Annotated in this window: 60 protein-coding genes and 1 pseudogene (1 of these 61 cut by a window edge); 16 read left to right on the top strand and 45 right to left on the bottom strand. The window is 74.2% G+C overall.

Going from position 1 to position 55,717, the window contains the following annotated elements; genetic code table 11:
- The 4 genes from ACI79Q_RS09195 to rimP all read right to left on the bottom strand — a co-directional run.
- Nucleotides 1-298 (bottom strand): translation initiation factor IF-2 N-terminal domain-containing protein (locus ACI79Q_RS09195; RefSeq protein WP_456614583.1); only part of this gene is annotated, 298 nt, incomplete at its 3' end.
- Between the two features lie 61 nt (nucleotides 299-359).
- Entirely contained in the window at nucleotides 360-740 is a 381-nt protein-coding gene (locus tag ACI79Q_RS09200; RefSeq protein ID WP_456588760.1) for a YlxR family protein, read from the bottom strand.
- An 8-nt stretch (nucleotides 741-748) separates the two neighbouring features.
- Entirely contained in the window at nucleotides 749-1,900 is a 1,152-nt protein-coding gene (gene nusA / locus ACI79Q_RS09205) for a transcription termination factor NusA (protein WP_456588761.1), read from the bottom strand.
- Nucleotides 1,897-2,538, bottom strand: coding sequence for a ribosome maturation factor RimP (rimP, locus tag ACI79Q_RS09210; RefSeq protein WP_456614584.1), 642 nt, complete (start codon nucleotides 2,536-2,538; stop codon nucleotides 1,897-1,899). The genes nusA and rimP overlap by 4 nt, the downstream gene beginning before the upstream one ends.
- Nucleotides 2,539-2,828: 290 nt before the next feature.
- On the opposite strand from rimP, the gene ACI79Q_RS09215 reads away from it, so the two are divergent.
- Entirely contained in the window at nucleotides 2,829-3,317 is a 489-nt protein-coding gene (locus ACI79Q_RS09215) for a hypothetical protein (protein WP_456588763.1), read from the top strand.
- Between the two features lie 12 nt (nucleotides 3,318-3,329).
- Nucleotides 3,330-3,791, top strand: coding sequence for a ferritin-like domain-containing protein (locus tag ACI79Q_RS09220; RefSeq protein WP_456588764.1), 462 nt, complete (start codon nucleotides 3,330-3,332; stop codon nucleotides 3,789-3,791).
- A 54-nt stretch (nucleotides 3,792-3,845) separates the two neighbouring features.
- On the opposite strand, the gene ACI79Q_RS09225 is transcribed toward ACI79Q_RS09220, so the two are convergent.
- The 4 genes from ACI79Q_RS09225 to ACI79Q_RS09240 form a co-directional block, all read right to left on the bottom strand.
- Nucleotides 3,846-5,738, bottom strand: a complete 1,893-nt coding sequence (locus ACI79Q_RS09225; RefSeq protein WP_456588765.1) for a penicillin-binding transpeptidase domain-containing protein — start codon at nucleotides 5,736-5,738, stop codon at nucleotides 3,846-3,848.
- 30 nt (nucleotides 5,739-5,768) lie between these two features.
- Nucleotides 5,769-6,620: a GNAT family N-acetyltransferase gene (locus ACI79Q_RS09230; protein WP_456588766.1), complete on the bottom strand. Its 852-nt coding sequence runs from the start codon at nucleotides 6,618-6,620 to the stop codon at nucleotides 5,769-5,771.
- A gap of 3 nt (nucleotides 6,621-6,623) precedes the next feature.
- Nucleotides 6,624-7,784, bottom strand: coding sequence for a flavodoxin-dependent (E)-4-hydroxy-3-methylbut-2-enyl-diphosphate synthase (gene ispG, locus ACI79Q_RS09235; protein ID WP_456588767.1), 1,161 nt, complete (start codon nucleotides 7,782-7,784; stop codon nucleotides 6,624-6,626).
- Between the two features lie 101 nt (nucleotides 7,785-7,885).
- Complete coding sequence (locus ACI79Q_RS09240; protein ID WP_456588768.1) at nucleotides 7,886-8,839, bottom strand: LysR family transcriptional regulator; 954 nt, start codon at nucleotides 8,837-8,839, stop codon at nucleotides 7,886-7,888.
- 73 nt (nucleotides 8,840-8,912) lie between these two features.
- Here ACI79Q_RS09240 and ACI79Q_RS09245 point away from each other — a divergent pair, with 73 nt between their 5' ends.
- Nucleotides 8,913-9,818: an EamA family transporter gene (locus ACI79Q_RS09245; protein ID WP_456588769.1), complete on the top strand. Its 906-nt coding sequence runs from the start codon at nucleotides 8,913-8,915 to the stop codon at nucleotides 9,816-9,818.
- Here the strand turns inward: ACI79Q_RS09245 and ACI79Q_RS09250 are convergent.
- A complete protein-coding gene (locus ACI79Q_RS09250) occupies nucleotides 9,802-11,148 on the bottom strand; it encodes a M50 family metallopeptidase (RefSeq protein ID WP_456614585.1) in 1,347 nt (448 codons plus the stop codon). The two genes, ACI79Q_RS09245 and ACI79Q_RS09250, sit on opposite strands and share 17 nt — an antisense overlap.
- Nucleotides 11,149-11,173: 25 nt before the next feature.
- The gene (gene dxr / locus ACI79Q_RS09255) at nucleotides 11,174-12,370 is read right to left on the bottom strand and encodes a 1-deoxy-D-xylulose-5-phosphate reductoisomerase (protein ID WP_456588771.1); all 1,197 of its coding nucleotides are present in this window, start codon (nucleotides 12,368-12,370) and stop codon (nucleotides 11,174-11,176) included.
- A gap of 281 nt (nucleotides 12,371-12,651) precedes the next feature.
- On the opposite strand from dxr, the gene ACI79Q_RS09260 reads away from it, so the two are divergent.
- The 3 genes from ACI79Q_RS09260 to ACI79Q_RS09270 all read left to right on the top strand — a co-directional run bounded on the left by ACI79Q_RS09260 (nucleotide 12,652) and on the right by ACI79Q_RS09270 (nucleotide 14,897).
- On the top strand, nucleotides 12,652-13,545 hold the full coding sequence (locus ACI79Q_RS09260; protein ID WP_456614586.1) for a hypothetical protein: 894 nt from the start codon (nucleotides 12,652-12,654) through the stop codon (nucleotides 13,543-13,545).
- 89 nt (nucleotides 13,546-13,634) lie between these two features.
- Entirely contained in the window at nucleotides 13,635-14,534 is a 900-nt protein-coding gene (locus ACI79Q_RS09265; protein ID WP_456613124.1) for an LCP family protein, read from the top strand.
- A gap of 60 nt (nucleotides 14,535-14,594) precedes the next feature.
- Entirely contained in the window at nucleotides 14,595-14,897 is a 303-nt protein-coding gene (locus ACI79Q_RS09270; protein WP_456588774.1) for a DUF2631 domain-containing protein, read from the top strand.
- 52 nt (nucleotides 14,898-14,949) lie between these two features.
- On the opposite strand, the gene ACI79Q_RS09275 is transcribed toward ACI79Q_RS09270, so the two are convergent.
- Together ACI79Q_RS09275 and rlmN are read right to left on the bottom strand one after the other, a co-directional pair.
- Nucleotides 14,950-15,666 carry a VIT1/CCC1 transporter family protein gene (locus ACI79Q_RS09275; protein WP_456588775.1) on the bottom strand — a complete coding sequence of 239 codons (717 nt, stop codon included), beginning with the start codon at nucleotides 15,664-15,666 and terminating at the stop codon, nucleotides 14,950-14,952.
- A complete protein-coding gene (gene rlmN / locus ACI79Q_RS09280) occupies nucleotides 15,663-16,841 on the bottom strand; it encodes a 23S rRNA (adenine(2503)-C(2))-methyltransferase RlmN (protein WP_456613125.1) in 1,179 nt (392 codons plus the stop codon). The genes ACI79Q_RS09275 and rlmN overlap by 4 nt, the downstream gene beginning before the upstream one ends.
- Nucleotides 16,842-16,935: 94 nt before the next feature.
- Between rlmN and ACI79Q_RS09285 the strand changes: the two genes are divergently transcribed.
- Nucleotides 16,936-17,703 (top strand): polyphosphate kinase 2 family protein, encoded by a 768-nt coding sequence (locus ACI79Q_RS09285; RefSeq protein ID WP_456613126.1) that lies wholly within the window; start codon nucleotides 16,936-16,938, stop codon nucleotides 17,701-17,703.
- 29 nt (nucleotides 17,704-17,732) lie between these two features.
- Nucleotides 17,733-18,590 carry an alpha/beta fold hydrolase gene (locus tag ACI79Q_RS09290; protein ID WP_456588778.1) on the top strand — a complete coding sequence of 286 codons (858 nt, stop codon included), beginning with the start codon at nucleotides 17,733-17,735 and terminating at the stop codon, nucleotides 18,588-18,590.
- Here the strand turns inward: ACI79Q_RS09290 and ACI79Q_RS09295 are convergent.
- A complete protein-coding gene (locus tag ACI79Q_RS09295; protein ID WP_456599894.1) occupies nucleotides 18,587-19,228 on the bottom strand; it encodes a TrmH family RNA methyltransferase in 642 nt (213 codons plus the stop codon). The two genes, ACI79Q_RS09290 and ACI79Q_RS09295, sit on opposite strands and share 4 nt — an antisense overlap.
- A gap of 18 nt (nucleotides 19,229-19,246) precedes the next feature.
- Between ACI79Q_RS09295 and ACI79Q_RS09300 the strand changes: the two genes are divergently transcribed.
- Entirely contained in the window at nucleotides 19,247-20,344 is a 1,098-nt protein-coding gene (locus ACI79Q_RS09300) for a GNAT family N-acetyltransferase (protein WP_456614587.1), read from the top strand.
- On the opposite strand, the gene ACI79Q_RS09305 is transcribed toward ACI79Q_RS09300, so the two are convergent.
- From ACI79Q_RS09305 to rpsB, 5 genes are all read right to left on the bottom strand, one after another.
- On the bottom strand, nucleotides 20,341-21,234 hold the full coding sequence (locus ACI79Q_RS09305; RefSeq protein ID WP_456599892.1) for a phosphatidate cytidylyltransferase: 894 nt from the start codon (nucleotides 21,232-21,234) through the stop codon (nucleotides 20,341-20,343). The genes ACI79Q_RS09300 and ACI79Q_RS09305 overlap by 4 nt on opposite strands.
- 211 nt (nucleotides 21,235-21,445) lie before the next feature.
- Entirely contained in the window at nucleotides 21,446-22,003 is a 558-nt protein-coding gene (gene frr / locus ACI79Q_RS09310; RefSeq protein ID WP_456588782.1) for a ribosome recycling factor, read from the bottom strand.
- A gap of 70 nt (nucleotides 22,004-22,073) precedes the next feature.
- Entirely contained in the window at nucleotides 22,074-22,844 is a 771-nt protein-coding gene (pyrH, locus tag ACI79Q_RS09315; protein ID WP_456588783.1) for a UMP kinase, read from the bottom strand.
- Nucleotides 22,845-22,998: 154 nt separating this feature from the next.
- Entirely contained in the window at nucleotides 22,999-23,814 is an 816-nt protein-coding gene (gene tsf / locus ACI79Q_RS09320) for a translation elongation factor Ts (protein WP_456588784.1), read from the bottom strand.
- A 93-nt stretch (nucleotides 23,815-23,907) separates the two neighbouring features.
- Complete coding sequence (gene rpsB, locus ACI79Q_RS09325) at nucleotides 23,908-24,846, bottom strand: 30S ribosomal protein S2 (protein WP_456588785.1); 939 nt, start codon at nucleotides 24,844-24,846, stop codon at nucleotides 23,908-23,910.
- 302 nt (nucleotides 24,847-25,148) lie between these two features.
- Between rpsB and ACI79Q_RS09330 the strand changes: the two genes are divergently transcribed.
- A complete protein-coding gene (locus ACI79Q_RS09330; protein WP_456588786.1) occupies nucleotides 25,149-25,739 on the top strand; it encodes a hypothetical protein in 591 nt (196 codons plus the stop codon).
- Between the two features lie 302 nt (nucleotides 25,740-26,041).
- Nucleotides 26,042-26,302 (top strand): annotated as a pseudogene (locus ACI79Q_RS09335) (peptidoglycan DD-metalloendopeptidase family protein); the annotation flags it as partial.
- A 64-nt stretch (nucleotides 26,303-26,366) separates the two neighbouring features.
- Here the strand turns inward: ACI79Q_RS09335 and ACI79Q_RS09340 are convergent.
- Nucleotides 26,367-27,143, bottom strand: coding sequence for a class I SAM-dependent methyltransferase (locus ACI79Q_RS09340; RefSeq protein ID WP_456614588.1), 777 nt, complete (start codon nucleotides 27,141-27,143; stop codon nucleotides 26,367-26,369).
- A gap of 81 nt (nucleotides 27,144-27,224) precedes the next feature.
- On the opposite strand from ACI79Q_RS09340, the gene ACI79Q_RS09345 reads away from it, so the two are divergent.
- Nucleotides 27,225-27,848, top strand: coding sequence for a DUF4262 domain-containing protein (locus ACI79Q_RS09345; protein WP_456614589.1), 624 nt, complete (start codon nucleotides 27,225-27,227; stop codon nucleotides 27,846-27,848).
- Nucleotides 27,849-27,942: 94 nt separating this feature from the next.
- Here the strand turns inward: ACI79Q_RS09345 and ACI79Q_RS09350 are convergent, their stop codons facing one another.
- The 19 genes from ACI79Q_RS09350 to ACI79Q_RS09440 all read right to left on the bottom strand — a co-directional run bounded on the left by ACI79Q_RS09350 (nucleotide 27,943) and on the right by ACI79Q_RS09440 (nucleotide 42,236).
- The gene (locus tag ACI79Q_RS09350) at nucleotides 27,943-28,287 is read right to left on the bottom strand and encodes a hypothetical protein (protein ID WP_456614590.1); all 345 of its coding nucleotides are present in this window, start codon (nucleotides 28,285-28,287) and stop codon (nucleotides 27,943-27,945) included.
- Between the two features lie 129 nt (nucleotides 28,288-28,416).
- A complete protein-coding gene (gene whiG / locus ACI79Q_RS09355) occupies nucleotides 28,417-29,217 on the bottom strand; it encodes an RNA polymerase sigma factor WhiG (RefSeq protein ID WP_456588790.1) in 801 nt (266 codons plus the stop codon).
- Between the two features lie 92 nt (nucleotides 29,218-29,309).
- Nucleotides 29,310-30,248: a tyrosine recombinase XerC gene (locus ACI79Q_RS09360; RefSeq protein WP_456588791.1), complete on the bottom strand. Its 939-nt coding sequence runs from the start codon at nucleotides 30,246-30,248 to the stop codon at nucleotides 29,310-29,312.
- Between the two features lie 31 nt (nucleotides 30,249-30,279).
- A complete protein-coding gene (gene dprA, locus ACI79Q_RS09365) occupies nucleotides 30,280-31,530 on the bottom strand; it encodes a DNA-processing protein DprA (RefSeq protein WP_456588792.1) in 1,251 nt (416 codons plus the stop codon).
- On the bottom strand, nucleotides 31,527-33,047 hold the full coding sequence (locus ACI79Q_RS09370; protein ID WP_456614591.1) for a YifB family Mg chelatase-like AAA ATPase: 1,521 nt from the start codon (nucleotides 33,045-33,047) through the stop codon (nucleotides 31,527-31,529). Before ACI79Q_RS09370 ends, dprA begins: the two co-directional genes overlap by 4 nt.
- Nucleotides 33,044-33,403 (bottom strand): YraN family protein, encoded by a 360-nt coding sequence (locus tag ACI79Q_RS09375; protein ID WP_456596924.1) that lies wholly within the window; start codon nucleotides 33,401-33,403, stop codon nucleotides 33,044-33,046. Before ACI79Q_RS09375 ends, ACI79Q_RS09370 begins: the two co-directional genes overlap by 4 nt.
- Nucleotides 33,404-33,481: 78 nt before the next feature.
- A complete protein-coding gene (locus tag ACI79Q_RS09380; protein ID WP_347057571.1) occupies nucleotides 33,482-33,802 on the bottom strand; it encodes a DUF2469 domain-containing protein in 321 nt (106 codons plus the stop codon).
- Entirely contained in the window at nucleotides 33,799-34,587 is a 789-nt protein-coding gene (locus ACI79Q_RS09385) for a ribonuclease HII (protein WP_456614592.1), read from the bottom strand. The genes ACI79Q_RS09380 and ACI79Q_RS09385 overlap by 4 nt, the downstream gene beginning before the upstream one ends.
- Nucleotides 34,588-34,698: 111 nt before the next feature.
- On the bottom strand, nucleotides 34,699-35,421 hold the full coding sequence (locus tag ACI79Q_RS09390) for a LuxR C-terminal-related transcriptional regulator (RefSeq protein ID WP_456614593.1): 723 nt from the start codon (nucleotides 35,419-35,421) through the stop codon (nucleotides 34,699-34,701).
- Nucleotides 35,422-35,569: 148 nt separating this feature from the next.
- On the bottom strand, nucleotides 35,570-36,520 hold the full coding sequence (lepB, locus tag ACI79Q_RS09395; protein WP_456614594.1) for a signal peptidase I: 951 nt from the start codon (nucleotides 36,518-36,520) through the stop codon (nucleotides 35,570-35,572).
- Between the two features lie 79 nt (nucleotides 36,521-36,599).
- Nucleotides 36,600-36,956, bottom strand: a complete 357-nt coding sequence (gene rplS / locus ACI79Q_RS09400; protein WP_091933693.1) for a 50S ribosomal protein L19 — start codon at nucleotides 36,954-36,956, stop codon at nucleotides 36,600-36,602.
- Nucleotides 36,957-37,102: 146 nt separating this feature from the next.
- Entirely contained in the window at nucleotides 37,103-37,600 is a 498-nt protein-coding gene (locus ACI79Q_RS09405; protein ID WP_456588798.1) for an NUDIX hydrolase, read from the bottom strand.
- A complete protein-coding gene (trmD, locus tag ACI79Q_RS09410; RefSeq protein WP_456614595.1) occupies nucleotides 37,593-38,414 on the bottom strand; it encodes a tRNA (guanosine(37)-N1)-methyltransferase TrmD in 822 nt (273 codons plus the stop codon). Before trmD ends, ACI79Q_RS09405 begins: the two co-directional genes overlap by 8 nt.
- Nucleotides 38,411-38,953 (bottom strand): ribosome maturation factor RimM, encoded by a 543-nt coding sequence (gene rimM, locus ACI79Q_RS09415; RefSeq protein ID WP_456588800.1) that lies wholly within the window; start codon nucleotides 38,951-38,953, stop codon nucleotides 38,411-38,413. The genes trmD and rimM overlap by 4 nt, the downstream gene beginning before the upstream one ends.
- Before the next feature lie 25 nt (nucleotides 38,954-38,978).
- Nucleotides 38,979-39,215: an RNA-binding protein gene (locus ACI79Q_RS09420; RefSeq protein WP_113799223.1), complete on the bottom strand. Its 237-nt coding sequence runs from the start codon at nucleotides 39,213-39,215 to the stop codon at nucleotides 38,979-38,981.
- A 3-nt stretch (nucleotides 39,216-39,218) separates the two neighbouring features.
- A complete protein-coding gene (gene rpsP / locus ACI79Q_RS09425; protein WP_456588801.1) occupies nucleotides 39,219-39,683 on the bottom strand; it encodes a 30S ribosomal protein S16 in 465 nt (154 codons plus the stop codon).
- Between the two features lie 204 nt (nucleotides 39,684-39,887).
- Entirely contained in the window at nucleotides 39,888-40,229 is a 342-nt protein-coding gene (locus tag ACI79Q_RS09430; protein ID WP_456588802.1) for a ribonuclease E inhibitor RraB, read from the bottom strand.
- Between the two features lie 10 nt (nucleotides 40,230-40,239).
- Nucleotides 40,240-41,988, bottom strand: coding sequence for a proline--tRNA ligase (locus ACI79Q_RS09435; RefSeq protein WP_456588803.1), 1,749 nt, complete (start codon nucleotides 41,986-41,988; stop codon nucleotides 40,240-40,242).
- A 77-nt stretch (nucleotides 41,989-42,065) separates the two neighbouring features.
- Nucleotides 42,066-42,236 (bottom strand): hypothetical protein, encoded by a 171-nt coding sequence (locus ACI79Q_RS09440; protein ID WP_456588804.1) that lies wholly within the window; start codon nucleotides 42,234-42,236, stop codon nucleotides 42,066-42,068.
- Nucleotides 42,237-42,560: 324 nt separating this feature from the next.
- Here ACI79Q_RS09440 and ACI79Q_RS09445 point away from each other — a divergent pair, with 324 nt between their 5' ends.
- Entirely contained in the window at nucleotides 42,561-43,946 is a 1,386-nt protein-coding gene (locus ACI79Q_RS09445) for an LCP family protein (protein ID WP_456614596.1), read from the top strand.
- 31 nt (nucleotides 43,947-43,977) lie between these two features.
- On the opposite strand, the gene ACI79Q_RS09450 is transcribed toward ACI79Q_RS09445, so the two are convergent.
- The 7 genes from ACI79Q_RS09450 to ftsY all read right to left on the bottom strand — a co-directional run bounded on the left by ACI79Q_RS09450 (nucleotide 43,978) and on the right by ftsY (nucleotide 52,741).
- On the bottom strand, nucleotides 43,978-45,063 hold the full coding sequence (locus ACI79Q_RS09450; RefSeq protein WP_456588806.1) for an amidohydrolase family protein: 1,086 nt from the start codon (nucleotides 45,061-45,063) through the stop codon (nucleotides 43,978-43,980).
- Nucleotides 45,060-46,634 carry a signal recognition particle protein gene (gene ffh / locus ACI79Q_RS09455; RefSeq protein WP_456588807.1) on the bottom strand — a complete coding sequence of 525 codons (1,575 nt, stop codon included), beginning with the start codon at nucleotides 46,632-46,634 and terminating at the stop codon, nucleotides 45,060-45,062. Before ffh ends, ACI79Q_RS09450 begins: the two co-directional genes overlap by 4 nt.
- 186 nt (nucleotides 46,635-46,820) lie before the next feature.
- Nucleotides 46,821-47,012 carry a hypothetical protein gene (locus tag ACI79Q_RS09460; RefSeq protein WP_456588808.1) on the bottom strand — a complete coding sequence of 64 codons (192 nt, stop codon included), beginning with the start codon at nucleotides 47,010-47,012 and terminating at the stop codon, nucleotides 46,821-46,823.
- Between the two features lie 83 nt (nucleotides 47,013-47,095).
- Nucleotides 47,096-49,468 carry a [protein-PII] uridylyltransferase gene (locus ACI79Q_RS09465; RefSeq protein WP_456588809.1) on the bottom strand — a complete coding sequence of 791 codons (2,373 nt, stop codon included), beginning with the start codon at nucleotides 49,466-49,468 and terminating at the stop codon, nucleotides 47,096-47,098.
- Between the two features lie 137 nt (nucleotides 49,469-49,605).
- Nucleotides 49,606-49,944, bottom strand: a complete 339-nt coding sequence (locus ACI79Q_RS09470; protein ID WP_135146504.1) for a P-II family nitrogen regulator — start codon at nucleotides 49,942-49,944, stop codon at nucleotides 49,606-49,608.
- Nucleotides 49,941-51,263, bottom strand: coding sequence for an ammonium transporter (locus ACI79Q_RS09475; RefSeq protein ID WP_456614597.1), 1,323 nt, complete (start codon nucleotides 51,261-51,263; stop codon nucleotides 49,941-49,943). The genes ACI79Q_RS09470 and ACI79Q_RS09475 overlap by 4 nt, the downstream gene beginning before the upstream one ends.
- Before the next feature lie 257 nt (nucleotides 51,264-51,520).
- Nucleotides 51,521-52,741, bottom strand: coding sequence for a signal recognition particle-docking protein FtsY (gene ftsY, locus ACI79Q_RS09480; protein WP_456614598.1), 1,221 nt, complete (start codon nucleotides 52,739-52,741; stop codon nucleotides 51,521-51,523).
- Nucleotides 52,742-52,825: 84 nt separating this feature from the next.
- Here ftsY and ACI79Q_RS09485 point away from each other — a divergent pair, with 84 nt between their 5' ends.
- From ACI79Q_RS09485 to ACI79Q_RS09495, 3 genes are all read left to right on the top strand, one after another.
- Nucleotides 52,826-54,520, top strand: a complete 1,695-nt coding sequence (locus ACI79Q_RS09485; protein ID WP_456614599.1) for an alkaline phosphatase D family protein — start codon at nucleotides 52,826-52,828, stop codon at nucleotides 54,518-54,520.
- Nucleotides 54,517-55,320: an endonuclease/exonuclease/phosphatase family protein gene (locus ACI79Q_RS09490; protein ID WP_456588813.1), complete on the top strand. Its 804-nt coding sequence runs from the start codon at nucleotides 54,517-54,519 to the stop codon at nucleotides 55,318-55,320. Before ACI79Q_RS09485 ends, ACI79Q_RS09490 begins: the two co-directional genes overlap by 4 nt.
- 90 nt (nucleotides 55,321-55,410) lie before the next feature.
- A protein-coding gene (locus ACI79Q_RS09495) for a DUF2332 domain-containing protein (RefSeq protein ID WP_456614600.1) crosses the window boundary here: on the top strand, nucleotides 55,411-55,717 show its 5' end (the start). The gene runs 755 nt beyond the window's last position; 307 of the gene's 1,062 nt are visible here — the first part of the coding sequence; it begins with the start codon at nucleotides 55,411-55,413; its stop codon lies beyond the right edge, outside the window.

The following is a 55,717-nucleotide window of genomic DNA, read 5'->3' on the forward strand; positions in this document are numbered from 1 at the left end:
CGCCCGCGCCCCCGCCCCCCACCCCCCCCACCCCCCCGCGGCTGCGCACGCGCGCATCCCCCCCCCCCCCCCCGCCCGCCCCGGGGACCCCCGGCCCCCCCCCCCCCCCCCCCCCCCCCCCCCCCCCCCCCCCGCCCCCCCCGCCGAGCGCCTCGCGGAGCCGTCGGGCCACGGGGGCCTCGACGGTCGAGGACGCGGACTTCACGAACTCGCCCTGCTCCTTGAGCTTGGCGAGCACGGTCTTGCTGTCGACACCGAACTCCTTGGCGAGTTCGTGTACGCGGGCTTTGCCTGGCACGGGTCTCCTCTTGGTGAGGCCGGCGGCTTGCCCGCTCGACCTCGTCGTTAGTGGCGCATGGTCATCGTGAGAACTTCACGGCTGAGTCATCCGACGGTGTCCTGTCGACGTGCGGACCGGCCTGGTGCCGACCCGACTGGGTACTGCTGTCCTCCCCCGACCCGGCCCCGGTGGCCTCCGCGGAGGCACCCAGGACGTGAGCCCGGAGCGGGCCGGCCCCCGGCGGTGTGCTGCATCGCAGCGCCCGCTGGAAGGCCCGGCGTCGCTCCGCTGCGCGCAGGCACTCCGCGGTCGGGTGCAGCGAGGCACCACGACCGGGGAGGCGCCGCCGCGGATCGGGGACGAGGTCCCCGGCCACGACGACGACGCGCAGCAGGTCGGTGACCGACGTCCGCTTCCGGCACCCCACGCAGGTGCGGACCGGAGTCGACGTTTCGGCCATCCTCAACTCTAGCGCGTGGCCGGTCCGCGTTGTTCCGCGCGGCGGGGAGCCGAGCGGGAACCCCCCGCGGGAGCCTGCGATCGGGCCCCGGGCGCCCCGCCACGCCCCCCGCCCGGGTGGGGTGGCAACCCGGACCGCAGCGGCGGGCGGCCTACCCCCGGAGAGGGGGATGCGTCGGCGTCGTCGGCCTGGGCGTCGCTGCGGATGTCGATCCGGCAGCCGGTCAGCCGGGCGGCCAGGCGGGCGTTCTGCCCCTCCTTGCCGATGGCCAGCGACAGCTGGTAGTCGGGGACGACGACGCGCACCGCCTTCGCCTGAGGGTCGACGAGGCGGGCGCTGCTCACCCGGGCCGGGCTGAGCGCCGAGGCGACGAAGTCCGCTGGGTCGTCCGACCAGTCGACGATGTCGATCTTCTCGCCGTGCAGCTCGCTCATCACGTTGCGCACCCGCTGCCCCATGGGGCCGATGCAGGCCCCCTTGGCATTCAGCCCGGGCACCGCGGTGCGGACGGCGATCTTCGAGCGGTGCCCCGCCTCGCGCGCGACGGCGACGATCTCGACGCTGCCGTCGGCGATCTCCGGGACCTCGAGGGCGAACAGCTTGCGGACCAGGTTCGGGTGCGTCCGCGACACCGTCACCTGCGGGCCGCGGAAGGTGCGGGAGACCGCCACCACGTAGGCCTTGATCCGGTTGCCGTGGGTGTAGGTCTCCCCCGGAACCTGCTCGGCGGAGGGGAGCACGGCCTCGACCTTGCCGATGTCGATCATCACGATGCCGCTGGCGTTGCGCCGCTGGTCGGCCTGGACGATGCCGCTGACGATGTCGCCTTCCTTGCCGGCGTACTCGCCGAAGGTCTGCTCGTGTTCGGCGTCGCGCAGCCGCTGGACGATGACCTGCTTGGCGGTGCTGGCCGCGATCCGGCCGAAGTCCGACGGGGTGTCGTCCCACTCGCGCACGACCTCGCCGTCGGCGCCGATCTCCTGGGCGAGGACGGCGACCTCGCCGCTCTTGCGGTCCACGTGCACGCGCACGTGCTTCGCCGCCCCGTCGGCGTGCCGGTAGGCGGTGACCAGGGCCGTCTCGAGCGCCTCGATGACCGTGTCGACCGGGATGCCCTTCTCCCGCTCCACCGCCTTCAGCGCGGTGACATCGATGTTCACTTCTCTCCTCCGTCGTCGTCCGCGAGCCCGGCCTGGTCCAGGTCGTCGAGCTCGGCGGCGTCGTGCTCCGCGGTGTCGTCGGTGATGTCCTCGGGGGTGTCGTCGGGGGAGTCGGCGCGGCCGAACTCGACCTGCACCCGCCCCGCCCCGAGCTCCGCCCACGGCACCTGGCGCGGCTGCGGGGGCCGCTTCTTCGCCCCCGGCTTCCCCTTGGCCTCGACCGCCAGGGTCACGCCGTCGCCGTCCACCGCGGTGATCCGTCCGGTGAGCTGCTCGAGGGCCCCGGCGGGGCCCACCCCCACCACCACCAGCCGACCGGTGTTCCGGCGCCAGTGGCGCGGCTCGGTGAGCGGCCGGTCGACCCCCGGACTGGTCACCTCGAGGACGTAGGGCGTGCGGCCCATCCCGTCGTCGTTGCGGTCGAGCACGTCGGAGACCGCCCGGCTCACCTCGGCGATGTCGTCGAGGGTGACACCGGCGTCGCGGTCGACGACCACGCGGACGACGCTGCGCCGGCCGGCGGGGGTGACGACGAGCTCCTCCAGGTCGTACCCGGCCTCGGTGACGACCGGGCGGATCCAGGCGGTCAGCCGGTCGGTGGCGGGGTCGCTCCGCTGGGTTCCGCGAGAGGCGGACACGCTGGCCTCCTCAGGCTCGGTCGGCGGCACGGTGCCGTGCGCGCAGTTCTGCGGCCCGGCGCCGCGGACCTGCGTCGCTGGCCGGGCCCGGTGTCGAGGGGAAGAGCTCAGGTTACCGCCCACCCCGGGACGGCGGCCCGGCGCGGGGCGACCGGACCGCTCCGGCCGGACCCTGCGCCCACTGGGGCGCACGGGGGCAGGGTGACGCGGTGGACGTCCCGACGACGCGGCGCGCCCGCCCGACCGCGCGACCGGCTGCCGGTGCGGTCGAGCTGCGAGGATGGACGGCGATGTCTGGCACCCCTCGTCCCGGTCGGCGGGCGTTCACCCGTCGGACCCTCCTGGTGGCGTCCGCCGCCGGCGTCGCCGTGGTGGCCGCCGGCTGCACCTCCTCGCCGCCGGTCGAGGAACGCGACACCGTGACCAGCGCGCAGGCCGACGAGCTGGCGGCGCAGGTCGGCGTCCAGGAGACCCTCGTCCGGGCGTACGAGCTGGCCTTCGACGCCGACCCCGCACTCGCCGCTGCCGCCGGGAACCTGGCGACCCAGGCCGGCGAGCAGCTCGACCGCCTCCGCGCGGCCACCCCGGGCAGCAGCCCGTCGGCCACCCCGCCACCGGACACGCCCCCGGCCGGCGAGGGGCAGGCCTGGCTGCGGGCGCAGGTCGCCGTCGCCGCCACCTCCCACGCCGCCGCCGCCCTGGGCCAGACCGGAGGGCGGGCGGCGCTGCTGGGCTCCATCGCCGCGGGACTGCGCGGTCACGAGGCACGACTGGCGTGAGGAAGATCGGCCATGGCTGACGACGAGACCACCGGCCCCTCCCCCGAGGACGACGCCCTGAACGCCGCGCTGGCCGCCGAGCACGCCGCCGTGTGGGGATACGGCGTGGTCGGGGCGGCGCTGGGTGCGGGCGGCCGGGCGGCCGCCGCGACCGCCGAGGCCGGGCACCGCGACGTGCGGGACCAGCTGATCACCCTGCTCGACGGGCGCGGCACGGATCCCGTGCTGCCCGAGGCCGGCTACGCGCTGCCCTTCCCGGTGCTCTCGGCGGTGGACGCCGCCGCCCTCGCCGCGGTGCTGGAGGAGGGCGTCACCGCCGCCTGGGTGCGGGTCCTGGACCGGGCCGAGGAGCGGACCACGCGCACGCTGGCGATGGAGGTGCTCAGCGCCGCGGAGGTGCGGGCGGTCGGCTGGCGGGAGGCTGCGGGCCAGACGCCCGTGACGCGCGCCCTCCCCGGGCTGCCACCCCGGTAGCAGGCCCCCGCCCTCACTCCCCCGGCGCGAGGCGGGATCCGGACGCCGCGACGCTCAGAGTGCGCCGAGGAACGCGTCGGTGACCGCGACCGCGGCGCTGCTGGACTGCCCGCCCTCGACGAGCACGGCGAAGGCGATGTCACCGGCCGGTCCGGCGACCTGGTACCCGGCGAACCAGCCGTGGGAGTCCGGCGGCGTCTTCGTGCCGTACTCCGCGGTGCCGGTCTTGCCGTGGACCTCGCCCCGGTCGGCCAGGGCCTGAGCGGTCCCCGACAGCACGACCGCTCGCATCATCGGCCGCAGCGCGTCGAGGACCGCGGCCGATGGCCCGGCCGGAACCGGCCCCGCCGCCTCGGCGCCGACCACCTCGACCGGCGCCACCGGCGTGCCCCCGGCGACACCGGCCATGACGAGGGCCATTTGGGCCGGGCTCATCAGCACCCGGCCCTGGCCGATCGCGTCGGCCGCCTTGCCCGTGCCCGTGCTGTCACGCGGGACGCTGCCGCCGAAGATGTCGACCGGCAGCTCCCAGTCGGTGCCCACGCCGTAGGCCGCCGCCGCCTCGGCGAGCGCCGGGTCCGGCAGCTCGAGGGCCTGCTGGATGAAGGTCGTGTTGCACGACTGGGCGAAGGCCTCGGTGAAGGGGACGGTGCCCAGGTCGAACTGGTCCTGGTTCTCGAACTCCCGCCCCTCCACCGTGGTCGTGGCCGGGCAGGCGACCGGCGTCTCCGGGGTCAGGCCACCCGCCGTCAGCAGGGCGGTGGCCGTCATCGTCTTCATGCTCGATCCGGGCGGGAACTGGCCGCGCAGGGCGTTGCTCGGGTCCGCCGCCTCGTTCGAGGAGACAGCGAGGATCTCGCCCGTGCCGGGGCGGACGGCCACCAGGTGGGTGGGGCGGGACTCCCCCGCCACGGCGGCGTCGGCGGCGTTCTGGATCTCCGGCACCAGGGGGATTTGCACCGGCTCCCCGGCGACCGGGGCCACCGAGGCGATCTCCCGGCCTGCATCACCGGTCGCCTCGTCGGTGCTGACCACCGACACGGTGAACCCGGGTGTGCCGGTGAGCTGGTCCTGGTACGCCCGCTGCAGCCCGGACAAGCCGAGCTGGTCACCGGCGGCGTACCGCGGCTGCCCGTCCACCGAGGTCTCCTCGATGATCTCCGCGGTCGCCGGCCCCACCCGGCCGAGCAGGGCCGAGGCGAACCGCGCCGTCGGGGCGAGCAGACGGGTCTCGGTGGGGAAGACCGCACCGGGCAGGTCGAACACCTGCGCGCGGATCTCCTCGAAGTCGGGGCGGCGCAGGGAGATCACCGGCACGAACTGACCCTCCGGCGCCGCCTGGACGTCCGCGACGATCTCCTGGGGGTCGATGCCGGTGGCCGCCCCGAGCGCCGACGCCAGCGACGGCAGGTCGATGACGCGGGCCGGGTCGACGCCCACGTTGACCACCTCGGTGGGGGTGAACAGCGGGGCACCGGTCGCATCGGTGATCGGCGCACGATCGGGCAGGGTGCGGTCGAGCTCGAGGTGCTGACCCTCCGCCAGCTCGGGGTGCACCATCGCGGGCTCGGCGACCACCTCCCAGGCGTCGTCGCCCTCCCGCAGCCGCAAGGTGGCCTCGTAGCTCCACTCCGGTGCCGCTGCCAGGTCCCAGGTCGCGGTCCAGCCGACGGTGGCCGAGCCGTCGTCGACGGTCACCTCGCCGACCTCGGTGGCCAGCTCGGCGCCGGGCAGGTCGTCGGCCGTCTGCGCGAGCAGCGCCGCCGCGGCGTCCGGATCGGTGGTCGCGTCGGCCGCCGCAGGGACGTCGCCCGCCGCCCAGTCCTCGAGAAACGCCTGGGCCGCGGCCCGCACGTCGTCCTCGCTGTTGCCCGAGCAGCCGGCCAGCACCGGGCCGGTCAGCACGATCAGAGCGGCCGGGAGAGCGAGACGTCGTCGTGTCGACACGGTCACAGATTGTCAGACGAATGAGACGGCTCAGAAGAGGACGCTCGCGTACTCGCCGACCTCGCGGAACCCCACCCGACGGTAGGACGCGCGGGCCCGGGTGTTGTAGTCGTTGACGTACAGGCTGACGACCGGCGCGATGGCGGCTCGGGCGTACTCGACCACCGCTGCGGTGCAGGCCGTGCCGATCCCCCGGCCGCGCAGGGTCGGCGCGACCCACACGCCCTGCACCTGGCAGGCGGCCCGGCAGACCGCGCCGATCTCCGCCTTGAACAGCACGCGCCCGTCCTCGATCCACGCCAGCGACTGGCCGGCCCGGACCAGCTCGTCGACCCGCGCCCGGTACCCGGCGCCCCCGTCGACCCGGAGCGGGCTGACCCCGACCTCCTCGGTGAACATCGCGACGGCCGCCGGCAGCAGGACCTCGAGCTCGTCCGGGCGCACCGGCCGCACCCGGGGCTCGGGCGCGACGGCGGGCGGGCCGTCGATCGCCAGCAGCGGCTGCCGGGGCCGGTGGTCGCGGGCCGGGCCCCAGGAGGGCTCGAGCAGCTCCCACAGCGGTGCCACGGCGGCCGACGGGCCCACGATCGTGGAGCAGCGGCGCCCGGCCCGGCGGGCCCGCTCGGCGAAGGCGACGGCGGCGGGCCGCTCGGCCCCGGGCCGGGCGAACGGGACGAGGTTGGCGCCGGCCAGGCACACCGCGTCCAGCTCGCGGCCACTGCCGATGCCCCAGAGCGGGGCTCCGAGGGCGGGCGCCGCCGTCCCCGCGACCTCGACCCGTCCCGCGAGCACGCAGGCAGCAACCGGGTCGGTGGCCAGCAGCCGGTGCACCGCCGGCTCGTCGGCCTCGTCGAGGACGCGGGCGCTGGGCGTTCGGAGCACGGGTCAGCTGACGGTGACGACCGGCGGCCCGGAAGGCTCGCCGGCGTCGACGTGCTCCCCGGCGATCCGCATGGCCTCCTCGATGAGGGTCTCGACGATCTGGGACTCCGGCACGGTCTTGACGACCTCCCCCTTGACGAAGATCTGGCCCTTGCCGTTGCCCGACGCCACACCCAGGTCGGCCTCGCGCGCCTCACCCGGACCGTTGACGACGCACCCCATGACGGCGACGCGCAACGGCACCTCCATGCCCTCCAGGCCGGCGGTGACCTCGTTCGCGAGCTTGTAGACGTCGACCTGGGCCCGGCCGCAGGACGGGCAGCTGACGATCTCCAGCCCGCGCTGCTTGAGGTTCAGCGACTCCAGGATCTGGTTGCCGACCTTGACCTCCTCGGCCGGCGGCGCGGAGAGCGAGACGCGGATGGTGTCGCCGATGCCCTGGCTCAGCAGCGCCCCGAAGGCGACGGCGGACTTGATCGTCCCCTGGAAGGCGGGGCCGGCCTCGGTGACGCCCAGGTGCAGCGGGTAGTCGCACTGGGCGGCCAGCAGTTCGTAGGCGCGGACCATGACCACCGGGTCGTTGTGCTTGACCGAGATCTTGATGTCGCGGAAGTCGTGCTCCTCGAACAGCGAGCACTCCCACAGCGCCGACTCGACCAGCGCCTCGGGCGTGGCCTTGCCGTACTTGGCGAGCAGCCGCTTGTCCAGCGACCCGGCGTTCACGCCGATCCGGATCGGGACGCCGGCGCCCTTCGCGGCCTTCGCGATCTCGCCGACCTTGTCGTCGAACTTCTTGATGTTGCCCGGGTTGACGCGGACGGCGGCGCAGCCGGCGTCGATCGCGGCGAACACGTAGCGCGGCTGGAAGTGGATGTCGGCGATCACCGGGATCTGCGACTTCTTCGCGATGATCGGCAGCGCCTCGACGTCGTCGGTGTCGGGCACGGCGACCCGCACGATCTGGCACCCCGACGCGGTGAGCTCGGCGATCTGCTGGAGGGTCGCGTTGATGTCGGCGGTCTTGGTCGTGCACATCGACTGCACGCTGACCGGGTGGTCGCTGCCCACGCCCACGCCACCGACCATCAACTGGCGGGTCTTCCGGCGCGGGGCCAGGACGGGCGGAGGAGCAGCGGGCATGCCGAGGCCCACGGGGATCGCCATGGGGCCAGTATCCCCCGCGGCGCGATCGATGCTGGTGGCGCTGCTGTGACGTCGGTCGGGCTGGACGACGACGACCGCGCGGCGCCGCGCCCGCCGACCGGTCAGGCGCGGCCGGCGTCGCGGTCCCGGTAGGGCTCCGCCTCCGCCACGAGCTCGCCGAGCACCGTCCGCACCGCGCGCCGGGCGGCCTTGTCCGGGCGCGCCAGCGCCTCGACGATCCGCCCGGCGCGGAGGTCGGCCAGGGGCACCAGCGCCAGTCGCCCCTCGGCCCGCTCCCGGGTCGTGTGCCGCGGCAGCAGTGCGATGCCGTGCCCCCGGGCGACCAGCTTCTCCATCAGGGGCAGGTGCGTGGTCCGGCGCACGACGTGCACCGGTCGCCCCGCCCGCGCGGCGATCGCCGTCAGCACCCGGTCGATCGGGAACTCGGCCGGGGGCGCGATCCACTGCTCGCCGATCACGTCGAGCGGGCTCACGCGGGCCCGCCGGGCCAGCGGGTGGTCCAGGGGCAGGGCGACGTCCAGCGGCTCCCGCAGGAGCAGCCGGACCTCGGTACCCGCCCGGTCCGGGGGCACCACGTCGTCGGACCGGTGCGCGACCACGATGTCGTAGCCCGCGGTGAGCGCCGCGAAGCCGTCCTGCGACACGTCCTCGTCATACGTCTCGAGGGCGATCTGCGGAACCGCGGCCAGCCGGTCGAGCAGCCCGGGGACCAGCAGCTCGCCGGCGGAGTGGAAGACCGCGAGGCGGACCGTCCCGCCGGCGCCGCCGCGGTAACCGGCCCAGTCCGCCTCGGCGACGGCCAGCGCGGTGGCGACGCCGGTGGCAATGCCGACCAGCGCCCTGCCGGCGTCGGTCAGGCGGACGCCCCGGCCGAGCCGCTCGACCAGAGGCACGCCCACCCGTCGCTGCAGCACCTTCAGCTGCTGGGACACCGCCGACGGCGTCCGCCCGGTGGAGCGAGCGGCGGCGGTCACCGACCCGTGCTCGGCCAGCTCGCGCAGGAGGAGGAGCTGCGCGGGGTCGACCCGGTCCCACAGGCCCGGGGCGTCGTTCATGTAGTGAACCTACAGGGACCGTTCACGACTTCGTGCTTGTCCTTCATCGAAGCGGAGACGCACGCTTTCTGGCGTGCCTCTCCGCGACCGCCTCCTCGCCTGCCTCGTCGCGGTGTGCTGGGGGTTGAACTTCCCGGCCACCGCCCTGGCGCTCGAGCAGTTCCCGCCGCTGTTCATGGTCGCCCTGCGCTTCGCCCTCGTGGGCCTGCCCGCGGTGCTGCTCATCCCCCGCCCTCCCGTTCCCCTCCGCTGGCTGATCGGGGTGGCGGTGGGCATCGGGATCCTGCAGTTCGCCTTCCTCTACGCCGGGATGGCCGCCGGCATGCCGAGCGGGCTGGCCTCCCTGGTGCTGCAGGCGTCGGCACCCTTCACCGTGCTCATCGCCGGCTTCTGGCTGCACGAGCGACTGTCCGCGCGGCAGCTCGCCGGGGTCGGTATCGCCGTCCTCGGCCTCGCCGCGATCGCGGTCCACCGGGCGCAGACGGCCGCCTGGCTGCCCGTGGTCCTCACCCTCTGCGGCGCGCTGGGCTGGGCGATCGGCAACGTCTGCAGTCGGCGGGCCCAGGCCCCGAACGCCCTGCACCTCACGCTCTGGACGGCGGCGATCCCACCCCTGCCGATGCTGGCCCTGGCGCTGCTCGTCGAGGGACCGGACCGCATCCTGCGTTCGCTGTCGACCGCGGTCACGGCCGAGGCGCTGCCGTCGGTGCTCGGCCTGCTCTACGTCGTCGTGGTGGCGACGCTCATCGGCTACGGCATCTGGAACACGTTGCTGTCGCGCCACCCGTCGAACGTGGTGGCACCGTTCTCCATGCTCGTGCCGGTGGTCGGCGTCCTCGCGTCGTGGCTGGCCTTCGGCGAGATTCTCGACCCGGTGGAGCTCGTCGCCGGCGGGTTCGTGGTGGGCGGCGTCCTGATCGCCTCCCGGCCGGTCCGCCGCACCGCGGCACCGGCCGCGCCGGTCACCCAGCCAGCCTGACCGGGTTGACCACGTCGGCGATGAGCAGCAGCAGGGACAGCCCCAGGAAGAGCCCGGCGACGGCGTAGGCGACCGGCATCAGCCGGGCGATGTCGAAGGGACCCGGGTCGGGCTTGCCACGCAGCCGTGCGACGACCGATCGCGCCTTCTCGTACAGCGCTCCGGCGACGTGCCCGCCGTCGAGCGGGTAGATCGGCAGCAGGTTGAACAGGAACAGCACCAGGTTCAACCCGGCCAGCAGCTGGATGAAGTACCCGATCTTCTGCACCGGGGACAACTGCTCCAGCGCGAAGACCTCGCCGGAGATGCGGCTGACGCCCACGACCCCGATCGGCCCCAGCGGGTCGCGCTCCTCGCCCAGAAAGGCGGCGCGGAACAGCTGCGGCACCCGTTCGGGGATCTCGACCAGCCGGTCGACCGACCGGACCAGGATGTCGCCGAAGTGGCCGGGCACCTCGGCGAAGGACTGGCGCACCTCTCGCTGGAGGGGGCTGATCCCGACGAACCCGACGGTCTGGGTCGTCTCGCCGTCCTCGTCGGCGTAGACGAGGTTCTGGATCGGGGTGACGGTGAGGTCCACGCGTTCCCCGTCGCGCTCGACGGTGAAGACGACCGGCTCACCCGCATTGGCCCGGATCGTCTCCTGCACCTGCTCCCAGCCGACGTCGGTCTCCCGGGGAACCGGCTCCCCGTTCAGGGCGACCACCGTGTCACCGGGCTGGAGCCCGGCCCGGACGGCGGGGCTGCGCGGCGGCAGGGAGCAGTCGGCCGCCCCGGCCTCGCAGCGTTCCCCCGCCGGCGTGATCGGGATGGAGCAGGGGTCCTCGGCCGTGGCGGTGGCAGCGCCCGCCGGCAGGACGCACTCGGGCACCTGGCGGATCGTCGTGGTGATCTCCGGGATGCCGAAGCCGACCAGCACGACCGTGAAGAGGACGACGGCGAGCACCAGGTTGTGGAAGGGGCCGGCGAACATGACGATGACCCGCTGCCACCACGGCTTCTTCCAGAAGACGCGGTCGCCGTCCGTGGGCCGCACGTCGTTGAGCGCCTGCCCCCGCACCTCGGCGATGAAGCTGCGCATGCGGGTGGCCCGCTTGCTCTCGCCCTCCTCGGCCGGCGGGATCATGCCGACGATGCGGATGTAGCCCCCCAGCGGGATGGCCTTGACGCCGTACTCGGTCTCGCCGCGGCGCCGGGAGAACACGGTGGGGCCGAAGCCCACCATGAACTGCGGCACCCGCATGCCGAACTTCCGCGCCCACCAGAAGTGGCCCGCCTCGTGGAAGGCGATGGAGAACATCAGGCCGAGGGCGAACAGGACGATCCCCACGACCGTCAGCAGGATCCCGCTCAGCTCAGCCTCCGGCGATGACGCCCCGGGCGTGCTCCCGGGCCCACTTCTCCGCCGCCAGCACGTCCTCGACGCAGGTGGGGGCGCCGAGGTCCGGCGCGGCGTCGAGGGTACGCGCGACGAGCTGGACGATTCCTGGGAACGAGAGGCGACCCGCCGTGAAGGCGGCGACGGCCTCCTCGTTCGCGGCGTTGTACATGGCGGGCACCACTCCGCCGGCCTCTCCCGCCGCGCGGGCCAGCCGCACGGCGGGGAACGCCTGCTCGTCCAGCGGGAAGAACTCCCAGGTGCTCGCGGTCGACCAGTCCAGCGGCGGCTGCACGTCGGGCAGGCGGTCGGGCCAGGCCAGCCCCAGGGCGATCGGCAACCGCATGTCCGGCGGGCTGGCCTGCGCGATCGTGGCGCCGTCGGCGAACGTGACCATCGAGTGGACGATCGACTGCGGGTGCACGACGACGTCGATGTCGGCGTAGGGGACGCCGAAGAGCAGGTGCGCCTCGATCAGCTCCAGTCCCTTGTTGACCAGGGTCGCCGAGTTGATCGTCACGACGGGGCCCATCGCCCACGTCGGGTGGGCCAGCGCATCCGCCACCGTGACCTCGGCGAGCTCGGCGGCAGTGCGGCCCCGGAACGGTCCCCCGCTGGCGGTGAGCACCAGCCGGGCGACCTCGGCGCGCGAGCCGCCACGCAGGCACTGGGCGAGGGCGGAGTGCTCGGAGTCGACCGGCACCAGCTGACCGGGGGCGGCCGCCGCGAGGACCAGGTCGCCACCGGCGACGAGCGACTCCTTGTTGGCCAGGGCGACGGTGCGCCCGGCCCGCAACGCCGACAGCGTCGGCCCCAGCCCGATCGAGCCGGTGATCCCGTTGAGGACGACGTCGGCCGGGCGGGTCGCCAGCTCCTCGGCGGCGCGCGGGCCGGCGAGGATCTCGGGCAGCGCGAACTCCCCCTTGGCCCAGCCGCGCTGCTGCGCCGCGGCGTAGAAGGCCAGCTGGAGGTCCTGGGCGGCGGTGGCCCGCGCGACGGCGACGGTGCGCACGCCCAGCGCCAGCGCCTGCTCGGCGAGCCGCCCGACGTCTCCTCCTCCTGCCGCCAGGCCGGTGATGCGGAGCCGGTCGGGGTTCTGCGCGGCGACGGCCAGCGCCTGCCGGCCGATGGATCCCGTGGAGCCGAGGACTGTGACCTCGCGCGGCTGGCTCATGCGGGCATCCTGCCAACCACGGGCGCCGATGGCGCCGGCGACGGGGGGATCGGGCGGGGGCGCCACTGCTGCGCACGGTGACACCCCACCAACAAGCCCCGATTGCTTGGCAGGACATGCCATAGCGCGAACCGTCCGCTCCGCGCCCATGGTGCGATCTGGCCGAGCGATGCGAATTTTCGCGGCGTGTCGTGGGCGATTGGCTACATCTGATTCCTCTGCGTGCCGATACTCATCTCGACGGCTCGGGAGTCCGGGCCCCTGACACATCGGAGCCCTCCATGTCGCACCGCACCACGAAGCGCGTCGCCGCCACCACCGGCTTCGCCGTCGCCACCGTCTCCCTCGGTCTGGCCTTCGCCCCGACCGCGCTCGCCGCGGACCTCCCCGCCTTGGCCGCCCCCAGCACCGTGGTCGCCGGCTCGACGTTCACGATCAGCGGCACCGGCTGCACCACGCAGGACGCCGACTACGAGCCGATCGTCGCCATCACCACCGACAGCACCTCCACGAACCCCGACGAGGTGCTGTTCGGCGCGGAGCCCGACGCCAAGGGTGCCTGGGCCGCCGAGGTCTTCTTCCCGGCCGGCGACCGCGGCGACCACCTGATCGAGGCCGTCTGCCTGACCTCCTACGACGGCCAGGACAAGGACCTCTTCTACCCGCTCGTCGAGATCACCGTGACCGCGCCGTCCACCAAGACCCCGGTGACGACTCCCCCCACGGTCGCGCCGAAGGGCGAGATCCGCGGCACCTCGGCGAACACCCCCGGCGTCGGCCCGGCGACGAGCACCGCCGCCAAGAGCGCCGCGCCCGGCCAGAAGATCGTCAAGGTCATCAAGGGGTTCAAGCCCGGCGAGAAGGTCACGCTGACCATGCACTCGACCCCGACCACGATCGGCACCTTCACCGCCGACGGCGACGGCGTCGTCACCGCGGAGTTCACCCTCGCCGAGGGCACCGCCGCGGGCACCCACACCCTCGTGTACGAGGGTGACCAGGGCACCTACTTCCAGGAGACCCTGGAGGTGGCGGCCGCCACCACCAGCACCGACAGCCTGGCCTACACCGGCGCCAGCGTCGGCCTGCCGCTGGCCCTCGGCGCCGGCCTGCTCGTCGCCGGTGGCGGTGCGCTGGTCGTCTCCCGTCGCCGCGCGGGGGCCTCGCAGGCCTGAGCATGACTTCATCGCACGACCCGGACGCCGGCCAGGAAACCCCTGGCCGGCGTCCGGCGCGTTCCGAACCGCCCAGGTACCGACTGCCGGTGGTGCTGGTGGCGCTGCTCGTCCTCCTCGGGCTGGTGGCCGCCGACGTCGTTCTCGTGTCGACGCGGATCGACTCCGTGGCGGTCGACCTCGCGGGCGGTTCCGGTGACGCCGACGGGCGGACGTGGGTCATCGTCGGCCTGGACTCCCGCGAGCGGCTCCCCGCGGGTGCCGACCCGCGCGACTTCGGCACCGTGGAGGCGGTGCCGGGCAGCCGGGCGGACGTCGTCCTGGTCGTGCACCAGACCGACACCGGGACCACTGCGTGGTCGGTGCCGCGCGACCTGCTCGTCCGTCACGGCCGCACCGCCAACCGGCTCGCCCTGAGCTGGCTGGACGGGCCGCAGGCCACCGTCGACGCGCTGTGCGGCCTCGGCATCCCCACTGACCACCTGCTGACCGTCGACCTCGCCGGCTTCGCCGAGGTGGTCGACGCCGCCGGGGGGCTGCACGTGGAGGTTCCCGAGCCGGTGCGCGACCCCGCCGCGGGGTTGCTGCTCGAGACGGCGGGTCGCACGCACGTCGACGGGGCGACCGCGCTCGCGCTCGTGCGCTCGCGCCATCCGGAGCACCTGGTCGATGGCGCCTGGGTCCCCGCACCCGTCGACCCGGACGGACGGGCGAGCGCGGCCGGCGACATCCTCGCCGCGCTTGCCACCCAGGTGCAGGCGTCGGGTGTGCAGCCCTGGCGGCTGCAGTCTGTGGCGTGGGCCGTCTCCGGCGCCCTGGCCGTGGACGGCGAGACCTCCGTGGTCGACCTGCTCGACCTGGCCCTCGCCGACGTCCGCGACGTGCGCGTGCTGCCCGTCGGCGACCCGGTGGGCTCCGGCCTGGCCCGCCTCCCGACGGCCGGCACCGCCGCCGCGCTGGCCGGGACCGGGCTCACCTGCGACGGCTGACGACCCGCCGAGAAGCCACCTCGGGGCGTGCGCGGGACCGGCTCCTGCCAGAATGGCGGGGTGACCGAGGCATTGCACTCCCCGTCGACCCAGCGGGTCAACCAGCCCGGCCGTGAAGAGGCCGTCGTCCGCGCCGGCGAGCACCCCGTGGAGCACGAGCAGCCCGAGGACTGGGGCTGGCACGGCGAGACCGGGAAGTGGGGCCAGATCGGCGGCTGGATCGCGACCGCGGTGATCCTGCTCTACCTGGTGGGCAACCACGAGGGCCGGGTGGAGGACCTCTGGCTGATCGGCCTCGCCGCCGTCATGGCGACGGTCCTCATCTGGGACATCCGCCGCAAGAAGACCGCCTGGCGCCGCTAGTTCCTTCGTCCGGGACGCCGCCACGGCGTCCCGGACGGCGAACGGCGCCGGCTCAAGTGACCGCGACGCCGATCGCCGCACCGATCAGGTAGGTGACGCCCGCCGCGGCGGCGCCGAACAGCAGTTGGCGCAGGCCCGCGTACCACCAGGGCCGTGGGGTGAAGCGCGAGGACAGCGCACCGGCCAGCAGCAGACCCAGACCCCCGCTGAGCAGAGCCACCCACAGGACCGGGGCCCCCAGGAAGTACGGCAGCAGCGGCAGCACGGCGCCCGTCGCGAAGGTCAGGAACGACGAGACCGCCGCCACCCGTGGGGAGGGGCGCTCCTCCGGGTTGACGCCCAGCTCGGCCAGCACGTGCAGCCGCAGGGCGATCTCCGGATCGGCCGACAGCTGCACGGCGACCTGCCGGGCCAGCCGCGCGTCCACCCCGCGGTCCTGCAGCATCGCGGTCAGCTCCGCGAGCTCGCCGGCGGGGTTGCGGGTGAGCTCCCGCCGCTCCTTCTCGATCTCGAGGTCCAGCTGCTCGTTCTGCGTCTTGACCGAGGTGTACTCGCCCAGCGCCATCGAGACCGCGCCGGCGACCAGGCTCGCCACGCCGGCCAGGACGATCGCGCGCGGTGCGGCGCCGCCCCCGCCGACCCCGGCGACCAGGGCCGTGTTGGTGACCAGGCCGTCCATGGCGCCGAACACCGCGGCCCGGAGCCAGCCGCCCGAGACGTCGCCGTGGGTGTGCTCGTGGGCCTCGGCGTCGGGCAGCGCCGTGCTCACTCCTGGTCGGCCTCGGCGCCCAGCGGCACCGGCTCCTCGACGGCCGGGACAGGGATCGCGACGGCCGGCACTCCCTCGACCCGGTCGGCGGCGGCGAGCTGACCGCAGGCGCCATCGATGTCCTGGCCCCGGGTGTCGCGCACGGTGGTCGCGACACCGGCCGCCCGCAGCCGGGCGACGAACTCCCGCTGCGCGGGCAGCGGGCTGGCGTCCCAGGGGCTGCCCGGCGTCGGGTTCAGCGGGATGAGGTTGACGTGCGCGAGCTTCCCGGCCAGCAGCTTCCCGAGGAGGTCGGCGCGGAACGGCTGGTCGTTGACGTCGCGGATGAGCGCGTACTCCACCGAGTAGCGCCGGCCGGTCTTCCGCGCGTAGGCGTCGGCGGCGTCGATGACCTCGCCGACCTTCCAGCGGGTGTTGATCGGCACCAGGGTGTCGCGCAGCTCGTCGTCGGGGGCGTGCAGGCTGACCGCGAGGGTGACGTTGCGCCCCTCCTCGGTGAGCCGGCGGATCGCCGGCACCAGGCCGACGGTCGAGACGGTGACCGACCGCTGCGAGAGGCCCAGTCCGTAAGGGGCGGTGCCGAGCAGCGCGTCGAGGGTCTTGCGCACCCGGGCGTAGTTGGCCAGCGGCTCCCCCATGCCCATGAACACCACGTTGGACAGCCGCCCGGGCCCACCGGCGACCTCCCCGTTGGCCATGTCCGCGGCGGCCGCAACCGCCTGTCCGATGATCTCGGCCGCGGAGAGGTTGCGGGTGAGCCCGGCCTGGCCGGTGGCGCAGAACGGGCAGGCCATGCCGCAGCCGGCCTGGCTGGAGATGCAGACGGTGGCGCGGTCGGGATACCGCATGAGGACGCTCTCCACGAGCGCCCCGTCGTGCAGCCGCCAGAGCGTCTTGCGGGTGCGACCGTTGTCCGCGGTCTGGTGGCGGACGACGGTCAGCAGCCCGGGCAGCAGGGCCTCGCGCAGCGACTCGCGGGCGGCGGCCGGGATGTCGGTCATCAGTGCGGTGTCGGTGACCCCGCGGTAGAAGTGCCGGGCGAGCTGGTCGGCCCGGAACGCCGGCTGGCCGAGCTCGGCCACCGCCGCGCGGGCCTCCTCGCGGGTGAGATCGGCGAGGTGGCGCGGCGGCTTGCCGCGGCGGGGGGCATCGAAGACCAGGGGCAGGGCAGTCATAACCACTCCATGGTCCCACTCCCCCGGGCCACCGGGGCCGGTCCGGAGACCGAACTCACGCGAGCGGGGTGAATCCCTGGCAGGGTCTGGGGCCATGAGCCGGCTGGACGACGTCGACCTGAGCCTCTCCCTGGACAAGAAGGAGGGGACGAAACAGCTGGCCGCGGCGCAGGAGCGCCTGGTCCATCTGCGCCTGCTGCTGGGCGGGCAGATCGGGCCGGGTGAGCTCGGCCCGCCGCTGCTGGTGCTGTTCGAGGGCTGGGACGCCTCGGGCAAGGGCGGCGCGATCCAGCGGCTGGTCGGCGAGCTCGACCCCCGGCACGTCCGGGTGGCGCAGTTCGCCGCTCCCACGAACGACGAGAAGCGGCACCACTTCCTGTGGCGGTTCTGGCCGGTCCTGCCCGGCTGGGGCGGCATGGCCGTGCTCGACCGCTCCTGGTACGGCCGGGTGCTGGTCGAGCGGGTGGAGGGCTTCGCCACGGAGGAGGCGTGGCGCCGGGCCTACCAGGAGATCGTCGACCTGGAGACCTCGCTGGCCGCCGAGGGCACCGTGCTGGTCAAGTTCTGGATGCACGTCTCCCCCGAGGAGCAGCTCCACCGCTTCGAGTCCCGTCGCACGAACCCCTACAAGGCGTGGAAGCTCACCGACGAGGACTGGCGCAACCGGGAGAAGCGCGGCGAGTACGAGGCGGCGGTCGAGGAGATGCTCGACCGCACCGACACCCCGGTGGCCCCGTGGCACGTCATCCCGGCCGACGACAAGCGGTGGGCGCGCGTGGCCGTCGTTCGCACCGTGTGCGAGGCCGTCGAGTCGGCGCTGCACGCCCGCGGCATCGACCCCGATCCCCCGCTGCACCGATGAGTTCCGGTCGGCGCGCCGGTCGGAAGGGCATGACCACCACGCTGTCGCTGCCCGTACCGGGCGCCACCCTCGTCTACGACGTCCGCGGCCCCCTCCCGGCCGAGGACGGACAGCCGCCGCTGCTGATGATCGGCCAGCCGATGGACGCGAGCGGGTTCGGCACGCTCGCCGGCCTCTTCCCCGAAAGGACCGTGGTCACCGTGGACCCGCGGGGCCTGGGCCGCAGCACGCGCACCGACGGGCGCACCGATCACGATCCCGCCCGTCAGGCCGAGGATCTCCACCTGCTCGTCGAGGCCCTCGGCGCCGGTCCGGTCGACGTCTTCGCCAGCAGCGGCGGCGCGGTGACCGCGCTCGCCTGGGTGGCCGAGCACCCCGGCGACGTGCGCACCCTGGTCGCGCACGAACCCCCGATCCTGTCGGTCCTGCCCGACGCCGAGCAGGCCTTCGCCGCCGAACGGCAGGTGCAGCTCACCTACGACAAGAGCGGCTGGGGTGCGGGCATGGCCGCGTTCATCGCGCTCACCTCGTGGCAGGGCGAGTTCACCGACGAAATCGCCGCCCCCGACCCGGCCGTCTTCGGGCTGCCTGCCGAGGACGACGGATCGCGTACCGACCCCCTGCTCTCGGGCGCCTCCAACGCGGTCACCGCCTTCCGGCCGGACGCCGAGGCGCTCCGGTCCGCGGCCAGCCGGGTGGTGATCGCCGCCGGGACCGAGTCCCAGGGAACGGTCACCTGGCGTACCGCCGAGGCGACCGCACGGCTCCTCGGCTCCGAGCTGGCCGTCTTCCCGAGCCACCACGGCGGGTTCATGGGCGGCGAGTTCGGCCAGCCCGGCCAGCCAGAGGAGTTCGCGGCGCGGCTGCGGGAGGTCCTCGCGGGCTAAGCGGGACCGGCGTGCTGCCGGATCCACGCGTGCATGGCGATCCCGGCGGCGACGCCCGCGTTGATCGAGCGGGTCGAGCCGAACTGGGCGATCGAGACGGTGAGCGCCGCGCCGCCGCGCGCCTCCTCGGTGAGCCCCGGCCCCTCCTGGCCGAACAGCAGAACGCAGCGCTCGGGCAGCTCGGTGGTCTCGAGCGGGACCGCGCCGGGCCCGTTGTCGACGGCGACGACGGTGAGTCCCCGCTCGGCGGCGAACCCCAGCAGCCCGCCGACGTCGGCGTGGTGGCGGAGGCGCTGGTAGCGGTCGGTGACCATCGCCCCGCGCCGGTTCCACCGCCGTCGGCCCACCACGTGCACCTCGGCCGCGAGGAAGGCGTTGGCGGTGCGCACCACCGTTCCGATGTTCAGGTCGTGGCCGAAGTTCTCGATGGCGACGTGGAAGGGGTGCCGGCGCCGGTCGAGGTCGGCCACGATCGCCTCGACCGTCCAGTAGCGGTAGCGGTCCACGACGTTGCGCCGGTCGCCCTCGGCGAGCAGCTGCGGGTCGTAGCGGGAATCGTCCGGCCACGGCCCCGCCCACGGGCCGACGCCGACGGTCGTCCCCCAGTCGGTGGGGCCGGGCAGTTCGTCGTCGTGCACCCAGGGAGGATCGCAGGGGTGAGCACCGACGTCCTCCTGCACCTCCTGGAGCCGGCGCGGTGGCGCGCCGCCCTGCGGCAGGGGTCGATCCAGCCCGGCCCGGGCGGATTCGTCCACCTGTCGACGCCCGACCAGGTGCACCTGCCCGCGCAGCGGTTGTTCCCCGGGCGACGCGACCTCGTCCTGCTGGTCGTCGACCCGGCTCGGCTGACCGTCCCCGTGCGGTTCGAGCCGGGTCGACCCGCGGATCCGGCCGACATGCTCTTCCCGCACCTCTTCGGCGCCCTGCCGACGTCGGCTGTCGTCGCCGTCGTCCCGTACCGGCCGCCCGCCGCGCCGGTGCTGCCTCGGCCGGACGACGCGCTCGGAAGAGCGCTGGCCCTCTACCTGTCCATGACGGTGCGGCGGGCCGTGGAGGTGCGCGACGTACCGGGCGGGGTGGCCGTCACCGATCGCCGGTTCCCGCACTCCCGGGCGCACAACAGGCTCCTCCTCTCCGAGGCGACCGACGCCGGCACCGTCATCGGGCTCTCGGCCGCCGTGGCCGCCGACGCCGGCTGGCCGCACCTGGCGGCGACGCTGCGGTGGGCGGGCGCCGGCGACGTGGCCGGCGACCTGGCCGCCCGGGGGTGGGACGTCGAGGAGCTGCTGCTGATGGCCCGGCCGGCCGGTCGGCTCCCCGGCGGCGAGCGGGTCGAGGTGGTCGCCCAGGAGGAGGTCCACGACCTGTGGCGTCGCTCGTGGCGGGAGGGCGAGGCGGCCCCACCGCAGCTCCTCGACGAGGTCGTGAGCCAGCTGGTCGGTCGCGAGCACCTCAACGACGAGGTCGTCCGCGTGCACGACGTCGTCGTCCGCGAGAGCGACGCCGTGGTCGCGGCCGGTCAGCTCTACGTCGACGGCGCCACCGCGGCCGTCGAGTCGGTGCTGACCGACACCGCCGCGCGCGGACGGGGACATGCGGACGCGGTGCTCGCCCGAGCCCTAGGCGTCGCCGTCGATGCCGGCTGCGACCTGGTGGTGCTCGAGGCGGCGGCGGACGACTGGCCGCGGCACTGGTACGCCCGCCGCGGGTTCACCGAGCTGGGGTCGACCTGGGCGGTCGACCGGCCTGCCTAGACCGGCGCGAGCACCGTCAGCAGCACGTAGGCGACGGCTGCGGACGGCAGCAGCGAGTCCAGCCGGTCCATGATCCCGCCGTGGCCGGGCAGCAGGTCGCCCATGTCCTTGATGCCGAGATCGCGCTTGATGAGCGACTCGGCGAGGTCACCCACGGTCGCGGAGACGGCGATCGCGGCGCCGAAGACCAGCCCGCCCCACCAGGGGGCGCCCAGGCCGAGGACCAGGATCGGCGTCGCCACGAGCATGCAGGTGAGCACCGAGCCCGCCATGCCCTCCCACGACTTCTTGGGGCTGATCGACGGCGCCATCGGGTGCTTGCCGAGCATCACCCCGGCGGCGTAACCACCGACGTCGCTGGCCACCACCGTGGCGATGAAGGCGATCACCCGCAGGGCCCCGTCGACGGGCACCAGGAGCAGCACGGCGAAGCCGGCCAGCAGTGGCACGTAGAGCGCGACCAGCACCCCGGCGGCCGCGTCCCTCCGGTAGCCGACCGGCCCGCCTGCCAGCCGCCACAGCAAGACCGCCAGCGCGGTGAGGAAGAAGCCGGCCAGCAGGCCGGTCGGGCCGCGCGTCCAGGCGAGGGCCTCCATGGCGAAGGCCCCCACGAGCAGCGGGACCAGCGGGGCGGAGAACCCGCCCTTGCCCAGGGCCCGGGTGATCTCGACGACGGCGACGAGGATCGCCGCGACGAGCACGCCCAGGAACGCCGGCCGCCAGAGGAGCAGCGACAGCAGGACGAGCGCGACCAGGCTCACCCCGACGCCGATGGCCGCGCGCAGGTTCCGCCCGGCCCGGCTCACCGGCTGCTCCGTGGTGGGGAGCTGCGCGACCTCCTCGGGCAGGGGCAGAGCCGTGGAGGTGGGGACGTCATCGGGCTCGGCCACCTCGCTGTCGTCCGGGACCGGGACCGGCTGGCGCGGCGGGAGCGGCGGCAGCGGACGCGAGGCCGCGATCGGGACCGGCCCGGTGTCGCCGTCCCGACGGCGCTCGCCCGACATCGGGCCGCCGCGCCGCGGGAACGGCTGACCCCCCGGGCGCAGGGCACCCGGGCGGTCGGCGGAGGGAGACGACATGGTCGTGCGGCGGCCGGCGAGGTCAGACCTCGAGCAGCTCGCTCTCCTTGTTCTTCATCGCCTCGTCGACCTGCGCCACGTGCTGCTCGGTGAGGTGGTCGAGCTCCTTCTCGGCGCGGCGCACCTCGTCCTCACCGGCCTCGCCGTCCTTGGCGATGCGGTCGAGCTCGTCCTTGGCCCGGCGCCGGATGTTCCGGATCGCCACCTTGGCATCCTCGCCCTTGGCGCGGGCCTGCTTCACCAGGTCGCGGCGCCGCTCCTCGGTCAGCTGGGGGAACACCACCCGCAGGATCTGGCCGTCGTTGGTCGGGTTGACGCCCAGGTCGCTGTCGCGGATGGCCTTCTCGATGGCCGTCAGCTGGCTCATGTCGTAGGGCTTGATGACCGCCATGCGCGCCTCGGGCACGGTGATCGACGCCATCTGCGGCACCGGCGTGTAGGCGCCGTAGTAGTCGACCATGATCTTGTTGAACATCGAGGGGGCGGCCCGGCCGGTGCGCACCGACCCCAGGTCCTCCCGTGCCACCGAGAGGGCCTTGTCCATCCGCTCCTCGGCGTCGAGCAGGGTGTCGTCGATCACGGGGTGTCCCTCCTGCGGCGGTTGTCGTCCCGCCGGCGTCCTCGTCTGTGCGCGATCGGTGCGGCCGGCGTCAGGCCGGCTGGCTGATCAGCGTGCCGATCCTCTCACCTGCGGTGGCGCGGGCGATGTTGCCGTCGCGCAGCAGGTCGAACACCACGATCGGCATCTTGTTGTCCATGCAGAGGCTGATCGCCGTCGCATCCGCCACCTTCAGCTGCTTGGCCAGCACCGTCGCGTAGTCCAGGTCCTGGTACATGACGGCGTCCGGGTTGGTGCGCGGGTCGTCGTCGTAGACGCCGTCGACGCCGTTCTTGCCCATGAGCAGGACCTGGCACTCGATCTCCAGCGCCCGCTGCGCGGCGACGGTGTCGGTGGAGAAGTAGGGCATCCCGGCGCCGGCGCCGAAGATGACCAGCCGCCCCTTCTCCAGGTGCCGGATGGCCTTGCGCGGAATGTAGGGCTCGGCGACCTGGCCCATGGTGATCGCGGACTGCACCCGGGTCTCCAGGCCCGCCTTCTCGCAGAAGTCCTGCAGCGCGAGGCAGTTCATGACCGTGCCGAGCATGCCCATGTAGTCGGCCTTGGTGCGGTCCATGCCGGCCTGGGACAGCTCCGCGCCACGGAAGAAGTTGCCGCCACCCATCACGACGGCGACCTGCGTGCCCCGCGAGACGACCTCGGCGAGCTGCTCCGCGATGCCCCGCACGATGTCGGCGTCGACGCCGACCTTGCCGCCGCCGAAGGACTCACCGGAGAGCTTGAGCAGCACCCGCTGGTAGCCGCTGCCGTCGGCCGGCTGGAAGGCGGTGGGGGCGGAGAGCGGCGCGGTGGTGTCGGTCAACGAATCATCCCTGGAGTGGTCGATGGGTGCTGTCGGTGGTGTGTGATCCTGCCGCATCCCGCTGCCCGGCTCCTGCCGAGCGGGGGGCGTCCGCACAGACGACCGGCCCCGTCCCACGAGGGGAACGGGGCCGGTCATCGGTACCGGGTGCGGCTCAGGCCTGGCCGACCTCGAAGCGCGCGAAGCGCTCGACGGTCAGGCCGGCCTCGTCGACGATCTGCTTGACCGTGCGCTTGGGCTCGGTGATCGACGGCTGCTCGAGGAGGACGAAGTCCTTGTAGTAGGCGTTGACCCGACCCTCGACGATCTTGGAGATCGCCTGCTCGGGCTTGCCCTCCTCCTTGGCGGTCTGCTCGGCCACGCGGCGCTCGGTCTCGACCGCCTCGGCCGGGACCTCGTCGCGGCTGAGGTAGCGCGGCCGCGCGGCGGCGATGTGCATCGCCAGGCTGCGGGCGGCGTCCTCGCTGCCACCGGAGTACTGCACGGCGACACCGATGGCCGGGGGCAGGTCGGTGGCCCGCTTGTGCAGGTAGACGGCGGTGGTGCCGTCGAAGGCGACGAAGCGCGAGAGGACCAGCTTCTCGCCGATGCGGGCGGACTCGCCCTCGACGAGCTTCTCGACGGTCTGCCCGTCGGCCTCGGTGCTCAGCAGCGCCGCGGCGTCGGCCGCCTTGTTCTCGAGGCCGATCGCGAGCAGCCGCTCGGCGAGGGCGACGAAGTCGGCGTTCTTCGCGACGAAGTCGGTCTCGCAGTCGAGCTCGAGCAGGGCGCCGTCCTTGCTGACGACGATGCCGTTGGTGGTCGAGCGCTCCAGGCGCTTGCCGACGTCCTTGGCACCCTTGACCCGGAGCAGCTCGACGGCCTTGTCGTACTCGCCGTCGGCCTCGGTCAGGGCCTTCTTGGCGTCCATCATGCCGGCGCCGGTGGCGTCGCGGAGACGCTTGACGTCGGCAGCGGTGAAGGCAGGCATGTCTCTTCCCTCTGGTCGGGTGGTGCGTGCTGTGGAACGGCCGTGCGGCGGCGCCGCCCTCCCGCCGATCAGCGGGAGGACGGCGCCGGACCGTCAGACGGCGTTGGTCTCCTTGCCACCGGTGGTGGCGGGGACGTCCTCGACCGGGGCGACCTCGCCGACGGTGACGTCGGCCGGCTGCGCCGGGGTCTCCGGCAGCGGGGTGGCGGTGGCGTCGGCGTCGGCCGGCGCGGCAGCGGCGTCGCCACCGCCGGTGAGCAGCTCGCGCTCCCAGTCGGCCAGCGGCTCGCCGGCGCCGACGGCCGGCTCGCCGCCGTCCTCACGACCGGCGTTGGCCTGCGCGGCCGACCGGGCCATGAGCCCCTCGGCGACGGCGTCGGCGATGACCCGGGTCAGCACCGTGATGCTGCGGATCGCGTCGTCGTTGCCCGGGATCTTGTAGTCGACCTCGTCGGGGTCGCAGTTGGTGTCCAGGATCGCGACGACCGGGATGTTGAGCTTGCGCGCCTCGCCGACGGCGATGTGCTCCTTCTTGGTGTCCACGATCCAGATGGCGCTGGGCACCTTCTGCATGTCGCGGATACCGCCGAGGCTGCGCTCGAGCTTGGCCTTCTCGCGGCTGAGGACCAGCTGCTCCTTCTTGGAGAGGCTGACCAGCACGCCGGTCTGCTCCTGGTCCTCGAGCTCCTTGAGGCGCTGGAGGCGCTTGTGCACGGTCTGGAAGTTGGTGAGCATGCCGCCCAGCCAGCGCTGGTTCACGTAGGGCATGCCGACGCGCGTCGCCTGCTCGGCGACGACTTCCTGCGCCTGGCGCTTGGTGCCGACGAAGAGGATCGAGCCACCGTGCGCGACCGTCTGCTTGACGAACTCGTAGGCGTTGTCGATGTACCCGAGCGTCTGCTGCAGGTCGATGATGTAGATGCCGTTGCGCTCGGTGAAGATGAAGCGCTTCATCTTCGGGTTCCAGCGACGGGTCTGGTGCCCGAAGTGCACGCCGCTGTCGAGCAGCTGCTTCATGCTGACGACTGCCATATCGCAGCCCTTCTGCTCCGCGCGCGACCGAGGCCGCACGCATTCCGGTTGTCGCGGGCACCGGGTGGTGCACCGCCCTGGCGCCCTGCGGCACCACTCACCCGGCTGGGCCGGGACCGAGGTGGCGACTGCCCCGCCGATCGGCGGGAAGAGGACGCGCGAAGTCGACCCGCTCGCACGGGCCGCACCGGTCAGCATACCCGTCCACAGGCGCTGCTCGTCCGCCGGTCGGAAAGCCGCCGGCATGCCACGCTGCCCCTCCGGAACCGGCCCGTCCCGCCGGTCGACGAGGAGGTTCACCCATGAGCGTTGCGCCGGACAGCACGGAGCGCAGCCCCCGGTCCCAGACGCGGCTGCAGCGAGCCGTCCGGCTCGTGATCCTCGGGGTGCTGCCCACCGTCGTGGCCGCCTCGATCCTGGACGACCGACTGGCCCGCCCGCTCGCCCACCTCATGCCCTCGGCCACCAGCGAGGCGCTGGGTGCCGCGGTGCTCCCGCTGCTCGTCGCCCTCGCCACCGTGGCCGGGGAGCAGCGGCGGGCGCGGGGCGCCCCCTATCCCCCGTGGCTGACCGGCCTGATCTGCGGCTTCGTCCTCGCGATGCTGCTGCTGGCGCCGCCGCCGGGCCGCGGTGGCACGGGGAACTCGGTCGTGCACGACACCGTGCCGGTCTTCGTCACGGGCACGTGGGTGGGCTACGCGGCGCTGGCCGCCGGCTGGTTGGTGACCATGCAGCTGCGCAGCGCACGCGAGGAACGGGACTTCCGGCGGGGCCGGCTCGACCTCGCGCTCCCGCCCGCCCCGCCCGACGGCCGGGACGCGATCCTGCTCGGCCTCGCCGTGGCGTACGCGGTGCCCGTCGGCGTGCTCGTGGCGGTCCTCGCCGTCGGGTAGCGCGGCGGTGGCTGCCCCACCCGCCGTCCACAGCGCCGACAGGCGTCCACAGGCGACGCCGGGCGCCCTCCACCGGACCGCGGGGCGGCCAGCATCGAGGGGTGTCCTACCGCGCCGCGCCCTTCGCCGCCTTGCTCCTCGGTCTGGTGACGCTGGCCGGAGGCGTCCCCGCAGCGGCCGCGCCCGAGCGGGTCGTCGATACCCGGCTGGAATCGATCTGGAGCCCTCCCCTGCCCGGCGAGCCCGTGGTCGGCCGGCCGTTCGAGCCGCCGCCGCACCGGTACGGGCCGGGGCACCGTGGAGTGGATCTCGCGGGGGCACCCGGCTCCCCCGTCCTGGCCGCGGGGGACGGGGTGGTCGTCTTCGCGGGGATGGTCGCCGGGCGGCCGGTGGTCAGCGTCGACCACCTCGGCGGGCTGCGGACGACCTACGAACCGGTGACGCCGTCGGTGGGCGCCGGCCAGGCGGTCGCCCGCGGAGCCGTGCTCGGCGTGCTGGCGGCCGGGCACACCGGCTGCCGGGCGCCCGCCTGCCTCCACTGGGGTCTGCGCCGCGGTGAGGACTACCTGGATCCGATGTCACTCCTCCGGTCTCCGCAGGTCCGGCTGCTGCCCCTCGGCACAGGCGTCAGCCCGGACGCCGGGCGCTCCAGACCGTCCAGCGGTCGGCCTCCTCCAGCGGCCCGTCGGGCAGCCTGGTTCGCAGGGCCTGGACCAGCTCGGCGAGCTCGCCGTCGGTCAGCTCGTGGAGGATCGAGCGGCCGGTGCGGGCGGTGATCTCCGCCAGGTAGGACTCCGGGCCGGGATACCGGCGACGGACCTCCCACAGCGACGTGGTGCCGACGTCGCCGAAGCCGGCCGCGGTGAGGGTCGCCAGGAACTCCACGGGGTCAGGTCGACGACGGTCCTCGACGTCCAGCAACCGCGGGAAGACCTCGAACAGCCAGCCTCGCGGGTGGCCGGGCGAGCCCGGCTGGGCGACGTCGTCGGCGGTGCGGTCCTGCACGAGGTAGGTACCACCGGGCCGGAGCAGCCGGAACGCCTCGGCGGCAACAGCCGACGGATCGGGCGTGTGGTGCACCAGCGCCCGTTCGAAGACGACGTCGGCGCAGGCGTCCGGTAGTCCGGTGGCGGTCGCCTCCCCGACGGTGAACTCGACGCCGGGGAGACCGCCGTGATCAGCGCGCGCGGAGACGAGGATCGGCCGGCTGGAGTCGACGCCGATGACGCGAACGGCGCCGAGCTCGTGCCATGCGCGGGTGTAGGGGCCCCCGCCGCAGCCGACGTCCACGACCACGGCGCCCGTCGGCTCGACCAGCCGACCGACGGTGTCGCGCCAGGAGGCGTCCACTTCCCGGCCCGAGTACGTCCGCCGGTTCCTGGCGTCGTGGAAGTCGATGGGCACGCGCCGCCTCCAGGTTCGCGCGGCCGATGCTCCGAGCATAGGACGTTCCGCATCCCGCCGACCGACAGCCGGTGACGGATCGTGCACCGCGAGCAGGCGCAGATCCCCGACGAGCCGGTGACCCGGCGCTACCGTCGGGGAGTGCGATTTGGACGCAAGCGGGCCGCGAAGTCCCGCGCGGGCGAGCCGACCGGCGCTCCGGCTGCCACGAACGAGCCGGTCGAGGGTGGGCCCGTCGAGGGCGGCCAGGATCCCGACCAGGTGCTCCGCGACCTGCGCCGGGTGATCGACACGTTCGGCTGGGCGGTCCTGCACGGCGGCGGCAACCCCGGCGAACCGCGGTACTCCTACACCGTGGGGCTCGCTGCCTGGCAGCACCCCGAGGTCATCGTGGTCGGGCTGCCCTTCCCCGCCGCAGAGAAGTACCTGAACCTGGTCGGCGAGGCCGTCCGCGCCGGGGCGCGTTTCACAGCCGGAGCGGCGACGACCGCACTCACCGACGCCGACTCCCCCGTGGTGTTCCTCCGCGTCGAGGAGACCGAGCGGCTCACCGTGGTCGAGCAGCTCCACGGCTCGGTGGACGCGCTGCAGCTGGTGTGGCCGGACTCCACCGGCCGGCTCCCCTGGCAGGAGGGGCACCGCAACCCGCCGGGGACCCAGCCCCTGCTGGGCCCCCGGACGGGGGACGAGCCCGCCGGGGACTGAGGGCCGGGGCGCACGCACGGACACGGCGACGGACGGGAGCTCGTCGTCGAGCCGCGCCTGGCCGCGGGCGAGGGCTCGGGGAGGCCGTGCTGAGTCACCAGAGAGACAACGACCGGTCGAACTGCACGTACAGGAGGACCCGCTCTCCGATGACGTGGATCCCAGTGCAGACGCGGCGCCGATCGAGCAGGCTGCGCGCGCTGCACACCTCCTGCGGCAGGCCGACGCTCGCCGCCAGGTCCGCGGCTGACTGACCGCGGGGCCCACGCAATGTCAGCTCGCGCCAGCAGCCACCGGACCCGCACGCCACCTCCTCCCGCGCGACCGTGACACCGGTGGGGAGCGCGGGGGTGTCCGAGGACGGCGGAACGGCGCCCTCGTCGAACGCCAGCCGCAACGTGGGCGCGGCGAGGACCAGAGCGGTGGCCACCGCGAGCACGGCGGACCACACCCGCAGCGATCGCCGGGACCGCAGCGCGCGGCCGCGCATCGCGGACGCACGAGATGACGAACCGCTGCCGTGCTGCCGAGTCAAGACGACTGCCCAGCTGTCGTCAGGGGATCGGCCTCAGGCGATGTCGGCGAGCTTGGTGCGCAGGTGCAGGACCGCCTTGGTGTGCAGCTGGCAGATCCGGCTCTCGGTCACGCCGAGCACCCGGCCGATGTCGGCGAGCGTCAGGCCCTCGAAGTAGTAGAGGGAGACGACGACCTTCTCCCGCTCGGGCAGCTGCTCGACGGCGCGGGCCAGCAGCTGCCGGGCCTCGCCGTGCTCCGCCATCGCCTGCGGGTCCAGCGCGCTGGGGTCCCGGAGCGTGTCACCGAGGCGCGGGGAGCCGCCGTCGTCGTCGGTGAGCAGCTCGTCGAGCGCGACGACGTTGACCAGGGAGAGCTGGCCGAGGAACTTCCGGATGTCCTCGACGTCCATGTCCATGGCGTCGGCGACCTCTTCGTCGCTCGGCGTCCGGTGCAACTTGCTCTCGAGCTCGGCGACGGTGCGCTCGAAGGCGCGCGCCTTGACGCGGACCGACCGCGGGATCCAGTCGGTGTTGCGGAGCTCGTCGATGATCGCGCCGCGGATGCGCGCCATCGCGTAGCTCTCGAACTTCACCTCGCGGGTCGGCTCGTAGCGGGTGATGGCGTCGATCAGCCCGAACGTGCCGTAGGAGATGAGGTCGGCCTGCTCCACGTGTGCGGGCAGACCGCTGCCCACCCGGCCGGCGACGTACTTCACCAGCGGCGCGTAGTGCAGGATCAGCCGGTCGCGCAGCCCGGAGTCCCGGCCCTCGACGTACCGCGCCCACAGGTCGGCCAGCAGGGCATCGCGGTCGTCATCGGACCCGTCGATGCGATGGATGGTTGCCTCAGACACGGTCGCGCTCCTCGGTCGTGCTGCGCGGGCACCGTCCGTGGTCCCGCGTGGTCATGACTGCCGCCGCAGGTCCCGCCCTCCGGCCGCCCGCCTCAGGCACGGGGATGCGCCTGGGCGTGGACCGCACGGAGCCGTTCGACCGTCACGTGCGTGTAGATCTGTGTCGTCGCGAGGCTAGCGTGGCCGAGCAGCTCCTGTACGGAACGCAGGTCCGCGCCGCCCTCGAGCACGTGCGTGGCGGCGGAGTGCCGCAGCCCGTGCGGGCCGATGTCCGGCGCACCCGGGACGTCGGCCGTCGCGGCGTGCACGGTGCGGCGGGCCTCGCGTGCGTCGAGCCGGCCCCCCCGCAGACCGAGCAGCAGCGCCGGCCCGGAGTCCGGCCGGGCCAGCGCCGGCCGCCCGCGGGTGAGCCAGGCGTCCAGCGCCCGCTCCGCGGGGACGCCGTAGGGCACGCTGCGCTCCTTGCGCCCCTTGCCCAGCACCCGCAGCAGCCGGCGGCCCCGGTCGACGTCGTCGACGTCGAGCCCCACGAGCTCGCTGACCCGGATGCCGCTGGCGTAGAGCAGCTCGAGGACGACGGCGTCGCGCAACCGCGCCGGGTCGTCGGCCCCCGCCGCGGTCTCCACGAGCGCCCGCGCCTGATCGGGGGCGAGCACGTCGGGCAGGGTGCGGAGCGCCTTCGGGCTCACCAGGCGCTGTCCGACATCCTCGGGGGTCATGCCGGCCCGGCGCAGCCAGGCGGTGAACGAGCGCGCCGCCGAGGCGTGCCGGGCGGTGGTCGACCGGCTGTGCCCGCGGGTGCGCCCCTGGGCGAGCCAGCTGCGCAGGGTGGCGAGGTCGAGGTCGTGCGGCTGGGTGCCGCTGCGCCGGGCCAGGTGGTCCAGCAGCCGGGCGACGTCGCCGACGTAGCTGCGCACGGTGTTCGCCGACAGGTCGCGCTGCCCGGTCAGGTGCTCCTCGTAGCCGGCCAGCGCCTCGGCCAGCGCGGGCGGGAGCCCGGCGCGGACCTCGTCGGTGCTGGGGGTGGCCACGACTGCACCGTCCGTCGGTGCCCGGCCCCGGTCAAGCCGCCGCGCCGGGCGGCTTCGCCCGCGGGGCCAGCCGCCAGCCGGTGCCGGTCCACTCCACGAGGTCGGCGATCTCCAGGGCGGGCAGCACCCGCAGCACCTCCAGGACGTCGCACCCCGCCGTCCGGGCCAGCCGCTCCGGGCTCACGCCGATGCGCACCGGGCAGGCGTCGAGCACCCGGGCGGCGAGGTCGGAGAGCCCGTCCCGCGGGGACACCGGGCGCTCGACCGGGGGCGCCAGGTCGTCGCCGATGCGGCCGACCGCCTCGATGACCTGCGCGGCCGACGTCACCAGGGCCGCCTCGGACTGCCCGTCCCGGAGCAGCTCGTGGCAGCCGACCGACAGGGCACTGGTCACCGGCCCGGGCACCACGAGCACCGGGCGGCCCAGCTTCCGAGCGCGCGCGGCCGTCGCCAGGGCCCCGGATCGGGCGGCCGCCTCGACGACGACCGTTCCGCAGGTCAGCGCCGCGATGAGCCGGTTGCGGACGAGGAAGCGGTGCCGCAGCGGGGCGCAGCCGGGTGGCCACTCGCTCACCAGCAGGCCCGTCTCGGCGATCCGGTGGAACAGCGCCCCGTGGCCCGCCGGGTAGGGGCGGTCCACCCCGCAGGAGAGGACCGCGACCGTGGGCGCCCCCGCGGCCAGCGCTCCCCGGTGCGCGGCGCCGTCGATCCCGTAGGCACCCCCCGAGAGGACGGTCCAGCCCCGCTCGCCCAGCTGGTGGCCCAGCTCCGCGGCCACGTGCTCGCCGTAGGCGCTGGCGGCGCGGGCGCCCACCACGCCGACCGAGCGGGCGGTCACCTCGTCGAGCCGGGCCGGTCCGCGCACCCACAGCGCGAGGGGGGGAACGAGCGCCAGCGTGCGGTCGGTCTGCTCCCGACGGTCGAGCGGTTCCTCCGCGACCGCGACCGTGAGCGCGTGGAGCTGGAACGCCGGCCACTCGTCGTCCTCGGGCACGACCACCCGGGCGTCGCACCGCTCGGCGCGGCGCAGGTCGGCCAGGCTTGCTTCCTCTTCCGCGCGGGCGCCGACCAGCGAGCGGATACCGGCCGGTGCGGCACCGGTCCGCAGCCGCCGCACCGCCTCGACCGGGCCGACGTCCTCGACGTAGCGCCAGAGGTCGACGGTGCCCGGTTCGACCGCCCGGGTCAGCCACGCCCGCGCCCGGCGGACCCCCGGGTGCACCACCCCGCTTACCGCCGGCGCGGCGGCCGCGTCCTCCAGGTCCTCTTCGAGGGTGGTCACGCCGCCGCCCGCTGGAGCCGCATGCCGAGGGCCTCGGCGACGTCGTCGGCGTGGGGCACGGTCCGGCCGGCGAGGTCGGCCACCGTCCAGGCGACCCTCACCACCCGGTCGAAGCCCCGCACCGAGATGGCGCCGCGCTCCAGCGCCCGCTCGGCCAGCCGCAGCGACGGGCGCGGGATGACGAACCGCTCGCGCAGCAGGCGCCCTGGCACCTCGCTGTTGAGGGCGTGGCCAGTGCCGGCCAGCCGCTCCCGCGCCGCGGCGCGCGCCCGGGCCACCCGCTGGGCGACGTCGGCGGTGGACTCCGGGGCGGGCAGCCCGTCCAGCCAGGCCGCCCGGGTGACCGGAGGCAGCTCGACCCGCAGGTCGACCCGGTCGAGCAGCGGACCGGACAGCCGCGACTGGTAGCGCCGCCGTACCAGCGGGCTGCAGGTGCAGGCAGTGTCACCGGCGGCGGTGGCGCACGGGCAGGGGTTCGCGGCCAGCACGAGCTGCGCGCGGCACGGGAACGTGGCGGCGCCGGCGGCCCGCTGGATGGTCACCTGCCCGCGCTCCAGCGGCTGGCGCAGGGTGTCCAGCACCGCGCGGGGGAACTCCGGCGCCTCGTCCAGGAACAGCACGCCGCGATGGGCCCGGCAGAGCGCGCCCGGCCGGATCTGGCCGGAGCCGCCGCCGATGAGCGCCGCCATCGTCGCGGAGTGGTGCGGCGCCTCGAACGTCGGCCGGGTGACCAGCGGCGCCTCCGGCGGCAGGGTGCCGGCGACGGAGTGGATGGCGGTGACCTCGAGCGCCGCCTCCTCGTCCAGCGGCGGGAGCAGCCCGGGCAGGCGCTCGGCGAGCATGGTCTTGCCGGCGCCGGGTGGTCCGGCCAGGTAGAGGTGGTGCCCACCCGCGGCGGCGACCTCCACCGCCCGGCGGCCCGCGGCCTGCCCGACGACGTCCCCGAGGTCGGGGACCGGCGGCTGCGGCGGCACCGCGCCCCGGACGTGCGGGACCAGCCGCTCGGTGCCCGTCAGGTGCGCGACGAGCTGGGTGAGCGTGCCGACGCCGAGCACCTCGACCCGATCCACCAGGGCGGCCTCGGCGGCGTTCGCGACGGGGACGACGACCTGCGCGTGCCCGGCCCGAGCGGCGGCCAGGACGGCCGGCAGGACTCCGCGGATGGCGCGCACCGACCCGTCCAGCCCCAGCTCGCCGAGGAGCACGAGCCGGTCCACGGCCCGCCGCCGCACGGCGCCGGCAGCGGCCAGGACCGCGGCGGCCAGCGCCAGGTCGAACCCGCTCCCCTGCTTGGGCATCGAGGCCGGCGACAGGCCGATGGTGACCCGGCGGGCGGGGAACTCGCCCCCGGCGTTGGCGATCGCCGCGCGCACCCGGTCGACCGACTGGCGGACCACGGCGTCGGGCAGCCCGACGAGGACGACGCCGGGCAGCCCGGCGGCGATGTCCACCTCGACCTCGACCATCGCGCCGCGGACCCCGGCGAGACCGACCGACCAGGTGCGGGCGAGGGTCACGAGAACGCCCCGCGCAGGTGGGTGACGACCGCCGGGCGCTCGGGGCGCGCCAGCACGCCCACGACGTCGAACCGCACCTCCGGTGCGTGCTCGTCGTGCGCCGCCAGCCAGCGCTGCGCCAGCACCCGCAGCCGCCGCTGCTTGGCCGGCGTGACCGCCTCGACGGGAGAGCCGTACCCGGTGCCCCGCCTGGTCTTCACCTCGCAGAAGACCAGGGCGTCGCCCTCCCGGGCGACGACGTCGAGCTCACCCTCGCGGCAGCGCCAGTTGCGATCGAGGACCTGCAGTCCGCGGTCGGTCAGGTAGGCGACGGCGATCCGCTCGCCGTGGGCGCCGAGTTCGGTGGTGGGAGGCACCCCTCGACCGTGCCGCTCCAGGGGCGGCGGGCGAAGGGGCGGCGGCGGTCTGTGGACGACGCCGCCGGGTGTGGACGGCTAGGGCAGGCGCGGGCCGTCCGGCAGCTCGAGGTCGGGTTTGTCGAGCTCCTCGACGTTGACGTCCTTGAACGTCAGCACCCGCACGTTCCGCACGAACCGGGCGGGCCGGTACATGTCCCACACCCAGGCGTCGGAGAGCTTGAGCTCGAAGTAGATCTCTCCCCCGGCCTCCCGCACCTGCAGGTCCACGGAGTTGGCCAGGTAGAACCGGCGCTCGGTCTCCACCACGTAGGTGAACTGCCGGACGATGTCCCGGTACTCGCGATAGAGCTGCAGCTCCATCTCGGTCTCGTACTTCTCGAGGTCCTCGGTGCTCATCGGTCCTCGGTGCTCGTCAGGGCTCGGGACACAGGGCGCATGGCCCCATCATCGACCATGGCGGTGCGACCGGTCAGGTGGGTGGTCCGCGCGGCGTGCAGGTCGCGGGCCCGGGCGACGTTGACGTACCGCATCCGGTGCTCCGGGCAGGGGCCGTGCCGCTCCAGCGCGGCGGTGTGCACGTCGGTGATGTAGCCCTTGTGGCCGGCGAAGTCGTACTCGGGCCAGCGCTCGTGCAGCTCGGCCATGATCCGGTCGCGGGTGACCTTGGCCAGCACCGAGGCGGCGGCGACGCAGGCGGCCACCCGGTCGCCCTTCCAGACCGCCAGCCCCGGGCGGGCGAGCCCGGGCACGGGGAAGCCGTCGGTCAGCACGTAGTCCGGGCCGGGGTCCAGCGTGCTGACTGCGCGGCGCAGCGCCTCGATGTTGGTGACGTGCATGCCCCTGGCGTCGAGGTCCTCGACCGGCAGGACGACGACCGACCAGGAGACGGCGCGCTGCACGATCTCTTCGTAGACGCGCTCGCGGGTGGCTGCGGTGAGCAGCTTGGAGTCGGCCAGCCCCGGCACCCGGCCGCGGCGCCCCGCGGGCAGCACGCAGGCCGCGGCGACCAGCGGACCGGCGCAGGCCCCGCGGCCGGCTTCGTCGGCTCCGGCGACGGTCTCGAAGCCGCGGCGTCGCAGCGCGCGCTCCATGTCCCACAACGCGTCGGGCCGGTCGTCGGCGATCGTCCTCCGGGCACGCACCACCGGCGCGGATCGGGGGTGGGTGGGACGAGCAGCCATCGCGGCACGACAGTACGACGACGGGCGCGGGGACGACGCCCACCCCCGGACGCCCCGCGGGCCGGCTCCCAGGAGTTCGGGAGCCGGCCCACGGAGCCGTCGGAGGATCGGTCAGAGGTCGGCGGTCGCCTCGGGGGCGGGCGCCGGCAGGGAGTGGGCTCCACAGGTGCAGCCCGGCGTGCGGTTGGAGAGCACCAGCGACACCGCGTGGGCCCGGTCGCGGGCACCCAGCTTGCGCAGGATCGCCTTGACGTGGGACTTGACGGTGTCCTCGCTGATGAAGAGGTTGCGGCCGATCTGCCGGTTGGACAGCCCCTGGAGCAGCTCGTCCAGGACGTCCTGCTCCCGGCGGGTCAGCGGCACCTCGGGTGCGAACGGCTTCGCCGGGGGCACGGCCGAGGGCTCCACCCGGCGGATCTGCGGGTCGACGACGACCCGGCCGGCGCGGGCGGCCAGGACCGCCCAGCCGAGCAGCGTCGGGGACGTGTTGATCATCAGGTAGCCGCGGATGCCGGCGGCCAGCGCCTCGTTGACCACGGCCGGGTCCTCCGAGGTCGCCAGGGCGACGATCGCGACCCGGGGGAAGCGGCGACGCAGGTCGCGGCAGGCGTTCAGCGTGGCCGGCCGGCCGGAGCCCAGCTCCACCACGACCGCATCGGGGCGGGCCGTCTCGACGAGGGTGAGGGCCCGCCGCAGCTCGCCGGGCGTGCCCACCGCCTGCATGCCGGCGGTCTCGTTGACCATGCTGACCAACCCGCGACGCAGGACGGGCGCGTCGGCGAGGAGGAGCACGCGGGTGACACCGCGTGCGGTGCTCGCCATGGGTGCGGACACGACTGACTCCGTTTCACTTCCGAGTAGGTTCAATCTCTGCATCGGAAGGGTGAAACGGCTTCTTTAATGCTTTTCCAACCTTTCCTTCAGCCGTTATCGGCATCCGGAACGGTGCAATGCGTGAGTCACAGCCGTAACGGCGCGACCATTACCGGGACGGCGGCACGCTCCTGGGCCACCGGCGCCGGCGCCAGGCGCTGATCGGCACGGCGCCGGCCAGCCCGGCCGCCCACGGCAGCACCGCCACCGCCGCCCCGGCCGGGACCGGGGCCGGCTCACCGGCGGGCGCACCTGCCGCCGCCTCGACGCCCTGGATGTCCGGCGAGTCCAGCAGGCCGAACCGGTCCAGCGGCCACACGATGACCGCCGCCTTGCCGATGACGTCGTCGACGGCGATGGTGCCGGCGTACTCGTCGCCCATGTGGGAGCGCGAGTCCGCGGACGCCGAGCGGTGGTCGCCCATGACCCACAGCCGCCCCTCGGGCACGGTCACCGGGCCGAACGCGCGTCGCTCGATGGGCGTGTCCTCGAAGATGTAGGGCTCCTCGAGCGGCTCGCCGTCCACGGTGACCCGGCCCTCGAGGTCGCAGCACTGCACCGTCTGGCCCTCGGTGGCGATCACCCGCTTGACGAAGTCGTCCTCGCTGGGCGGCGCGACGCCGATGGTGCGCCCCACCCACAGCAGCGCGCCGGTGAACCAGTTGTCCGGCTCGTCCACCGAGATCTCCGGCGTCCAGGTGTCGGGGCCGCGGAAGACGACGATGTCGCCGGGCTCGGGCTCGCCGAACCAGTACGGCACCTTGTTGACCAGCACCCGGTCGCCGGTGCAGCCGGTGCAGCCGTGCAGGGTCTGCTCCATCGACCCGGAGGGGATGAAGAACGCCTGCACGAAGAAGGTCTTGACCACCAGGGCCAGCACGAAGGCGATCAGCAGCAGGACGGGCAGCTCCCGCAGCAGCGAGCCCTTCTTCGCGTCCTCGTCCCGGCGACGGCGCCGGCCGGGCTTCTCGGCGGCCGGCGCACCGTCGTGCGTCTCGTCGGGCTCGTCGGGTTCGCCCGGAACGACGTCGGCGGGCCCCCCGGGCCGGTCGCTGCTCATCAGGAGCAAGCGTACGGCGCAGGGGACCCGCCGAGATCCAGCCGGTCGGGCCGGCTGCAGGCGTGTCCTCGCGAGGAGGTCAGCGCGCGACGGTCTCGCGCTTCTCCTTGATCTTGGCGGCCTTGCCGCGCAGCTCGCGGAGGTAGTAGAGCTTGGCGCGGCGCACGTCACCGCGGGTGAGCACCTCGATCTTCTCGACGACCGGGGTGTGCACCGGGAAGGTGCGCTCCACGCCGACGCCGAAGCTCACCTTGCGCACGGTGAAGGTCTCGCGGATGCCCCCGCCCTGGCGGCGGATGACGACGCCCTGGAAGACCTGGATGCGGGAGCGGTTGCCCTCGATGACGCGGACGTGCACCTTGACGGTGTCACCCGGGCGGAACGAGGGGATGTCGTCGCGCAGCGAGTCGGCGTCGAGTGCGTCCAGGGTGTTCATCTCGGCAGTCCTCAGTCTCAGATGGCTCGTTCTCGGTTCGGACAGCGGAACGCCCCGGCTGTCCGTTCCGGGGTGCTGCGGCTCCGGTGCGGAGCTCCCGACAGCCCGGCCGTCGGTCAGCAGCGACTCTCTACTGTGCCACATCGTCAGCCGACGATGCGCGGCGGCCCCGTCCACGGCCCCGCCTGCAACTCGGCCAGCAGCGCGGGGAGCTCGGCCGGCACGAGGTCCACGCGCGCCGCCAGTTCTTCCGCCGCCCACCACCGGTGCGGCTCATCGGCCAGCACCTCCAGCTCGGTCAGCGCCCCGGGAACGACCTCGTGGACGACGTCGCGCAGCACGAAGAAGGTCTCGCGGGTGTCGTAGACCTGGTCGCCGAACGGGCCGACGTGCCGCCGAAGCCACACCGGCCCCTCCAGCGCGCCGGGCTCGACGTGCAGCCCGATCTCCTCGGCCAGCTCGCGAACGGCGGCCGTGCGGAGCGTCTCGCCGTCCTCCACTCCCCCGCCGGGCGTGTACCAGAACAGCACCTCGCCGGGCGGGACGGACGGGTCGGGCAGGCGCGCGCCGAGCAGCAGCACCCGCCCGGCCGGGTCGAGGACGACCACCCGCGCCGTCCTGCGCAGGACCGGCCGGTCACTCACCGGCCAGCGCCGCCCGCTCGGCGTCGGTGAGCGCGCCCTCCGGCAGCGCGGCGAGCAGATCCGGGCGGCGGGCCGCGGTGCGGCGCAGCGACTCGGCCCGGCGCCAGCGGTCGATCTCGGCGTGGTTGCCCGACAGCAGCACCGGGGGCACCTCGCGACCGCGCCAGGTCACCGGCCGGGTGTAGGACGGGCCCTCGAGCAGGCCGTCGGCGTGCGAGTCGAACTCCACGGACTCGCGGTTGCCGACGACGCCGGGGAGCAGCCGGGTCACGGCCTCGGTCATCACCAGGACCGCGGACTCCCCGCCGGCCAGCACGTAGTCGCCGATCGACACCTCGGAGACGGGTCCGGCGTCGGCGGCCCAGTCGGCGACCCGCTGGTCGATGCCCTCGTAGCGGCCGCAGGCGAAGACCAGCCCCGGCTCGGTGGCCCACTCCGCGGCCATGCGCTGGGTGAACGGCCGGCCGGCGGGGGTCGGGACGACCAGCCGGGTGCCCGGCGGGCGGACGGCGTCCAGCGCGCGGCCCCACGGCTCGGGCTTCATCACCATGCCGGGGCCGCCGCCGTAGGGGGCGTCGTCGACGGCGCGGTGGACGTCGTCGGTCCACTGCCGCAGGTCGTGCACGCCGACCTCGACCAGGCCGCGCTCGATGGCCTTGCCCAGCAGCGACTGACGCAGCGGCGCCAGGTACTCGGGGAAGATCGTGACGACGTCGATGCGGAAGGCGTCGCTCAGTGCACCCGGTTCGCTCCCGCGGGCCGCTCCGCTCCTCGCTCGTTCCTCGCTGCGATGCTCACGCCCCTGTCCGCTCACAGGTCGAGCAGCCCCTCCGGCGGATCGACGACCAGGAACCCTCCGTCGACGTCGACGGTGGGCACGATCGCCGAGACGAAGGGGATCAGCGCCTCGCGCCCCTCGGCGCGGCGCACGACCAACAGGTCCTGCGCCTCGTGCCGGACGGCGGTGACCTCGCCGAGCACCGAGTCGTCGGTCAGCCGCGCGGTCAGGCCGACCAGCTGGTGGTCGTAGTAGGAGTCGGGCTCCTCGATCTCCGGCAGGTCGGCGACGCGAACCAGCAGGAGGGTGTTGCGCAGCTCGTCCACGGCCTCGCGGACGTCGTAGACCTCACCGGCCGGACCGGCCAGCTGCAGCAGCAGGGTGCCGCTGTGCCAGCGCTTGTCGACGACGGTGAGCGGGCCCCGGTCGGCCGGATCGGTGAGCAGCACCGCGCCGGGGGCGAAGCGGAGGTCGGGGTCGTCCGTGCGGACCTCGACGGTGGCGAGACCACGGACACCGTGGGGCCGGCCGATGCGGCCGACCACCACGGTGTCGGTGGGTTCGTCCTGTGTCACGTGCTCGCGCTCGAAGAGCTCGTGCTCAGCGCCCGTCGGTGTCGACGACGTCGACCCGCAGGCCCCGTCCGCCGACTCCGGTCATCACCTGGCGCAGCGCCTTGGCGGTGCGCCCGCCGCGGCCGATGACCTTGCCGAGGTCGTCGGGGTGCACCCGGATCTCGAGGGTCTTGCCGCGGCGGTTGGTGAGCAGGTCGACGGTGACGTCGTCGGGGTTGTCGACGATGCCCTTGACCAGGTGCTCGAGCGCTTCTTCGAGCACGTCTTACTCGGCCGGCGTCTCGGCCGGAGCAGCGTCGGCCGCGGGGGCCTCGGCGGCGGCGGCCTTGGGAGCGTCGGCCTTGGGGGCGGCCTTCTTCTTCGGGGTGGTGGCACCGGCGGCCGGCTCGTCCATGCCGGAGCGGACGGCGGCCTCGTAGAGGGCCTTCTTGTCCGGCTTCGGCTCGGCGACCTTCATGGGCGGCGGCGCGGCCTCGCCCTTGAACTTCTGCCAGTCACCGGTGACCCGGAAGATGGCGGCGACGGCCTCGGTCGGCTGCGCGCCGACACCCAGCCAGTACTGCGCCCGCTCGGAGTCGACCTCGATGAAGGAGGGGTCCTCCTTCGGGTGGTACTTGCCGATCGTCTCGATCGAGCGCCCGTCGCGCTTGGTGCGGGCGTCGGCGACGACGATGCGGTAGTACGGCGCGCGCATCTTGCCGAGGCGCATGAGCTTGATCTTGGTTGCCACGGTGTGTGGTGTTCTCCTCGAACGCGTTTCGGTGCTCGCCGGAACGACGTGTGGGGGTACGCCGGGGCGGAGCCAGGGACACGGGCGTCAACGGTGAGAGGGCCGCTGCCGCCGTGTTCGACCGTTCATTGTGCCAGAAAGAGGAGCCCTCCCTCCTCCCGCCCTCGCAGGCCCGGGCGCGGGCCTCTGGACGGGGCCGAGGAGCTAGTCCTCCGCGGCGACCAGGAAGCCGCCCCAGCCGTCGTAGCTCCCGCCGTGCCGGTCGACGATGCCCACGACTTCACGGGTGAAGGCGGCCGCGGTGTCGGAGTCGACGGCGGTCATCGCGCTGAACTCCAGCCAGACGGTGAGGAACCGGCGCCGCAGCCCGTCGATCCGGTAGCCGGCGGCGACCAGCTCCTCCCCCGCCGCCTCGGCCGCCCTCCGCGACCGGAAGCCGGCCAGGTGGTCGATCGGCCGGGGCTGGTGCACCTGGTCGCCCATGCCCAGGCGCTGGTCCACCAGCTGGGCGCTGAGGGCCACCTGCTCCTCGACGTCCCGCGGCACGGCGCGGGGCTCAGCCGCGGACGGCGGCGACGACCCGGCCGGCCGCGCCGTCGACCGGGATCTCCTCGCGCTCGCCGGACTTCCGGTCCCGCAGCTCGACGACGCCCTCGGCCAGGCCGCGGCCGACGGTGACGATCGTCGGCATGCCGAGCAGCTCGGCGTCCTTGAACTTCACGCCGGGCGAGACCTTGGGCCGGTCGTCGTAGAGCACGGTGAGTCCCTGCCCCACCAGCTCCTGGGCGAGCGCCTCGGCGGCCTCGAAGACGGCGGCGTCCTTGCCGGTGGCCACGATGTGCACGTCGGCCGGGGCGACCTCGCGCGGCCAGACCAGACCCAGCTCGTCGTGGGTGGACTCGGCGATCGCGGCGACGGCGCGGGAGACCCCGATGCCGTAGGAGCCCATCGTGACGGTGACGAGCTTGCCGTTCTCGTCGAGCACCTTGAGGTCCAGCGCCTCGGCGTACTTGCGGCCGAGCTGGAAGATGTGGCCGATCTCCACGCCGCGGGCGAGCTCCAGCGGGCCGGAGCCGTCGGGCGCGGGGTCGCCGGCGAGCACCTCGGCGGCCTCGATGACGCCGTCCCAGGTGAAGTCGCGCCCCGCGACCAGGTCGAACACGTGCTTGCCGGGCCGGTTCGCGCCGGTGATCCAGCGGGTGCCCTTCACGACCCGCGGGTCCACCAGGTAGCGGATCCCCGACTCGCTCTCGCTGCCGAGCGCCTGGGGGCCGATGTAGCCCTTGACCAGCGCGGGGTGCTTGTCGAAGTCGGCGAACGGCTCGACCTCGGCGGGGGCGACCTGCGCCTCCAGCCGCTTGAGGTCGACCTCGCGGTCGCCGGGGATGCCGATGACCAGCGGCTCGCGGGTGCCGTCGGGGTGCACCAGCAGGACGACGACGTTCTTCAGCGTCGAGGCGGCGGTGTAGCCCTCCTCGGGGAACATCTCCTGCGCGACGGCGACGAGCGTCTCGATGGTCGGGGTGTCGGGAGTGTCCTCGACGTGCGCCTCCGGCAGGCCGTCGAGCGGGATCTCGTCGGGGACGACCGTGGTGACCGCCTCCACGTTGGCCGCGTAACCGCCGGGCGAGCGGACGAAGGTGTCCTCACCGATCGCCGTCGGGTGCAGGAACTCCTCGCTCTTGGAGCCGCCCATGGCCCCGGACATCGCCGAGACGATGGCGTACTCGAGGCCGAGGCGGTCGAAGATGCGGATGTAGGCGTCCCGGTGCGCGGCGTAGGACTTGTCCAGGCCGGCGTCGTCGACGTCGAAGGAGTAGCTGTCCTTCATCGTGAACTCGCGGCCGCGCAGCAGGCCGGCGCGGGGCCGCGCCTCGTCCCGGAACTTGGTCTGGATCTGGTACAGCGACAGCGGCAGGTCCTTGTACGACGAGTACAGGTCCTTCACCAGGAGCGTGAACATCTCCTCGTGCGTGGGGCCGAGCAGGTGGTCGACACCTCGGCGGTCCTGCAGGCGGAACAGGTTGTCGCCGTACTCGGTCCAGCGGCCGGTGGCCTCGTAGGGCTCCTTGGGCAGCAGCGAGGGGAAGTGCACCTCCTGGGCGCCCATCCGGTCCATCTCCTCGCGGACGATCCGCTCGACGTTGCGGAAGACCCGGAAGCCCAGCGGCAGCCAGCTGAACCCGCCGGGGGCGGCACGCCGGATGTAGCCGGCGCGCACCAGCAGGCGGTGGCTCGGGACCTCGGCGTCGGCCGGGTCGTCCCGAAGGGTCCGCAGGAACAGGGAGGACATCCGCAACAGCACGGAGCGAGTCTCCCAGGCGGCCGCAGGCCGACGTCCACGGGACCGGCTTGGCGCGGCCGACGGCCGGGGGCGACCCGTCAGGCCGGCTCGGGCACCCCGCCCGGGTCGCCGCCGGGGTCGTCGGGCGAGGGCTCGACCGGCGCGGGCGGCAGCGTGTCGGGTGTGTCGGGCAGCAGCTCGCCCGGGTCGTCGGGCGCCGGCTCGGTCGGGTCGATCGGGGAGTCCGGTTCCGGGAGTGGCGTGACCATGCGACGAGTCAACCAGCGTCGCCGCGCGGTCGGCACGTCGTGACGGAGCGCCGTCCCGGTCTGCCGGACTGCCGTGGCCTGAGTCGCAGGCGCCGCCGCCCGGCGCAGCGTGGCTACGATCGAGCAGGTCAGAGGCTCGTCGACATCCCCCGCGCGGGGCCGATCCCGGGAGCGAGGAAGTTCGTGGGCCGAGACCGCCAGCAGGACGATCGCGGCGGTCGGCCGCTGCCCCCACGGCTCGACCCGCGCGCCGGCCTCCCGCCGCGTTCCCGCGCCGGTGCCAGCCCTGCCGGCCTCCGCGAGCGGGGCGGTCGCCGCCGTCTCGTGGTCGGCAGCCGGATCGTCGCCGGGCTGCTCTCGGCGCTGCTGCTCGCCGGCTCCGGGTGGGGCTGGTACCTCGGCCAGGTCGCCGACGCGACGGTCAACCGGACCGACGCCATCCCCACCGACGGCAACGACGACAGCGGGGACGTCGGCGAGGCGATGAACCTGCTGCTGGTCGGCAACGACAGCCGCAGCACGCTCACCGAGGAGCAGCTGGCCGAGTTCCAGGCCGGCACCGACTCCGGCATCAACACCGACACGATGATCCTCGTGCACGTCCCCGCCGACGGGTCGCGCGCCTCGTTCGTCTCCTTCCCCCGCGACTCCTGGGTGGAGATCCCCGGCCACGGCATGGACAAGCTCAACGCCGCCTACGCCTACGGCTACGCCGCCGCCGGCGACGCCGCCAGCGAGAGCGCCCGCCAGGCCGCCGGCGCCCAGCTGCTGGTGCGCACGATCAGCCGGCTGACGGGGCTGCAGATCGACCACTACGCCGAGGTGGACCTGCTCGGCTTCTTCGAACTGAGCACCGTCGTGGGCGGCGTCGAGGTCAACCTCTGCGAGCCCGTGGACGACCGCGAGTGGTCCGGCGCGGTCTTCCCCGCCGGCAAGCAGACGATCAGCGGCGCGGACGCGCTCAAGTTCGTCCGCCAGCGCCACGGGCTGCCGGGGGGCGACTTCGACCGCATCGTCCGCCAGCAGGTCTTCATCGCCGGGGTGCTGCGCAAGATGCTCTCCGACGACGTGCTGCTCGACCTCGGCAAGCAGCGCGAGCTCGTCCAGGCCGCCGCCGAGTCCCTGACGGTGGACGAGGACCTCAACCTGCTGCAGCTCGCCGAGCAGATGCAGTCGGTCACCACCGGCAGCATCGAGTTCCAGACCGTGCCCAACCTCGGGATCGACCGGGAGGGCAACGCGTCGATCGTCCGGCTCGCCGACGAGACCACCCTGCGCCAGTTCTTCGCCCAGCTGTCGGCCGAACCCGAGGAGGCCGCGCCGGAGGCCGCCCCGCCGGAGCCGGTCGACCCCGCCGAGGTGGCGGTCGCCGTCTTCAACGGCTCCGGCACCAGTGGCCTGGCCGCGCAGGCGGAGACCCAGCTGGAGGCCGAGGGCTTCTCGGTGGTCTCCACGGGCAACGCTGACTCCGCCGACTACGCGCAGACCGAGGTCCGGTACGCCGCCGGCGACGAGGCCCTCGCCGCCACCCTCTCCGCCGAGATCCCGGGCGCCGTCACCCGGGCGGTCGACGACGCCACCCCGGGCACCGTCCAGCTCGTCCTCGGCTCGGACTTCAACGGCATCGGCCAGGAGACGGACGTCCAGCCGCTGGTGGCCGAGGCCGAGGAGGAGGCCCGCACCGCCGCCGACACCGGCTGCATCAACTGACGCCCACGCAGCTGCGGGAAACGCCCGCTGATCAGGCGACGACGCGGCCGCGCAGGATGGTTCGTCGCGGTCGCTGCAACGAGTCGAGGTCGGCGCGCGGGTCGGTCTCGTACACGACGACGTCGGCCGTCGCCCCCTCCTCGATCCCCCGCAGCCCGAGCCACTCCCGCGCCCGCCACGAGCCCGCCGCCAGGGCCGCCTCGGCCGGGATGCCGGCCTGGCACAGCGCCCGGATCTCGTCGGCGATGACGCCGTGGTCGATGCCGCCGCCGGCGTCGGTGCCGGCGAACACCGGCACGCCCGCCTCGTACGCGGCCCGCACCACCGCACCGGAGTTCGCGTACAGCCGCCGCATCGTGCTGGCGTAGCTGGGGAACTTCTGCTCCCCCGCCGCCGCGAACCCCGGGAAGTTCTCCACGTTCACCAGCGTCGGGACGACGGCGGTGCCGCGGCGGGCCATCTCGCCGATGAGCTCCTCGGTCAGCCCGGTGCCGTGCTCGATGCAGTCGATCCCGGCCTCGATCAGCGCCGGCAGCGCGTCGGTGCCGAAGGTGTGCGCGGTGACCCGGGCGCCCTCCTCGTGCGCCGCCGCGATCGCCGCGGCGACGACGTCGGCCGGCCACTCGGGGGCCAGGTCGCCGACCGACCGGTCGATCCAGTCGCCGACCAGCTTCACCCAGCCGTCACCCCGGCCGGCCTGGATGCGCGTCTGCTCGACGAGGTCCTCGGGCTCCAGCTCGACGGCCAGCCCCGGGATGTACCGGCGGGTGCGGGCGATGTGCCGCCCGGCCCGGATGATCGTCGGCAGCTCCGGGTCGCCGTCCAGCTCCCGGGTGTCCACCGGCGAGCCGCAGTCGCGCAGCGCCAGCACCCCGGCGTCCCGCTCCACCAGCGCCTGCGTGCGCGCGTGGGCGATGTCCTCGACGTGCCCGCCGCCGCGGGCGATGCCCACGTGGCAGTGCGCGTCGACCAGGCCGGGCAGCAGCCAGCCACCCCGGCTCACCGTCTCCGCTCCCGGGACCGGCTCGAAGGTGAACCGCCCGTCGCGCACCCAGACGTCGCGGTGCTCGCCCTCGGGCAGCACCACACCGGACAGGTGGAGGGCGGGGGCGGTCACCGCCCGTTGCCGTCCTTGAACTGGTCGAAGTTCAGCTTGGTGAGGTCAGGCATGGCCTGACCCGGGGGCAGCCCCGGCATCCCGCCGCCGCCGAAGGGGTTCGCCCCGAAGGTGTTGCCCGCGCCGGGCGGCAGCCCGGGGGCGCCCACGGGACGGCGCGCCGGGCCACCCTTGCCCTTGCCCTTCTTCCCCTTGCCCTTCTTCGACTGCGCCTGCATCTGCCGACCGCGAGCCTTCTTCGACATGGGGCCCATGCCGGGCAGACCCATGCTGCCGGCCATCTGGCCCATCATCTTCTGGGCCTGCGCGAACCGCTCCAGCAGGCCGTTGACCTCGGTGACCGTCACGCCCGAGCCGTTGGCGATGCGCACCCGGCGCGACGAGTTGATGATCTTCGAGTTGACCCGCTCCTCGGGCGTCATCGACTGGATGATCGCCGCCGTGCGGTCGAGATCGCGGTCGTCGACCTGCTTGAGCTGCTCCTTCATCTGGCCCGCGCCCGGGAGCATGCCGAGCAGGTTGGCGATCGGCCCCATCTTGCGGATCGCCATCATCTGCTCGAGGAAGTCCTCGAGGGTGAAGCCCTCGCGGGAGGCGAGCTTGCCCGCCATCCGCTCGGCCTGCTCGGCGTCGAACGTCCGCTCGGCCTGCTCGATCAGCGTGAGCATGTCGCCCATGCCGAGGATTCGCGAGGCCATCCGCTCGGGGTGGAAGACGTCGAAGTCGCTGAGCTTCTCGCCGGTGGAGGCGAACATGATCGGCTGGCCGGTCACGTACCGCACCGACAGCGCGGCACCACCGCGGGCGTCGCCGTCGAGCTTGGTGAGGACGACGCCGCTGAACCCGACGCCCTCCTGGAACGCCTGGGCCGTCGTGACGGCGTCCTGGCCGATCATCGCGTCGACCACGAACAGCGTCTCGTCCGGGCGGACCGCGTCGCGGATGTCGGCCGCCTGCTGCATCAGCTCGGCGTCGATGCCCAGCCGGCCGGCGGTGTCGACGACGACGACGTCGTGCATGGTCCGGCGGGCGTGCTCGATCGAGTCGCGGGCCACCTGCACCGGGTCGCCGACCCCGTTGCCCGGCTCCGGCGCGAAGACGTCGACCCCCGCCTGACCGGCGACGATCGACAGCTGGTTCACCGCGTTGGGGCGCTGGAGGTCGGCGGCGACCAGCAGCGGCGTGTGCCCCTGCGACTTCAGCCAGCGGCCCAGCTTGCCGGCGAGGGTGGTCTTACCGGCACCCTGCAGACCGGCCAGCATGATCACCGTCGGCGACTGCTTGGCCAGCCGGATGCGGCGGGTCTCGCCGCCGAGGATCTGGATGAGCTCCTCGTTGACGATCTTGACGACCTGCTGCGCCGGGTTCAGCGCCTGCGAGACCTCCGCCCCCCGGGCGCGCTCCTTGACCGCACTGATGAATGCCCGCACCGCGGGCAGCGCGACGTCGGCCTCCAGCAGCGCGATGCGGATCTCCCGCGCGGTCGAGTCGATGTCCGCGTCGGACAGCCGGCCCTTCCCGCGCAGGCCGGTGAACACCTTGTCCAGGCGGTCGGAGAGGGTCTCGAACACAGCACGTCCTCAGCAGTCTCGGGCGCGGGCTCGCCGCGCCACCTGTCTCCCAGCGTATCGAGTGGGGAGGTGACGGGGCGGCCCTCCCGCAGGGTCCCGCCGCCAGCCGGCAGGCGGTGGGGGGCGGGAGCCCCGCCCAGAGGCTCACGCCGAGCGTGCGAGGCGTGAGGGGGACGGGGAGTTTTCTCAGGCCGCGCGGGCGGAGCGGACCTCGGCGCGCAGCAGGGCCGTCTGACCGGTGACGATCGCGGTGCCGCAGTCGGCGCACGCCCACTCGGGGCACTCGCCGCCGTCCTCGGTGTGGCCGTCGACGCACGGCGGCTGCACGAAGTCCCGGTCGTCCCCGCAGGACGGGCAGGGCCAGTGGCGGCTCTCCACGAGTCGGCTCCTCTCGGCAGGTGGGACCGGTCCGTCCCCTCTGCCCACGACCGTCGCACGCGGGTACGACAGAACGAGGTAGCTCAGGACGGCGTGTCGGGTCCCGCCGCCACGGCCGGGCCCCGGGTGGCCGCGACGAGGGCCGCGTCGACCCGTTGCCGCTGCTCCGGGTCCACCGGGGAGCCCGAGGGGTCGGCCACGTAGAAGCAGTCGACCGCGTCCCCGCCGAGCGTCTCGATCCGGGCCGACGTGACGTCCAGCCCCTCCGCCGCGATCGCCGCGGTCAGCCGGTAGAGCAACCCGGTCCGGTCCCCCGCGCGCACCTCCACGATCCCGGTCGCCCGCCCGCTGACCTCGTGGTTGTGCCAGGAGATCCGCGGTGGCGCGGAGCGGGTCTCCTGGCGGTAGTCGGCCTCCCGCTGCCGCAGCCGCTCGGGCAGCGAGAGCGTCCCCTCCAGGGCGGCGCGCACGCCGTCGGCGAGGATCTCCGGCACCGGCGCCCGCCCGAACCGGGGCCGCACCGCGAACACGCCGGTGCCGTAGCCGTCGGCCACGGTCATCTTCGCGGCCCGCACGTCGAGCTGGTTCAGCGCGAGCACACCGGCGCAGGTGCTGAGCAGCCCCGGCCGGTCGGGGGCCCCGATCGTCACCTGCTGGCCGTCGGCCACCTCCTCGATGCCGACCGTCACGCCCCGGGTCGCGCCCGGGATGCCCGGCGCGAGCACTGTCGCCTGCGCCCGCGTGGCCGGGTGCAGCACCGGCTCCGGCTCGCTCAGCGGCGCGCCGCCGAGCTGCGCCTGCACCCGGGCCACCAGCGCCGCGACCAGGTGCGCCTTCCACGGTGACCACGCCGACGCGCTCGTGGCCGCGCCGTCGGCCTGCGCCAGCGCGTGCAGCAGGTGCAGCACGGAGGCGTCGCGGCCGATGGTGGCGGCCACCCGATCGATCGTCGCCGGGTCGTCGATGTCGCGCCGGGTCGCCGTCGCCGGCAGCAGCAGGTGGTGGCGCACCAGCGTGCCGAGCGTGGCGACGTCGGCCCCGGCGAAGCCCATCCGCGCGCCGATGGCGGCGGCGATCGGCTCGCCCACCTCGCTGTGGTCACCCGGCCAGCCCTTGCCGATGTCGTGCAGCAGCGAGGCGACCAGCAGCAGGTCGGGCCGGTCGACGTCGCGGGTGAGCTCCGCGGCCGCGGCCGCGGCCTCGATCAGGTGCCGGTCGACGGTGAAGCGGTGCCAGGGGTGCCGCTGCGGCAGCGACCGGATGCGGTCCCACTCGGGCAGCAGGCGGGCGAGCAGGCCCTCCTGGTCCAGCTGCTCCAGCACCGGCACGGCGGACCGGCCGCTGGCCAGCAGCCGGAGGAAGGACCACCGGACCTCCGACGGCCAGGGCTCCGGCACCGGCGGGCTGTGCACGGCGAGCACCTTGAGCGTGTACGGCGACAGGAGCAGGTCGGCCCGGGCGGCGGCCGCTGCCGCCCGCAGGAGCAGCCCGGGGTCGGCGGCCGGCCGGGCGTCCCGCGCGAGCACCACCTCGTCGCCCTGCCGGACGACGCCGTCGGCCAGCGGCTCGCGCCGCACCCGGCGGTAGCGGCCCCGGGGACGGCGGACCAGCCCGGCCTCCACCCGGCGCCACGTCTCGTCGGCGACGAACGCCAGCCGCCGCCCGGCCAGGCTCACCTCGCGCAGCAGCACGTCCTCGTCGGCCAGGCCCAGCGCGGCGGCCACCGCCCGCTGCTCCTGGCGCACCAGGACGTCGGAGGCCCGCCCGGACCGCCGGCGCAGTTCGTCGCGCACGTCGAGCAGGAAGGCGTAGGCCTGCTCGACCTCCGCGGCGGGCTCGTCGGCGAGCTGGGCGGCGGCCGCCGCACGCAGCACCTGCCCCTCGCGCAGGCCGCCGTAGGCCTCCTTCAGGTCCGGTTCCAGCAGGAAGGCGAGCTCGCCCAGGCGGCGGCCGCGCTCGCGCCGCAGGTCGCGCAGCTGCGGCAGGAGCCGGGAGGCGTGCTGCCGCCAGCTGGCCAGGGTCGCCGTGCGCAGCCGGGCGGCCAGCCCGGCGTCGCCGGCCACCAGCCGGGCGTCGAGCAGCCCGAGCCCGGCCTTGACGTCGGTGGAGGCGACGGCGACCGCCTCGGAGACCGAGCGCACCGAGTGGTCCAGCCGCAGGCCGGCGTCCCAGACCGGGTACCAGAGGGCGTCGGCGAGGGCGGCGACCTCCGGCCGGTCCTCGTGCACGAGGACCAGGTCCAGGTCCCCGTGCGGCGGGGGCTCCCGGCGGCCGAGGCTGCCGACGGCGACCAGCGCCACCCCGTCGGTGCCGGTCCGGGGCGGCGTCCCCCCGCGGCGGGTGTGCGACGGCGGGGTGCCGGCCACGGCGTCGTCCAGCAGCCCGGCGAGCCATCCGTCCAGGGCCGCGACGCGTTCCGCGCGGCTCAGGCCCGGCAGCGCCTCGGTGTCCAGCACACATCCCCCTCCGGTGGAGCAACGGTCGGAAGATGCGTCGGCCGGGGCGGTGGAGGAACCCACCACCCCGGCCGACGCGGGCCCCGTCCAGAGGCTCGCCCGAGCGGGCGAGGGATGAGGAGGACGGGGTCCTTCGACTAGAGCGCGTCGTCCCCGCGCTCGCCGGTGCGGACCCGGACGACCTCGTCGATCGTCGTCACCCACACCTTCCCGTCGCCGATCTGGCCGGTGGAGGCGGCCTCGACGACGGCGTCCACGACCCGGGCGGCGTCCAGCTCGCTGACGACCACCTCGATGCGGACCTTCGGCACGAAGTCCACCTGGTACTCGGCGCCGCGGTAGACCTCGGTGTGACCCCGCTGCCGGCCGAAGCCCTGGACCTCGCTGACGGTGAGCCCGGCGATGCCGATCAGCTCGAGGGCGTTCTTGACGTCGTCGAGCTTGAACGGCTTGACGATCGCGGTGACCAGCTTCATGACCTGATCCCTTCCGTGTTCCGGGCCTCGGCGGGCGCCTGGCCGGCCATTGGGGCGGTGGAACCGCTGCTGCCGAGAGAGGCGAGGTCGTAGCCCGACTCGGCGTGCACGACGGTGTCGATACCGGTGACCTCGTCGTCCTCGGTGAGGCGGAAGCCCATCGTCTTCTGGATGACGAATCCGATGACCAGCGTAAGGACGAAGGAGAAGACGAGGACGGCCACCGCCCCGACGACCTGCCGCCAGAGCTGGTCGACGCTGCCGCCGTAGAAGAGGCTCTCCACGCCGGCGGGGGCGTCGGGGTCGGCGAAGAAGCCGATGGCGATGGTGCCCCACAGGCCGCCGACCAGGTGGACGCCGACGACGTCCAGCGAGTCGTCGTAGCCGAGCTTGTACTTCAGGCCCACTGCCAGGGCGCAGAGCGCACCGGCGATCGCGCCGATGACGATCGCGCCGATCGGCGAGACCGCGGAGCACGCCGGCGTGATGGCGACCAGACCGGCGACCACACCGGAGGCGGCGCCCAGGGACGTGGAGTGCCCGTCCCGCATCTTCTCCACCAGCAGCCAGCCGAGGATCGCCGCACCCGTGGCGACGAGGGTGTTGACCCAGACCACCGAGGCGGTGTTGTCGGCGGCCAGCGCGGAGCCGGCGTTGAAGCCGAACCAGCCGAACCACAGCAGCCCGGCGCCGATCATGACCAGCGGCAGGTTGTGCGGCCGCATGGCGTCCCGGCCGAAGCCGCGCCGCTTGCCCAGCACCAGCGCCAGCGCCAGGCCCGCCGCACCGGCGTTGATGTGCACCGCGGTGCCGCCGGCGAAGTCGATCGCGGCCAGGTCGTTGGCGATCCAGCCGCCGACCACGTCGTCGCCGTCGAAGGCGAAGACCCAGTGCGCCACCGGGAAGTAGACGATGGTCGCCCAGATGCCGGCGAAGACCATCCAGGCACCGAACTTGGCGCGGTCGGCGATCGCACCGGAGATCAGCGCGACGGTGATGATGGCGAAGACGGACTGGAAGCCGACGAAGGCCATCGTCGGGAGCGCGGCGTCGGTGTCCTCCATCAGGCCGTTGAGCCCGAAGAACTCGAAGGGGCTGCCGAGGAGGCCCCCACCGATGTCGTCCCCGAACGCGATCGAGTAGCCCCAGAGCACCCAGAGCACGCTGATCAGCGCCAGGGCCCCGAAGCTCATCATCATCATGTTGAGGACGCTCTTCGCGCGGACCATGCCGCCGTAGAACAGTGCGAGGCCTGGGGTCATCAGCAGCACGAGCGACGCACTGGTGAGGATCCAGGCGGTATTGCCGGTGTCGAGCACGGCAACCTCCTGTGTCGGGTCGTCGGCCGGGCGGCCGTATCGGTGAGCTCGCGACCTCCGTGCGAGGAGGGCGACGCGGAGTTCACCGTGCCGGGCCCGTGTTTCCGGCGACGTCGGCGCCACGTTTCGGGGTCGTGAACTCCGCAGCGCGTGTCCCGCCCCCGCGTTGCGGGCGTGTTGCGCCGACCGGACCGTGTGACCCCTCGCACCCTCAGGGCGCGCGAACGCTCCGGCTGCTCACCCCGCCGACCCCGGGGTCACCCCTCGCCGACGAGCCCCTCGGCGAACGCCCTCGGCTCGAACGGCGCCAGGTCGTCGGGGCCCTCGCCGAGCCCGATCAGCTTCACCGGGATGCCCAGCTCCTGCTGCACCCGCACGACGATGCCGCCCTTCGCGGTGCCGTCGAGCTTGGTGAGCACCACGCCGGTGACCTCGACCGCCTCGGTGAACACCCGGGCCTGCACGACGCCGTTCTGCCCCGTGGTGGCGTCGAGCACCAGCAGCACCTCGGTGACCGGCGACTGCTTCTCCACGACCCGCTTCACCTTGCCCAGCTCGTCCATGAGCCCGGACTTGGTGTGCAGCCGCCCGGCGGTGTCGACGACGACGGTGTCCACCTCGGCCTCCATGCCGGTGCGCACCGCCTCGAAGGCGACGGCGGCGGGGTCGCCGCCCTCGCGGCCGCGGACGGTGAGCACGCCCACCCGCTCGCCCCACGTCTCCAGCTGGTCGGCGGCGGCGGCCCGGAAGGTGTCGGCCGCACCGAGGACGACGCTCTTGCCGTCGCCGACGAGCACGCGCGCGAGCTTGCCGACCGTGGTCGTCTTCCCGGCGCCGTTGACCCCCACGACCAGCACCACGCCGGGCCGGCCCTCGTGCCGGGCCGTGCCGAGCGTCCGGTCGAGGTCGGGGCCCAGGACCGCGGCGAGGTTGTCGACGAGGAGCTCGCGCAGCTCGGCCCCGGAGGCGGTGGCCAGCACCATCGACTGGGTGCGCAGCCGCTCGACGATCTGGGTCGTGGCCGCGACGCCGACGTCGGCGGCGAGCAGGGTCTCCTCGATCTCCTCCCAGTCGTCCTCGGTCAGCTTCTCGCGGGCCAGCACTGTGAGCAGGCCCCGGCCCAGCGAGGACTGCGACCGAGCCAGCCGCGAGCGCAGCCGCACCAGCCGTCCCGCCGAGGGCGCCGGGGTCTCGAACACCAGCCCCGGCTCGGGCTCGGCCGGGGGCAGCTCCACGGCCGGCGGAGCCTCGGGGACCACCGCGTCGGGCTGGTCCTGGAGACCCAGTCCCGACGCGGTGGCACCGGTCGGCCGCGGCTGCTCGACCGGCGGAGCGGGGGGCCGGGGGCGGGTCAGCGTCGTGCCGCTGGCGGCGTCGTCGTCGAGCCGCGTCGTCCGCCGTCCACGGCCGACGAGCAGGCTGACACCGGCGATGAGGGCGACCAGCAGGATCGCGATCGCGATCAGCACGAATTCCATGCCCCGAGTCTTCCAGCCGCCGCCCGGCCGGCACCTCCGGGACACCGGGTGCCCGCACCCGGGGACGTAGGCCAGGCTGTCCCCATGCCGCCCTCCGTTCCCAGCGTCCCCGCCCTCGTGCTGGGCCCCCTCCTGCGGCACGTCGATCCCGTCTCCGCCACCGTCTGGGTCGAGACGGACCGGCCGTGCGAGGTCGACGTGCTGGGGCGGCGGGCCCGCACCTTCGCGGTCAGCGGCCACCACTACGCGCTGGTGCTGGTGGAGGGGCTCGCGCCCGGCAGCACCACGCCCTACGAGGTGCGGCTCGACGACGTCGTCGTCTGGCCACCGGTGGAGAGCGGCTTCCCGCCCAGCCGCATCCGCACCCCCGGGCGGCCCGGCCCCTTCCGGCTCGCGTTCGGGTCCTGCCGGTACGCCAGCGCCCGGACGGTGGAGGAGTCGGAGGGCATCCCGCCCGACGCCCTCGACCTCTACGCCCGGCAGCTCGCCGCCCGGCCGGAGGACGAGTGGCCCGACGCGCTCGTCCTGCTCGGCGACCAGGTCTACGCCGACGAGCTCACGAAGCGCACCCGCGGCTGGCTGGCCCGCCGCCGGGACCGGACGCAGCTCCGCCGGGCGCCGCGCGCGCAGGTCGCGGACTTCGAGGAGTACACGCAGCTCTACGTGGAGTCGTGGCGGGACCCGGAGGTGCGCTGGCTGCTCTCCACGATCCCGTCCTCGATGATCTTCGACGACCACGAGATGATCGACGACTGGAACAGCTCGGCCGCCTGGCGGCGGACGATGCGCGCGAAGGACTGGTGGCGCGGCCGGATCACCGGCGGCCTGATCAGCTACTGGGTCTACCAGCACCTGGGCAACCTCAGCCCGCGGGAGCTGGCCGAGAACAAGGTGTGGCGCGCGGTCCAGGACCTCACCGACGCCGCCGGGGACGCGACCGTCGACGCCGAGCCGGTCCTGCGGGAGATGGCCGTCCGCGCCGACGAGGACCCCACGAGCACGCGCTGGAGCTTCGTGCGGCACTGGGGCGACGCCCGGCTGGTCATGGTCGACAGCCGCGCCGGGCGGGTGCTGCAGGAGGACGGCCGGCGCATGCTCGACGACGACGAGTTCGACTGGGTGGAGGCGGCGATGCGGCAGGCCGCCGCCGACGAGGTGCAGCACCTGGTGATCGGGACGTCGCTGCCGTGGCTGCTCCCCCACGCCGTCGACTCGCTCGAGCGGTGGAACGCCACCCTGAACGTGCGCCACCACGGCCGGCTGCGGGGCCGGCTCGCCGAGCTGGTGCGCCAGCTGGCCGATCTCGAGCACTGGGCGGCGTTCGGGCACTCCTTCGACCGGCTCGGCCGCGCGGTGCTCTCGGTGGCCCGGGGCGAGTACGGGCCGGCGCCGGCGACCACCCTGGTGCTCTCCGGCGACGTGCACCACGCCTACTCGGCGGAGGTCGTGGCGCCGGTGGGGCTCACCTCGCGCGTGCACCAGCTCACCGTCTCGCCGCTGCACAACCAGGCACCGCACCCCATCAAGGTCGCCTTCCGGATCGGCTGGAGCCGGCGCGCCCGGCGGCTCACCGAGCGGCTGGCCCGCTGGGTCGGCGCCGAGCCCGCGGGCCTGGAGTGGGAGAAGCAGGCCGGCCCGTACTTCGGCAACCAGATCGGTGAGCTGTTCCTCGACGGCCCGGAGGCCCGCTTCGTGCTCTCCGTGAGCGAGCGGGGCTCCGCTGCCCTGAGCGAGGTCGCCGACATGCAGCTCTCCGAGCCTGAGAGGGTGGCGCGGTGACGAAGCCGGCCCCCGGTCCCGACCAGCCGCCGATCCCGGTCCGCCTGGTCACGTTCAACACCCACCACGGCGTGGGCGCCGACGCCCGCCACGACCTGCCGCGGCTGGCCACGCTGCTGGCCTCGCTCGACGCCGACGTGATCTGCCTGCAGGAGGTCGACCGCCACTTCGGGCCGCGCAGCGAGGACGTCGACCAGGCGCTGCTGCTGTCCCGGGCGCTGGACATGCAGCTCGCGTGGGGGCCGGCGATCGACGAGCAGCGACCGGGCGACCAGCCGCCCCGCCAGTACGGCAACGCCCTGCTGTCGCGGTTGCCGATCCTGATCAGCGACGTCCACCCCCTGCCCGGCAGCGGCGAGCCGCGCAGCGCGCTGCGGACCATGGTGGAGCTCGACGGCGGAGCGCTGTGGATCACCGCGACGCACCTCACCACGCGGTCGGCCGAGGAGCGGGCGGCGCAGGTGGCCGCGCTGGCCGGGCTGCACACCGACGCGATGGAGACCGGCGTCCTCGTCGGTGACTTCAACACCGCACCCGACGCCCCGGAGCTGGACGCGCTGCGGCAGCGGTTCACCGACGCCTGGCGACTGGCCCGCGCCCGCGACGACCAGGGCGCCGGGTGGCGGTTCTGGCAGGCCGACGCCGGTCACACCCATCCGGCGCGGTCGCCGCACCGCCGCATCGACCAGGTCTGGGTGTCGGCCGGGATCGCCGTCGCCGGGGCCCACGTGCTCGATGCCGAGGGCGCCTCGGACCACCTGCCGGTCGTCGTCGACCTGGAGGTCCGCTCCGGGGTCTAGGCATAGGAAGCTCTACCTACGATTCGGGCGCGGATCCGCAGGTAGAGCTTCCTATGCCCTTGGCACGCGCACCGGCGTTAGCCTCGCCGGGTGCGCGAGGTGTACCGGCGCTTCGCCGTGACCGAGGCCGCGATCTCGCCCCTGCACGCACACGTCGCCCGGGCCCTCGCCGGCTCCGACGCTGCGCTGCGTGCCCTCGGGACGCTGCCGGCGCGCAGGCGGCACCCGGCCCTGGTCCTCGCCGGGCTGCACGACCTCGCCCTCGCCGGACGCGCCCCCGCGCTCGCCGCCGCCTACGCCACCGGGGACGGCGACGCGGCTGCCGCGGCGGCGATCGACACGCTGCTGCGGAGGACCGAGGAGCTCGTGGCCCTGGCCGGGCGCCGGCGGCCGCGCA

It is taken from the genome of Blastococcus sp. SYSU DS0828 (assembly GCF_054050975.1).

What these genes read in the sequence shown, in the direction of transcription:
- ACI79Q_RS09380 (WP_347057571.1), bottom strand. Translation starts at nt 33,802, where the DNA reads ATGAGCACCGAGGACCTCGAGAAGTACGAGACCGAGATGGAGCTGCAG.
- rlmN (WP_456613125.1), bottom strand. Translation starts at nt 16,841, where the DNA reads ATGACTGCCCTGCCCCTGGTCTTCGATGCCCCCCGCCGCGGCAAGCCG.
- ACI79Q_RS09385 (WP_456614592.1), bottom strand. Translation starts at nt 34,587, where the DNA reads ATGGCTGCTCGTCCCACCCACCCCCGATCCGCGCCGGTGGTGCGTGCC.
- ftsY (WP_456614598.1), bottom strand. Translation starts at nt 52,741, where the DNA reads ATGGAATTCGTGCTGATCGCGATCGCGATCCTGCTGGTCGCCCTCATC.
- ispG (WP_456588767.1), bottom strand. Translation starts at nt 7,784, where the DNA reads ATGGCGATCCCCGTGGGCCTCGGCATGCCCGCTGCTCCTCCGCCCGTC.
- ACI79Q_RS09285 (WP_456613126.1), top strand. Translation starts at nt 16,936, where the DNA reads ATGAGCCGGCTGGACGACGTCGACCTGAGCCTCTCCCTGGACAAGAAG.
- ACI79Q_RS09470 (WP_135146504.1), bottom strand. Translation starts at nt 49,944, where the DNA reads ATGAAGCTGGTCACCGCGATCGTCAAGCCGTTCAAGCTCGACGACGTC.
- ACI79Q_RS09240 (WP_456588768.1), bottom strand. Translation starts at nt 8,839, where the DNA reads ATGAACGACGCCCCGGGCCTGTGGGACCGGGTCGACCCCGCGCAGCTC.
- ACI79Q_RS09260 (WP_456614586.1), top strand. Translation starts at nt 12,652, where the DNA reads ATGTCGCACCGCACCACGAAGCGCGTCGCCGCCACCACCGGCTTCGCC.
- dxr (WP_456588771.1), bottom strand. Translation starts at nt 12,370, where the DNA reads ATGAGCCAGCCGCGCGAGGTCACAGTCCTCGGCTCCACGGGATCCATC.
- rpsB (WP_456588785.1), bottom strand. Translation starts at nt 24,846, where the DNA reads ATGGCAGTCGTCAGCATGAAGCAGCTGCTCGACAGCGGCGTGCACTTC.
- ACI79Q_RS09290 (WP_456588778.1), top strand. Translation starts at nt 17,733, where the DNA reads ATGACCACCACGCTGTCGCTGCCCGTACCGGGCGCCACCCTCGTCTAC.
- ACI79Q_RS09330 (WP_456588786.1), top strand. Translation starts at nt 25,149, where the DNA reads ATGAGCGTTGCGCCGGACAGCACGGAGCGCAGCCCCCGGTCCCAGACG.
- ACI79Q_RS09200 (WP_456588760.1), bottom strand. Translation starts at nt 740, where the DNA reads ATGGCCGAAACGTCGACTCCGGTCCGCACCTGCGTGGGGTGCCGGAAG.
- ACI79Q_RS09485 (WP_456614599.1), top strand. Translation starts at nt 52,826, where the DNA reads ATGCCGCCCTCCGTTCCCAGCGTCCCCGCCCTCGTGCTGGGCCCCCTC.
- ACI79Q_RS09440 (WP_456588804.1), bottom strand. Translation starts at nt 42,236, where the DNA reads ATGGTCACGCCACTCCCGGAACCGGACTCCCCGATCGACCCGACCGAG.
- lepB (WP_456614594.1), bottom strand. Translation starts at nt 36,520, where the DNA reads ATGAGCAGCGACCGGCCCGGGGGGCCCGCCGACGTCGTTCCGGGCGAA.
- tsf (WP_456588784.1), bottom strand. Translation starts at nt 23,814, where the DNA reads ATGCCTGCCTTCACCGCTGCCGACGTCAAGCGTCTCCGCGACGCCACC.
- ACI79Q_RS09220 (WP_456588764.1), top strand. Translation starts at nt 3,330, where the DNA reads ATGGCTGACGACGAGACCACCGGCCCCTCCCCCGAGGACGACGCCCTG.
- ACI79Q_RS09215 (WP_456588763.1), top strand. Translation starts at nt 2,829, where the DNA reads ATGTCTGGCACCCCTCGTCCCGGTCGGCGGGCGTTCACCCGTCGGACC.
- rplS (WP_091933693.1), bottom strand. Translation starts at nt 36,956, where the DNA reads ATGAACACCCTGGACGCACTCGACGCCGACTCGCTGCGCGACGACATC.